Source organism: Pseudomonas sp. PGPR40 (assembly GCF_022014505.1).
Taxonomy (GTDB): domain Bacteria; phylum Pseudomonadota; class Gammaproteobacteria; order Pseudomonadales; family Pseudomonadaceae; genus Aquipseudomonas.
In genome coordinates, this window is the sequence record NZ_JAKLSP010000031.1 from 1 (window position 1) to 56220 (window position 56220).

Consider the following 56220-nt stretch of genomic DNA (forward strand, 5'->3'; position numbering starts at 1 on the left):
TGAAAGGTGTGTTTTCCCAGGTCGATGGCGGCAATAGCTACTTTCATGGCAACGGTCTCCGATAGGCCCCCTGCGAAAGCTTAGTGGGCAATCGCAGGGGGACGGGGGTAGCCATTTCATTAGTTGACCGCATTCCAAATGTGGGAGCGGGCTTGCTCGCGAAGGCGTCGGTTCAGTCACCATCAATCTGCACCAATGCCACCCGCAACCGCGCCGCACTCGCCCGCGGGCAATTCAACTGAATCTGCTCCAACCCCAACCAATCCGCCATCTGCCGCAGATTGACCGCCAACGCCAGCATCCCCGCCTCATCCAGCCCCGGCTCTTCCTCATGCACGGCATGCACCGCCAATCGGCTCAACGCCCGCTCGGCACGCAAGTCGACCCGCGCAGCAATCCGCTCATGGTGCAAAAACGGCAATACGTAATAGCCGTAGATGCGCTTGTGCTGCGGCGTATAAATCTCCAGCCGATAACGGAAATCGAACAATCGCTCGGTACGGCTGCGTTCCCAGATCAGCGAATCGAACGGTGAAAGCAGCGCGCTGGCCTCGACCTTGCGCGGTACTTTCGGCTCAGCCGGGCAATAGGCCGGTTGCCGCCAGCCTTCAACCTCACAGACCAGCAATTCACCCTCTTCGGCCAGCTCCGCCAGACGCGGCCGGCTGTCTGCCGGGCTCAAGCGAAAATAGTCCCGCAGATCCTTTTCCGTCGCCACGCCCAACGCATTGGCGGCATGCAGCAACAGACCGCGCTGAGCCTCGGCCTCACTGAGCAAAGGTTGTTGAAGTATCGCCGAAGGAATCACCCGCTCCGGCAAATCATAAAGCCGTTCGAAGCCGCGCCGACCGGCCACGGTCACTTCGCCGGCGGCGAACAGCCATTCCAGCGCATGCTTTTCCGCGCTCCAGTCCCACCACGGTCCTGCCCGTTCCTGTCGGGTCGACAAGCTGCCCGCAGCCAGTGCACCGAGCTCCTGAACCGAAGCCAGCACACGGCGAATCGTGTCTTGCCGCTCACGACCGAAGCGCGCCAATTGCTGATAGATGTCTTCGCCGCAGGTCGCGCGCTGCATGCGCCAGCGCATCAAGGGGTACATCGACAAGGGCAGCAGAGACGCTTCGTGGCCCCAGTACTCGAACAACGTGCGTCGACGGCCTTGACTCCAGGCAGCCTGATCGAGCAAGTCGGATGAATAATTGCCAAGACGGGAAAACAAGGGAAGGTAGTGCGAACGCACCAACGCATTGACCGAATCGATCTGCAGGATGCCCAAGCGTTCGATCAGCCGGTTGAGCTGAACCGCTTTGATCGCCGCCGGCGGCTGGCGCCCATTGAACCCTTGGGCGGCCAGCGCCAGACGCCGAGCCTGTTTGAGGGAAAAAGACAGTGTGGCGGGCATGAGCATCTCCTTGTCTGCTCGCAACCTACCTCACCCGCAAGCGGTTTGTGTAGCGATGGCATCATCATTTATGCATCGGATCATCCCAGAACGGTCTTACCGTCTCATGCTCCACATCCGCACGGCTCACGCCGATATCCTTCAGTGCTTCGTCGCTCAAGCCCGCCAACATTTCACGTTCACGGTGAAGTTCGTACCAGCGACTAAACTTGTGCAGCAGATCGGATACCGCGTGGATTGAGAATTTTTCTTGCGTTACATGCTCGTTGTGACCTTTCATCGTGTAGCCCTCCTTTAGGGATGGCCCAAGTCTCGCGCCAGCGATAAGATCAATCCAACGAATGTTTCTGATGGCATACATCTCGGAGATTGATGAATGTCCGCTTACCCCAGTATCGACACCGATGTCCTGCGCACCTTCGTCGCTATCGCCGATCAGGGCGGTTTTACCCGCGCCGGTGAAATGGTCAACCGCACCCAGTCGGCGGTGAGCATGCAGATGAAACGCCTGGAAGAGGACGTGTTGCAGCGCCAGCTGTTCGAACGCGACGGGCGCCAGGTCAAGCTGACCGCCGAAGGCCAGGTATTGCTGGGCTATGCGCGGCGCATCCTCAAACTCCATAGCGAAGTCTTCAACACCCTGCGTGAGCCGCACATGGTCGGCACCGTGCGCATCGGCACGCCCGATGATTACGTCATGCGCTTTCTGCCGGGCATCCTGTCGCGCTTCGCGCAGTTCTACCCGTTGATCCAGATCGAGGTTCATTGCGAATCGACCCGGCAACTGTTGCAGCGCCAGGACCTGGACCTGTCCATCGTCACCCGTGAGCCGGGTAACGAGATTGGCCAATTGTTGCGCAAGGAGCGTTTTGTCTGGGCCGAAGCCCAATGCTTCAGCGCCCATGAGCAAACACCGTTGCCGCTGGCGATGTTCAACAGTGATTGTTTCTGCCGCGTCTGGGCATGCAATGCTCTGGATGCCATGGGCCGCGACTACCGGATTGCCTACAACAGCTCCAGCCTGTCTGCGTTGATGGCCGTGGTCAGCGCGGGGCTGGCGATCACCGCGCAGCTGGAAAGCCTGATCACACCGGACATGCGCATCCTTGGTGCCAACGAAGACCTGCCAGTGTTGCCGGAAGCCAGCATCATGCTCATCCGCAACCTGAACAACCCTTCGCCGATCACTGAATGCCTGGCCGAGCACATCGTCGAAGGTTTCAAACTTTAAACGCGAGCATCACTGCGCAGACCACCAGAAAACCACAGAACAGCCCGCGCAGGAGTCGCTCCGGCAATGCGTGGGCAATTCTCACGCCCCAACTGATGCTCATCAATCCACCGACCGCCAACGGCACACCGATCGCCCAATGCACCTGATCGTGCACCGCATAAGTTGCCAGGGTGACACCCGTGCTCGGCAACGCCAGCGCCAGCGCCAACCCCTGGGCAACCACTTGAGTGGTCCCGAACAGGCTGGTCAATACCGGCGTTGCCACCACCGCCCCGCCCACTCCAAATAGTCCACCCATCGTCCCGGAAGCTGCGCCGAGCACACCCAACCACGGCCAGGAATAGCGCATCTGCGAAGAGGCCGGTGCGTTGGCGGTGAACATTCGCATCAGGTTGTAGGCCGACAGCGCAATCAGGAAAGCGACGAAGCCCAAGCGCATGGTTTGCGCATCGATACCCACCGCCCAGATCGAACCGATCCAGGCAAAGCAAAAACCCATCAAGGCCAATGGCAGCGCATGACGCAATTCGATGCGATTGCGCTGGTGATAGCGCCACAACGCCAGCATCACGTTCGGCACCACCATCACCAGCGCCGTGCCTTGGGCAATCTGCTGATCAAGACCGAACCACACGCCGAGCAGCGGGATCGCGACCAGCCCGCCACCGATGCCGAACAGTCCGCCAAGGGTTCCCAGGGCCGCGCCAAAAACCAGATACATCAAGAACTCAATCACAGGCGATTTTCCTTTTGTCAGGCTGTTCATCCTACGCAGTCAGCTCTGGCGGGGAAACGCACAGCAACGCACAATGGCTGTGCCAACTTCGCACAAGTGCCGACGAACCATGAACCCCAATCAATTGACCGAACAACTTGGCCTGTTTCTCGATGTGCTGGAAAGCGGCAGTTTTTCCGCTGCATCCCGACGCCATCCATTGACGCCTTCGGCCGTGGCGCGACGCATCGACAGCCTCGAAAGCGCGGTCGGCAGCCAGTTGTTCATACGCAGCACCCACGCGGTACGAGCGACCCCGGCCGGTCTGGCTTTTGCCGAGCGTGCGCGGCGCATCGTCGCTGAGCTGCGCCTGGCCCGGGCGGAAGCGGTGTCCCTGAGCAGTGCGCCGGAAGGCTTGATTCGGGTGGATGCACCAGCAGCCTTCGGGCGCCGACATCTGGCGCCGGTAATTGCTGACTTCCTGACGCTTTACCCCGGCCTCGACGTGCAATTGCACCTGATCGACAGCTTTGTCGACATGCAGGGCTCGAACCTGGGCAAAGTCGATCTGGTGTTGCGTGCCGGACAGATGGCCGATACCCGGCTGGTGGCCACGCCGCTGGCGAGCATGGTGCGCATCGCCTGCGCCAGCCCCGATTATTTGCAGCGCCGTGGCGTGCCGACCGATCCGGCGCAGTTGACCGAACACGATGGCCTCGACTGGGAGGGTCTGGCTCCACCGTTCGCCTGGCGCTTCGAGCGAGATGGGCAGATGCACTTGCACCGGCCAGCTCGAATCCGCATGAGCGCCAACAATGCCGAGGCGCTGGTCTGCGGTGCGCTGGCTGGATTGGGCATCGCGCACTTGCCGACCTGGCTCGCCAGCGAATATTTATTACGTGGCGAACTGCTGCCGCTGTTTTGCGAGAACGGTCTGCCAAAACCGGAAAGCACCGGTATTTATGCGTTGCGCCTGGAGCAGCAACCCAGTTCGCGCAGCCGCTTGTTGCTGGAATACCTGAAAACCCGTTTCAGTCCCATTCCGCCATGGGATCTGGCGCTGCAAACCAATCTGGACCGCCACTAGTCCAGAATTATCTGGCGCATTAAAGATTCGCCCGCTAGATTCATGACGATCACTGATCAAGGCTTTGAAATGAACACCGAGCGCAACAACCCGGATAACTGCGACGACCTGCTGCTGGACAATCAGGTCTGCTTCGCCCTGCATTCCACCTCGCTGCTGATGACCAAGGTCTACAAGCCGCTGCTACAAGCGCTGGGCCTGACCTATCCGCAGTACCTGGCGATGATGGTGTTATGGGAAAAGGATGGGCTGACGGTCGGCGAAATCAGCACCCGACTTCTGACCGATCCCGGCTCCCTCACCCCGCTGCTCAAACGTCTGGAAGCCGAAGGGCTGCTGAGCCGCACCCGCAGCCGTGAAGACGAACGGGTGGTGATTGTCGAACTCACCGAGCAAGGCCGGGCGCTGCGAGACAAGGCGCGCGATATTCCCCAGTGTATCCTCGGCGCCAGCGGACAAACGCTGGAACAGTTGAAGAAGCTGCAAGCGGATCTTCAAGCGTTGCGGAGTCATCTGCAAGACAGCCTCTGACCTACAAAACACCACGAATCCCCTGTGGGAGCGGGCTTGCTCGCGAAAGCGGACTGTCAGCCAGCACTAATGCTGGCTGACAGTCCGCTTTCGCGAGCAAGCCCGCTCCCACATTTGTTTTGTGGTGTCCTTTCCCCTCGTTCGCCTCCCTTCCTCGAAAAAAATTCCCCGCAAAAATCCCGCTTCGACAGCTCTAACTCAACACGTTTAATCGAGCGCGTTCACTTCGGGTCAAATTTTCTTCAAAATTTATCTTGCGCGCTAAATATTAGCGAGGTACATTCACCTCGCACTTACTTAGCGCGCAAACATTTAGCGCAAAAACATCAAAATCCGAATGAGGCTCACACCATGCAAACTCTCTACACCGCAATCGCAACCTCCACCGGCGGCCGTGACGGTCGTGCGATCTCCAGTGACAACATCCTCGACGTCAAACTCGCTACCCCGAAAGAACTTGGTGGTGCTGGCGGCGCGGCAACCAACCCTGAACAACTGTTCGCCGCCGGCTACTCCGCCTGCTTCATCGGCGCGTTGAAATTCGTCGCCAGCCAGACCAAACGCAAAATCCCGGACGACGCGTCGATCACCGCCCATGTCGGCATCGGTCAGATTCCCGGCGGTTTCGGTCTGGACATCGACCTGCACATCAGCCTGCCGGGTCTTGAGCAAGCCGATGCACAAAGCCTGGTCGAAGCTGCCCACCAGGTCTGCCCGTACTCCAACGCCACCCGTGGCAATGTCGATGTGCGCCTGCACGTTACCGTCTAACCGCTGAGTCCAAGGTCGAACAGGAAATGAATATGAACACTTTCAGCAAAGTCTTGACCGGTACTCTTCTCGCCCTGTCCATCAACAGTGCATTCGCAGGCAATGGGGTTGAACACAATACCCAGGCGTTCCTCGACGCACTGAATGCCGGCACCGGCAAACCGCTGGAACAGCTCACTCCCGCCGATGCCCGCGCGGTGTTGGTAGGCGCGCAGGCCGGAGTGAAACTGACGCTGCCCAAAGCAGATGTCAGCGAGAAAACCATCCAGGTCGACGGCCAACCGATCAGTCTGACCATCGTTCGGCCGGCCGGGGTCAAAGGCGAGCTGCCGGTGTTCATGTTCTTCCATGGCGGAGGTTGGGTGCTGGGGGACTTCCCGACCCACGAACGACTGGTTCGGGATTTGGTAACGGGTTCGGGCGCGGCGGCGGTGTTCGTCAATTACACGCCATCGCCGGAAGCGCATTATCCGGTGGCGATCAACCAGGCCTACGCCGCGACGAAGTGGGTGGCCGAGCACGGTAAAGAGATCAACGTCGACGGCAAACGTCTGGCTGTGGCCGGTAACAGCGTCGGTGGCAACATGGCAGCCGTGGTTGCGCTGATGGCCAAAGATAAAGGCACGCCGGCGATCAGGTTCCAGGTGTTGTTGTGGCCGGTGACGGATGCCAGCTTCGAAACGGCGTCCTACAACCAGTTCGCCGAGGGGCACTTCCTCACCAAAAACATGATGAAGTGGTTCTGGGACAACTACACCACCGATGCCAAACAACGGAACGAGATCTACGCCTCACCGCTGCGGGCGACCACCGCACAACTCAAGGGCTTGCCACCCGCTCTGGTGCAGACGGCCAGCGCCGATGTACTGCGCGATGAGGGTGAAGCCTACGCCCGCAAACTCGACGAGGCGGGTGTACCGGTGACGGCAGTGCGCTACAACGGCATGATCCACGACTACGGTTTGCTCAACGTAGTGAGCCAGGTGCCCGCGGTGCGCTCGGCGATGTTGCAAGCGTCTGAAGAACTCAAGCAACACCTGAAGTAATACCGTCCCCTGTAGGAGCGAGCTTGCTCGCGAAGACGGCGGTACAGTCAACATTGATGTCGCCTGATATACCGCTTTCGCGAGCAAGCTCGCTCCTACAGGGGTCCGCGGATTTCCAGAACGCACAAAAAAGCCCGACTCAATGGTCGGGCTTTTTCATTCCTGAGGCTGTGCTTATTTAGCACGGCCTTTGTAGGAACCGCCTTCGCGGGTATCGATCTCGATCATGTCGCCGATTTCGATGAAGTCAGCAACCGACAGCTCGGTACCGTTCTTCAGTTTGGCAGGCTTCATCACCTTGCCGGAAGTGTCACCGCGAGCGGAACCTTCGGTGTAGTCAACCTGACGCACGATGGTGGTCGGCAGTTCTACGGAAACCAGACGTTCCTCGAAGAAGATCGCTTCGCAAACGTCGGTCATGCCTTCTTCAACGAAAGGCAGAACGGCTTCGATGTCTTCAGCGTTCAGCTCGTACATGGTGTAGTCGGTGGTGTCCATGAACGTGAAGGTGTCGCCGCTGATGAAGGACAGGGTCGCTTCTTTGCGGTCGAGGATTACGTCGTCCAGTTTGTCGTCGGCGCTGTAAACGATCTCGGTCTTGTAACCGGTCAGCAGGTTCTTCAGCTTGGTCTTCATGATCGCGCTGTTACGACCGGACTTGGTGAATTCAGCTTTCTGAACCAGCCAAGGATCGTTTTCGAGACGGATCACGGTACCGGGTTTCAGTTCTTTACCAGTTTTCATTGCGAATATCCGAATTTGGATGGGATTTACAAAAATCTAGGCCGCGTATCATATCCAATTTAGGTAAAACTGTACCAGCGCTGCGGCAAGATCTGCCTGCAAGGCTTGTTCCAGACACCATGTCTCGGCATGTTTTTCCAGTTCAGGCCAGTGTTTGCGGGTTGATTTCCAGTGTTCAGTCATTGTCTCACCTGCATTCCATGCCCGCCATAGACCGCTGATCGCCTCACCAGCAGGTTTGGACAAGCCTTGGGTGTACAGGGTCAGGAAGGCATCGAGCTTGTCCAGATGGATGTCTTCGTCCTGCTGATAGATGTGCCAGAGCAGCGGACGGCCTGCCCATTGAGCGCGAACAAAGGAATCTTCGCCGCGCACGGCGTTGAAATCGCAGCTCCACAGCAGCAGGTCATATTGATCCTGTCGGACGAACGGCAGCACTTGCACAGTCAAGGCGTCCCGCACATGCACCGCACCGGCTGTCAGCCCGTCCACGCCGAGCCAGCGTTCGACGTCGCCGAGAATCCGCCCTTCGGGTACCAGCAGATGAGTGGGCGTCGAGTCGGCCGCCATCGTGTCAAGCCAACTGGCCAGCCCGGTGTTTTCGTAGGCAAACAACGAGATCAGCTGTGCAATCGGCGCGCGATCAACCCCCAAGCCTTGCAGGAATTCTCGCCGAGCTTGCGGACTTTGCTGAAACTGCCGACGCCGCTCCAGCAATCCACTTTCACGCAGCAGGCCACCAGTGCCTTTGCGAAAGCCCGGGAAGAAAAAGAACTTCTGCACGTTCTTGTACTTTACCGACGGCAAGCCGTGGCAGCCGACGACCCAGTCTTCGGCACTCAGATAATCGAGGTTCATCCACAGCGGTGGTTTTTCCCGTTCGGCCATGGCTTCCATGTAGGCACTCGGCAACTGGCAGGCGAATGCGGCGATGACGACATCAGCGGCTTCGGTGGGTTGCCAGTCGGTCGACCACTGTCGTACCTCGACGCCCTGCTGCCATTGCTGCGCAGCGTTGATATCGATTTGCGGACACAAACGCTCGAAGGCTCGCAAGTCGTCGACCCACAGGCGCACCGCCACTGAATGTTCGGCCACCAGTTGTCGGGCCAGGCGCCAGGTCACACCGATGTCGCCGAAGTTGTCGACCACGGTGCAAAAAATATCCCAGCGGGTTTTCATTTCAGACATTCCAGGCTCCCGTTGGCAAAGGCGCTGATTCTCCGCATAAATTACCCCGCGCAGAAGAGCCGACGGCGATTAATCTTCATGCGACAATCGCCACTTGCCCGCGACCATCCGCCAGGAGACAGTAATGCCCTACCGTCCCAACCCGCGCCGCCCCTTGCCGATTCAGTTTAATGCGCTGCAACTGAGCGGCAGCATTGCCCTCGGTGTGTGGCTGGGATTCATCGCGATCGCACTGACGTGCTGGCTCGCCTGGCGTCTGTTGTTCAACGAACAATTAGCGCCCTTGGCCCAGGCGGTGGAGCAACTGGCCAAGCCTCCGGTGATTGAGCAACCTGCCCCGCAGAACCCGATGTTCGAACAGTACGAAGACCATCTGCGCAGGAATGAACAGCAACAAATGGTGGAACAGGCCAGAAGCAGCAAACACAATCTGTCCAATCCAAAATGCCAGTTCTGGCTGCAGCAAAATCAAACTGCGCCGAGCGAAAAAAGCCGCGCCAACGTCCTGCAATTCTGCGATTGATCATGAAGCTCTCTATGCACAAGCCGACCGTCCACCAACTGATTATCGACAAGCTGCGGATCGATCTCGACATCGCCGAGCGCGCCGCGCAAACCGCTTACGAAACCGCGACCCACGAAGAAAACATAGCCGAGAACAAGTACGACACCCTGGGGCTGGAGGCGTCTTACCTGGCGGCCGGACAGGCCAGACGAGTGGAAGAAATCAGGCAGTCATTGACCCTTTGCCAGAACCTGACTCTGCGGCCTTATGACGATCAGCGCGGTATCGAAGTCGGCGCCCTGCTCGGCCTGGAAGACGCAACGGGTCGCGAACAATGGCTATTCCTGGCCCCCGACGCGGCCGGGCTGAAGGTTGATATGGTGGGGCAACTGATTACCGTCATCACCCCCCGCTCGCCGCTGGGCAAAAGCCTGCTGGGCAAGTTCGAAGGGGATGAAGTGGAGATTCTGGTGGCGGGCGCTCGGCAACAGTTTTCTGTTACCGAGGTGGTCTAGCGATTATCTGCATTTAATGAACCGGCAGTTCGACGCCGTCGAACAGCTCTTCCAGTTCCTGTTTGTTGTGGCACTGAATGGCCTTGGCCATGACTTCGCGGGTCAGGTGCGGAGCGAACTTTTCGATGAAGTCGCACATGAAACCACGCAGGAACGTGCCACGACGGAACCCGATTTTGGTAATGCTGGATTCGAACAACTCGCTGGCATCGAGCACCACCAGGTCGCTATCGAGCTTGGTGTCGACCGCCATTTTCGCCACGATACCCACACCGAGGCCGAGACGAACGTAAGTCTTGATCACGTCGGCGTCGGCGGCGGTGAACACCACTTTCGGTGTCAGGCCACGATGGCTGAAAGCTTCGTCGAGTTTCGAACGGCCGGTGAAACCGAACACATACGTCACGATCGGGTATTCGGCCAGGGCTTCGAGGGTCAGCTTCGACAGCTTGGTCAGCGGGTGGCCCTGAGGCACGACCACGCAGCGGTTCCAGCGGTAGCACGGCATCATCACCAGATCACCGAACAACTCCAGCGCTTCGGTGGCGATGGCGAAATCGACGGTGCCGTCGGCTGCCATCTCGGCGATCTGCATCGGCGAACCCTGGTGCATGTGCAGGGCAACGTCCGGGTATTGCTTGATGAAATTGCTGATCACCGGTGGCAACGCATAACGCGCCTGGGTGTGCGTGGTGGCGATCGACAAGGTGCCCTTTTTCTCGTTGGAGAATTCCTGGGCGATCTGCTTGATGCTTTCAACTTTGCGCAGGATCTCACCAGCGGTGGTGATGATGCGCTCGCCGGCCGGGGTAACACGCGTCAGGTGCTTGCCGCTGCGGGCGAAAACCTCGACCCCCAATTCGTCTTCAAGTAGACGAATCTGTTTGCTGATGCCCGGTTGCGAGGTGTAGAGGCTTTGGGCAGTAGCAGAAACGTTGAGGTCGTGGTGCGCCACTTCCCAGATGTAGCGCAATTGTTGAAGCTTCATATGAATCCCTCAAAGCAGGTAGACGCCACGGGCATCAGCGACGATATATAACTATATTAATGGTTTGATTAATAAATCTAGAACTTTTTTATCAAAATGCCATTATTCGTGTCCTAGCGATCGCCTTTGCGCCGACGCTCCATCAGCGGCACCAGATAGACCGGCACCCTGGACAGTTGCAGCACGCGCGCAGCGGTTCGACCCAATGGCGTTTCCGCGCCAGCGCCATGACTGTGACTCCCTACGATCAGCAAATCGACGGAGAGTTTCTGCGCCTGGTCGAGAATTACCTGCGACGGATCGCCCTGCACTACCCGCACTGCCCGAATCCGTTCCAGGTCCTGCTCCCCCTCATCTCCCAGTTCTTCGCGAAAGCTGTCGAGCACCCGCTGCTCGATATTGGCAATCACCGTATTCAGGCCCTGACTGTGAAACTCGTTCAAGGCCTGCTCATCGAGGTAACTCTGAAGCACCGACTCGGCGAACAATCCCATCGGCTCAACCGCATGCACCACATACAAGTCGGCATTGAATGTTCGAGCCAGTGCCAACGCATGCTGCATCACAAAAGGTGCATACAGACCGAGGTCGGTGGCATACAGCATCGAATGAATCATAGTGACCTCCTTTAATGCCAACATGGCGGAGATTGATTCAGCTTAGCAGTGCCATGGCGAGAGCGGCGTTCGGCGCAACGCATTGAACCGCAGCGCTTTAAATCGACGGCTCGTTACTGATGCCATGCGGCACGTGACCGGTGGCGACCACTTCGCGGGCCAGCTCGCAATGGCCAGCCTGATCGTCGAAAAATACGTCCGCGGCAAAGGCTTCGAGAAAAGCCGATTTGGTCAGCCCCCCAAGGAACAGCGATTCGTCCAGACGGATGTCCCATTCACGCAAGGTGCGGATCACCCGTTCATGGGCCGGCGCCGAGCGCGCGGTTACCAGTGCGGTGCGGATCGGACAGGCATCGTCGGGGAACTCGCGCTGCAAAAGATTGAGCGCTGCGAGGAAGCCTTTGAACGGCCCGCCACGCAGGGGTTCGCGGGCTGATTCGCGTTCGCTGGCCTGAAACGCTGCCAGGCCTCCCGACTGATAGACCCGCTCCGACTCATCGGAAAACAGCACCGCGTCACCGTCGAAAGCAATGCGCAATTCATCGCTGGCGGCGCGACTGGCACCGCCCGACAGAATAGTCGCTGCGGCGAAACCTGCATCCAGCGCACTGCGCACATCGTCGGCATGGGTCGAAAGAAACAGGTCGCAGCCAAAGGCCTTGAGGTACGGATAAGGACTGCGCCCGCCGACAAATGCCGCACGCGAGATCGCCAGGCCATAGTGATGAATCGAGTTGAAAACCCGCAGGCCGGTGTCGGCACTGTTGCGCGACACCAGAATTACCTCGACCCGGGCACGGCCGAGACTGGCGTTCAGGTTCAGGAGTTTTTCGACCAACGGGAACGCATCGCCGGGCTCGAGAATTTCGTCTTCATGTTCGATCTGGTATTGCCGATAGGCTTCGACACCGCTCGACAGATAAACCTTGTGGCTCTCGCTCAAGTCGAACAGCGCCCGCGAAGAAATCGCCAGCACCAGTTTGTCGTCTATGCCATTGGCCATGCCCTTCCCTCTCCTTTTGACCGACTCAGTGATTACGTCGGTCGATAAAACTCAAGCTGCGATACAAGGCTTCGATTCGCGGTAATTCACATCCCGCGGCTTTCGCCGCCGCCAGTGGCCGAGTGTAGATCGCGTCCAGTTCCAGCGGTCGTTTGTGCAGGAAGTCGTGGTACATGCTCGGCCAATAGTCGGGCATTTTCTCGGTCATCATGAACAGATAATCGGCGTAACCCGGCGGTATGTCGTGGCCACAGGCCTTGGCTCCCTGAACCACTTCGGCCATCAAGGCCTGAATCAGCGCGCAACTGTCGGCATCCGCCATCAACGGCGTGGTGCTGGCTCCGAGTAGAACCGACAGACCGTTGTAGGGAATATTCCAGACCAGTTTCTGCCAGCGCGCCTGGTGCAGGTTCGGCATGGCCTGGGCGTCGATGCCGGCGCCGCGAAACAGCCCGGCGCCTTCCTCGACGATGTTCATGCGCGCTTGTTCATCGGCAGCGGTACCGCTGTGATAGCCGACGTTCACCGCCCCGAGCGCCTGATGGGTAATGACCCCTGGACCAACGCGATGGACGCAGATCAGACAGAGCCCGCCGAGCAGGTGCAGCGAATCGGGGAGCAACTCACGCAGAGTGTCTTCGACGTCCAGGCCATTTTGCAGCAACAGCACTTTGGCATCGGGTGCCGCGGCTTGAATAATGGCCGGTGCCAGGTCCGCGTTATTGGTGGTCTTGGCGCCTACCAGTAACCAGTCGCAGGGTGGCATGTCTGCGGCCGACGAATAGGCCTGGACCGGGTTCAAGACCAGCGGGCCCAACGACGCATGATCAAGATGCAAGCCGCGTTCGGCCACCGCGGAAAACTCACTGCGCAACAGAAAATGCACATCGAAACCGGCACGCGCCAGCATCAGCCCGTAGAACCCACCGATCGCCCCGGTCCCGATAATGCCGATTGTCGGCCTGGCCACTGTCATGGCAACTCCTCTGCTTGTCGACTCAGCGCCTGACCCACGGCCTCATTGAGCGCCGTGGAGGTCAGACGCGACTGTAGCGCCCCGAAGAACTCACCGTCGCGCACCACAAACAGCGCCGGCAAATGAAAGACCCGATAACGCTCCACCACTCCGCCATTGTTGCCGGCATCGATCCAGCACAGTCGATCGACCGCCAGATCGAACGTGGGCAATTGTTCACGGGCAAAACGGCAACTGGCGCAGCCGACGCTGGTAAAAATCACCAGGGAAATGCCGTTCATCGCCAACAGCCGTTGGTCGACGTCGAAATCGGTCAGTTCCGATTCGACCACTATACTGGGAGAAACGATGTCAGATGGCCGACACAGGGAGTCCGTGTTCATGAGACGTTATCTTCCTCATCCTGACGATGTGCCCGTTGAATTAACGTTGTTCCAACATGAGTGTATTTCGCGACAACAGCTGCACACTATCAGCCTCGGTGGCATGGCTTGCAATTATCACCGCGCGTGGCGCCACGGTACGGCGCTGGAAATACGCATGCCGACGCTGAACCCGGACTTGCGTTTTCTGGGTTATGTGGCTTGGTGCCTGCGACGCAAGCGCGGCTATCTGGTTGGCATCGCCTTTGTTGACGAACAGATGCTGTTCAGTGCCCGGATGGGCGAACAGGTCTGTCAGATCGAACGTTACCGCCGCCAGCATGACGCGCACGACGATCTGCAGGATATTCAGGCCCTCGCTCTCGAATGGGTCCAGCAGCACGCCGACGAGTTCTCCCATGACACGGTCCGCAAGGCATTTGCATAGTTAAACCGGTGTCTGCCCATTGTCTAGCCACGGTGTAACGCGCTAAGGTTCAGCTTCCCGACGCGCTTAATTTGCTGTGCTCCGCCGCGCGGGTTCGCTGGCGGCCGGCACCCGTGACCTGACGAGTAAACGATGGCTGATTTACCGATCAACGACCTTAACGTCGCCTCCAACGAGACCCTGATCACTCCCGATCAGCTCAAGCGTGATATCCCTCTGAGCGACGCTGCCCTGCGCACCGTCACCAAGGGCCGCGAAGTCATTCGCAACATTCTTGATGGCACCGACCACCGCCTGTTCGTCGTGATCGGGCCGTGCTCGATCCATGACATCAAGGCTGCCCACGAATACGCCGAGCGCCTGAAGGTGCTCGCGGCCGAAGTGTCCGATACCCTGTATCTGGTCATGCGCGTGTATTTCGAGAAACCACGTACCACCGTCGGCTGGAAAGGCTTGATCAACGACCCGTACCTGGACGACTCGTTCAAGATTCAGGATGGCCTGCACATCGGTCGTCAGTTGCTGCTGGACCTGGCTGAGATGGGCCTGCCGACCGCGACCGAAGCCCTCGACCCGATCTCCCCGCAATACTTGCAGGACCTGATCAGCTGGTCGGCGATCGGCGCACGCACCACCGAATCCCAGACTCACCGTGAAATGGCTTCCGGCCTGTCCTCGGCCGTCGGCTTCAAGAACGGCACCGATGGCGGCCTGACAGTGGCCATCAACGCCTTGCAATCGGTCTCCAGCCCGCACCGCTTCCTGGGCATCAACCAGGAAGGTGGCGTGTCAATCGTCACCACCAAGGGCAATGCCTACGGTCACGTGGTTTTGCGCGGCGGCAACGGCAAACCGAACTACGATTCGGTCAGCGTCGCGCTCTGCGAGCAAGCGCTGAACAAGGCAAAGATCAAGCCGAACATCATGGTCGATTGCAGCCACGCCAACTCCAACAAGGACCCGGCTCTGCAACCGCTGGTGATGGAGAACGTCGCCAACCAGATCCTCGAAGGCAACCAGTCGATCATCGGCCTGATGGTCGAAAGTCATCTGAATTGGGGCTGCCAGGCGATCCCGAAAGACCTCGCCGACCTGCAATACGGCGTGTCAATCACCGATGCCTGCATCGATTGGACCGCCACCGAAAACACCTTGCGCAGCATGCACGCCAAGCTCAAGGACGTGCTGCCTAAACGCAATCGCAGCTGATCGCCGTTTCGTTTCACGCATAAAAAAACGCCAGGCTTAAACCTGGCGTTTTTTTATGCGTTCGCTTTGTTCACAACTTGGCGGCATGCCGCTGGTGACGCTCCATGTAGCGCTCCACGTAGGAACACGATGGAATGACCGTGTAGCCCATTTCCTCGGCATATTGCAGTGCCTGCTCGGTCAACGCCGCCGCGATGCCGCGACCACGCAGCGCGTTGGGTACAAAGGTACGATAAATATCCAGGGTCTGTTTCCCCAGATCCATATAGGTCAGGTAGGCACGATAACCGTCCACAGTGGTCTCGAACTGATGACCAGCCTGGTCATGGTGGATGGACAACGCCTCGCTCATCACTACTCCTCGCGGGTCTTTGATTTTGACCCCTACCTTACCGATGTTTTTCCGGCGAAGGAACATCTACGCCACCCCGTGCCTGAATGGACACCGAGAGAGCAACACCCATCTCGCGCAACCGAGCACGTACAAATAGTAGGCACCATTGGCAGAAATGCTCAAGGGACGCTCGTCATGCTGGCAGGAGGGTGTTGCCTGGGGTAATGCAGGGGCGGCTCGACCGGGATCTTCCCGAGTTCAAGCCTGAACATTGCCGGACATTGAGACTTAAGACGAGCGCCCTTTGTTTAAGTCACCTCAACATGGATAAAGATATGAGAGCCACTGCGCAAAATCCGAACAAAAGTGTGGACGATTCCATGTAGGCAGACTTTAGTCGAGACTGAAAAACAGCTGCCGACGCCGGGAACTTTTTTCCGGCGGCTCGCTCAGTTAGGGCTTCGCAGCTGGATATTTTTTATACAACGCAGTTAAAAGTTGCTCGAAAAAGAATCAACGCCTACAATTTTTTTTGCTTCTTGCTCGACGTCAGTTTACTTACTACAAGTAATGGGTAGTATGTACGCCGGCTATTTCCTCAATCTGAGGAGACAGCTACTTAATAGAAAGTCCTTGAAGGGGAACCCGATGAACAACGTTCTGAAATTCTCTGCTCTGGCTCTGGCCGCAGTTCTGGCTACCGGTTGCAGCAGCGTATCGAAAGAAACCGAAGCACGTCTGACTGCTACTGAAGACGCAGCAGCTCGCTCCCAGGCTCGTGCAGACGAAGCTTACCGTAAAGCTGATGAAGCTCTGGCTGCTGCTCAAAAAGCACAACAGACTGCTGACGAAGCTAACGAGCGTGCTCTGCGCATGCTGGAAAAAGCTAGCCGCAAGTAATAGTCCTTCGGGATTGTTATCAAGCCGACCCATTTTTTGGGTCGGCTTTTTTATTGCCCGCCCTTTCTGCAGGCCATAAAAAACCCGCCGACGCGGCTTGCATCGGCGGGTTACTTTAACGCGTTACTGCTGCAGGTCGATCGGTGCACTCGATACCATCGACGCCGACGGATTCGGTATTGCGATTTCCACCGGCAAACCATCTTCAGCGGCAACCACGTCACGCACGATATCCCAGTCCATACGCAAGTTGTTGGTGATGTCCTCACGCTTGAGCATCGCATTGATCACAGCGGTGTGCTTGTCGACCACCGAAGGGTTGCCAAGATCGTCCAGCGGCGTGTGCGCTTCCAGATAAACCTTGCCGGCGCTGAGGCCGAACTTGTACGGGTCGTTGATGATCCGCACCGACGTCCCGACTGGCACCATGCTGGCCATTTCCAGCACGTTATTGTTGAACATGCGGAAACAACCGTGGCTGGTGCGCATGCCGATGCCGAATTTCTTGTTCGAACCGTGAATCAGGTAACCCGGAGTGCCTAGCGTGAATTTGAACGGCCCCAGCGGATTGTCCGGGCCAGCCGGCACCACATTCGGCAGCGGATCGCCATCGGCCGCGTGCTCGGCCTTGATCGATGCTGGGGGGGTCCAGGTCGGGTTCGGCGTCTTGGCAATGATGCTGGTATGGGCAATCGGCGAGCCCCAGCCTTCACGACCGATACCCAGCGGGAAGGTGTACACCACGTTCCGGCCTTTCGGGAAATAGTAGAGACGGTATTCCGCCAGGTTAATGACGATACCTTCACGGGGGCCCGGCGGCAGGATGAAGCGCGTCGGCAGCACCACTTCGGTACCTGCGCCCGGCAACCATGGATCAACGCCCGGGTTGGCCGCGACCATTTCCGAATAGCCCAGATCGTAGGCAGTGCCAAGGTCGGCGAAGGTGTCTTCGTACTTGGCCTTGATCACCTGCACCTGACCGACAATGTCTTCACCGGGGGGTGGCAGGGGTAGCTCCAATGCTGCTACCGGACCCGCGACACAGAGGGCGGCAAGAGACAGGCAGCGGGTGACGGCGGGAAAGCGCGGCAACATCCGGAAAATCCTTCGCATGATCGACAAGGGTATAAAAACAGGATTGTACACCGCCGTCCGTTATTTCGGGGAGATGCAAGACCTGTGGCAAGCCCCAATGCCATGTAGGAGCGGGCTTGCCCGCGAAGACGGCGGCACAGTCAACATTGATGTTGCCTAGGACACCGCTTTCGCGGGCAAGCCCGCCATCTATGGCTATCCCTCGCCACAAGCCCCTAAAGCTCGAACCGCAACTCAGGCCAGATCGGCGAGGTGCCGCGCTTTTGCGATTCCAGAATGGCCCGGCATAGCGAGCACAGGCGCTGGTCCTGGAACACTGTACGGTCGACGCTCGACCAGCGCGGTTGCGCCGGCAACAGGCTGCCACACAAGGTTCGGTCCGCCGAGCCGCCCAATTCCAGCTGACGGGTCACCAGATGTACCCGCACTTCCTGACAGGCGAACAGATCCAGCTGTTCGTCAGGCTCGATCAGTTGGTAGGCAAAAAGGGACCAGGCAGGACGCGGCATCGGGGGCTCCAAATCGGGGGCGCCACCTTAGCCGAAACACCGCCGCTAGAAAAGCGTCAAAGCAGCGGTTTCAGTGTCGGCCAGACATTTTCCAGCAACTTGTCCTGAGCCGCCGCAGCCGGGTGCAGGCCGTCGCCTTGCATCAGGTTCGGATGACCACCCACGCCGTCGAGAAAAAACGGCACCAGCGGGATCTTTTTCTCGTTGGCGACCTTGGTGAAAACTTCGGCAAAGGCCTGGGTGTAACGCGCACCGTAGTTGGGCGGCAGTTGCATGCCCAGCAGCAGTACCTTGGCACCACTGGCGCGGGAGCTGTCGATCATCGACGCAAGATTTTGTTGCAATTGTGTTGGCAGCATTCCCCGCAGCCCATCGTTGCCCCCCAACTCGAGGATAACCAGCTCCGGTTTATGCTCTGCAAGCAGCGCCGGCAGGCGCGCCCGGCCTCCGGCGCTGGTGTCGCCGCTGATGGATGCATTGACCACCTTATCGTCGAAACCTTCGCGCTTGAGCCGTTGCTCAAGCAATGACACCCACCCCAAGCGGGTATCCAGGCCGAAACCGGCGCTGATACTATCGCCAACGATCAGGACTGTACCCGCCGCTGCGTTCTGGGCCATGCACATCAAGGCCAGGCCAGCACTCAAAAACCACACACGCATCGGATTCTCCATGGGCGCAAGCATTCTCACCGCGAAGAACCTCAGCAAAGTGGTTCCGAGCGCGGAAGGTGAACTGACTATCCTGCACGAACTCAGCCTGGAACTGAACAAGGGCGATAGCCTGGCCATCGTCGGCGCCTCCGGTTCCGGCAAATCCACCCTCCTCGGCCTGCTCGCCGGCCTCGACTTGCCGAGCGGCGGCGAAGTCACCCTCGCCGGGCAAGGCCTGAGCAATCTCGATGAAGATCAGCGCGCGCGCATCCGCGCCGAGCATGTGGGGTTTGTTTTCCAGTCTTTTCAGCTGCTCGACAGTCTCAACGCTTTGGAAAACGTCATGCTGCCGCTGGAACTCGATGGCCGCAGAGACGCCCGCGAGCGCGCCACCGAACTGTTGCAACGGGTCGGCCTGGGCCAGCGCCTGACCCACTCGCCGCGTCAGCTTTCCGGTGGCGAACAGCAGCGCGTGGCGATTGCCCGGGCGTTCGCCGCCGAGCCCGACGTGCTGTTCGCCGATGAACCCACCGGCAACCTCGACAGCCACACCGGCGAGCGCATCAGCGATCTGCTGTTCGAACTCAACCAGGAAAGCGGCACGACCCTGGTGCTGGTGACCCACGACGAACGCCTGGCACATCGCTGCCGGCGCCTGATCCGCCTTGAAGCCGGCCTGCTGGTCGCCCCTCTGGAGCCTTGATGGCACGCTTGCCGCTGTTGCGCCTGTTCAGTCTCGCCATCCGTCAATTGCTGCGCGATGCCCGCGCCGGTGAGTTGCGCGTGTTGTTCTTCGCCTTGCTGGTGGCTGTGGCGGCGAGTACCGCCATCGGTTACTTCGGCGCTCGCCTGAACAGCGCCATGCTGCTGCGCGCCACCGAGTTTCTCGGCGCCGACCTGGTGCTCGAAGGCAGCTCACCGGCGCGACCGGAACAGGTAAGGAGCGGCACTGAGCTGAGCCTTGAACACGCTCAAGTGGTGGAGTTTTCCAGCGTCATCGCCACCGACAACGGCATTCAGCTGTCCAGCATCAAAGCCGCCGATGACATCTATCCGTTACGCGGGGAACTGAAAAGCGCTCCCGCGCCTTTCGCGCCTGAAGAACCTGGCGGTGGTCCGAAACCCGGCGAAGCCTGGGTCGAAGCGCGACTGTTGACCGCATTGGACTTGAAGATTGGCGACAGCATCGACGTCGGCATGAAAACCCTGACGCTGGCACGAGTGTTGACCTATGAACCGGATCGCGCCGGCAATTTCTACAGCTTGACGCCACGCGTGCTGATTAACCTTGGCGACCTTGACGCGACCGGCGTGGTGCAACCCGGCAGTCGCGTCAGTTACCGCGAACTCTGGCGCGGCAACGCCCAGGCACTGGAAACCTATCGTCAGCTGATCAAACCCGGGCTGGCGGCGAACCAACACATACAGGATGCCCGGGACGGCAACCGACAGATCGGCGGCGCCCTGGGCAAGGCTGAACGCTATTTGAACATGGCCAGTCTGGTGGCGGTGCTGTTGTCCGGCGTGGCGGTGGCGTTGTCGGCGACCCGCTTCGCCACGCGCCGATTCGATGCCAGCGCATTGCTGCGCTGCCTGGGTTTGTCCCGTCGGGAAACCATGGTGCTGTTCAGTCTGCAATTGACCGTACTCGGATTGCTCGCCAGCATCAGCGGCGCCCTGCTCGGCTGGCTGGCGCAGCTCGGGCTATTTGCACTGCTGCATGATTTACTGCCGACCGATGTTCCACCGGGGGGGCTGCTACCAGCCATTGCCGGCATCGGCACCGGGCTGGTCGCGCTCGCCGGTTTCGCCCTGCCGCCGCTGGCCGCTTTGGGTCGAGTACCGCCGCTGCGCGTGTTGCGCCGCGACATGCTGCCGATTCCATCCAGCACCTGGATTGTTTATGGCGCGGCATTGGGTGCCCTCGGCCTGATCATGTGGCGCTTGAGCCTGGACCTGTTGCTGACCTTCGCCCTGCTCGGCGGCGGTGTGATCGCGGCGCTGGTGCTGGGTGGCTTGTTATTGTTGCTACTGAAGAGCCTGCGCCGAATGCTGGCGCGCGCCGCATTGCCATGGCGTCTCGGGTTGGGCCAACTGCTGCGTCATCCACTGGCGGCGGCGGGTCAAGCCCTGGCCTTTGGTTTGATTCTGCTGTCCATGGCGCTGATCGCTTTGCTGCGCGGCGAGTTGCTCGATACCTGGCAAAACCAGTTGCCTAAAAATGCCCCGAACTATTTCGCCCTGAACATTCTGCCGGCGGACAAACAAGCCTTTTCCGATCGCCTGATGGAATTGGCGGCACAATCGGCGCCGCTGTACCCGGTAGTGCCGGGACGACTGATCAGCATCAATGGCGAACCGGTGCAGGACATCGTCAGCAAGGATTCAGCCGGTGATCGAGCCATTCAACGCGACCTGAGCCTGACCTGGGCGGCAGAACTGCCGGCGGGCAACAAACTCACCGCCGGCAACTGGTGGGACCAGCAACCGACGGATGAAATACCCGGTGTTTCGGTTGAGGGTAAAGTCGCCGAAAGCCTCAAGCTCAAGCTCGGCGATCACATGGTGTTTACCGTCGGCGGAGTCAACCGGGAGGCAAAAGTCACCAGTCTGCGGGAGGTCAACTGGGACAACTTTCAGCCGAACTTTTTCATGATCTTCCAGCCCGGTACCTTGAAGGACTTGCCAGCGACCTACCTGACCAGTTTCTATCTGGCGGCCGGTCACGATCAGCAGATCGTCGACCTGTCCCGCAGCTTTCCCGCAGTGACCATTCTGCAAGTCGAAGCCTTGCTGGCGCAGTTGCGCAGCATCCTCGCTCAGGTCACCCTTGCGGTGGAATACGTGCTGTTGTTTGTGCTGGCGGCGGGGATGGCGGTGTTGTTCTCCGGTTTGCAGGCAACCCTCGATGAACGCATTCGCCAAGGTGCATTGCTGCGAGCGCTGGGTGCCGAGCGGCAGTTGCTGGTCAGGGCTCGACGGATCGAGTTCGGTTTACTCGGCGCGGTCAGCGGGTTGCTGGCGGCACTGGGTTCGGAACTGGTGAGCATGGTGCTTTACCGCTACGCCTTCGACTTGCCCTGGCATCCGCATCCGTGGCTATTGGTGTTGCCACTGATCGGCGCCGTGCTGATCGGTGGTGCCGGTGTGTTCGGCACACGCCGCGCATTGAACGCCAGCCCCCTGACAGTCTTGCGCGAGGGTTGATAAAACTATGTCGAGTATCTGATCTCGTTTATCCACCACAACATTTCTCCGCTCGGAGTCTGCACAACGACCTCATCACCGACCTCTTTCTTCAAAAGCGCACGCGCCATGGGCGAATCAATGGAGATGTAATCGTTGCGACCGTAGATTTCGTCATAACCCACAACCCTGAATTTCTTGATTTCACCCGCCTCGTTTTCGATCTCTACCCAAGCCCCAAAAAAGACCCTGCCTTCCTGTTCAGGTGAGTACGCAACCACCCGGACATCTTCAAGGCGCTTGCGAAGGTACCGAACACGCCGATCGATTTCCCGGAGCAGCTTTTTGTTGTATTGGTAATCCGCGTTTTCGCTACGGTCGCCGAGCGACGCCGCCCAAGTGACCTTGCGCGTGGTGTCAGGACGTTTTTCTCGCCAAAGGTAGTCGAGTTCCTGCTTCAGAGCGTCATGACCTTCCTTTGTGATGATGTTCGTACTCAAGATGGATTTCTCATTAATGATTTACCTATCAGAACGCTCTTGGAAGGATCGTAAAGCCGGAGCATTATCTTCGAAGCGCACCCGTGCATCACTGAGAACCCGGTGAATCGCAACCCCCGCAGACTTGGGGATCTTCAGTACCTTGAGCAAACGATCCCAGTCATCCAGCGCCGCGAGGGTTTGGTCGATGTAGTCATCAGGCTTGAGGTATTTGTAATCCTTGCACAGATCTCTGATGACCTTTCGTGTCGGTTTACCATGACCTGAAAATGCAGTGGAGTGCTCGCCCATCCCATCTGAGAAAGTAAGGTCGTACGCTGGAGACAGCGTCCAGGCTCCCTGCCCTTCGTGATACAGAAATGCAAAATTTTTGGTGTGATCGTCGTAGTTGTGGAACACCGCATTGAAGATCATGAGTCTTGCCATTTTCTCAACCTCGGCAGCGTTTTTCGTCAGCGCGCTGGTCAACTTGAGTATCTGACTGTAATCCATAGTCGGCGCCCGGAAGTCTGCGTAGGCCAACGCTGAGAGGGTAATCATATGAATCTTGCGATCGCCATCACGATCGAAACGTTTGGCGGCGAAGAATCGCTCAACTCCGCCCTGACGCATCTGCACCTCTAGCAGTTCCGTATGCGCCATATTCACCCCAGCCTTTCTGGCCATCACCGCATATGCTTGCTCAATCCCTCCAGTCGCCAAAGGCTCATTCAGAGCCCTGAACTTCACAAGCCAGTGAGCGTATCCAGGTGGAAGCTGGCCAAAAGCTGAAGTCGCAGTCTCAAGATCATGTGACAGTGCAACGATTGCTTTGGGGCGAGCACCAGCGGGGGAGCCACCCGCCAAGCGTAACCCCTTGAGCACTTTTGGGGTGTCTCCCTGTTGTACCTCGACAGATGCCTCGAATAGGCGAGCAAGATTCACCGACTCAACGGCGACCTTTTCTGTTTTGGGATGAAACTCAAAGATTCCCATGGCTCGATCACCTATGTAGGCCAGCCGATCTAGCGGACTGAGCGTCAGCGAGGTACCTGCTCCGAAGGTCGCGTCGAAGAATCTATCCATCAGCAGAAGCCCCCAACCGTCCGGCAAGGAATCTGCAAATGGGCCGTGCAGGCCCTTGAACAATCGACTTTCACGCGCGAGCTGTGGTTTGTCATCGAATGTCATTGTCAGGGGAGAAAGGTCGAACCCCTTGGCCAGCCATTCTTTGTCGTACACAAAGTAGATGCCTTTCCCCTCGATACGGCTCAATTCGCCAACCATTACGCCATTGGCGGTGACGATGAGCGATTCGGTGGGCTTGAACCTGGGGATACGCAGGCTCATTTGGTACCTCGTTTACGCTTAAGATTTTTTAGCTCTTCGATTGAGCCTGGATGCGAGGGTTTGAAAAGACTCATCATCGGCGTTAGCTCATCGAGCGCCGTGGCCAGAAGAATCATGGACTCAAGGGTGATCGATCCGGAGTGTTCGAACCGCTTGATGGAGGACTCAGACACTCCGGATTGCTCAGCCAGGGTTTTACGAGAAAGGTTCTTGGACAAGCGCAACGCTTCGGCATTTTTCCCCAGTTCGCGTGCGATTTCCGCCGGGCTGTACAAAAAATGCATAAGTGACATAGCTTTCTCCTAGCTCACTATTGGTCATAATTGATCCATTATGATCAATATTGTCAGACAAAGGATTTATTCTGACCAATTGCATCAATAATAAGTCATTACATTAATGGTCATATCCGACCAATTAATGCCAATTAACAGGATAAAAAGGTCGTATATGACCAATAGCCAAGAAAACATCTAGCTACTAGATCAAGGGGACAAACGGTGAAGTGAGTCGGATGAACTGGACTTGTAGCCAAGGCCTGATCAGCATCGACCACCGCTGGCGTGGGCGTTGATCGGCAAGGCGCTGGACGCCGAACGACTCTCTCTGAGCCTCAGCGGCGGGTAATCAGCCCTTGGCGCGCCACGCGAGTCAGCTGCCTGATCACTTCCGGCGCATCCTCGATGCTGGGGGCCAGAATCACCGCCAGATCGAAGCTATCGTTGGCAAACCGTGCCAGTGACTCGCCGTCGTCGACAAACTGAATCAGGAAAGCAGCAGGCCCACCGGTACGACGTGGCCAGCCATCGAGGTAACGCAACAGCGTCGGCTGATGTTTACCGCCAAGCAGGATTTTTGGATTGCGTTGGGTAAGGTGTGCCGTGATCGGCGCGGGGCGTATGACGGGGCTTAATGCATTCATTGCGTCGTGTCTCTGCCTCAGAAGTCTGCATGGCAGGTGAGAGGCAACACCGAACCAGCGCTTTAGCGGTATTTCGAAGCCTGTTTCAAGCTTCTATCGGCAACTGAATGAGTCACCTGGCGCCCCGCAAGTAGCTGTTTAAATCGGCGCATGGGCAGCATCCTAGAGAAGCTGACCGGACAGTGTCAAGAATCACGCGCAACAAAAAAGGCCTGCACAGTGCGTCGCACAATGCAGGCCTTTTTGTTGAGCAAGAGCGGTCAGTCAGTGATGGCGCGGTCTGCCGACAGCTTGCCTGCACCTTCGATCAGCACCGCGAGACTGCCGCCGAGCAAGGCCAGGGCGAATTCATAACCGTTGTTAGACATGAACAGACCATTGCTGATGTGCACCGAGAAAATAGCGACCAGTGAAACGAAGGTCAGCCCCAGCGCTGCCGGACGCGCCAGCAGACCGATGATCAACGCCAGACCGCCGAAGAACTCGGTACCACCGGCCAGGATCGCCATCAGGTGACCCGGCGCCAGGCCGATACTTTCCATCCATTGCGCGGTGCCGGCAATGCCGTAGCCGCCGAATGCCCCGAAGAGTTTCTGTGAGCCGTGGGCCGCAAAGATGATGCCGACGACAATCCGTAGAATCGTCAGGCCGTAACCGGCGCGGGTGGACAGTACCTTGTTGATCAGTGTGCTCATGCTGTGTCATCCATTGTGAGTGTGTGTTGGTTGGCCGCTATATTAATCAATAAAACTCATGTTAAAAGCGCAAAAAACCCACCATAACAATCAGATTAGTCGATCATTTACGTGAGGCAACTTTTTGCCCCTGGGGCTCCAACGACTCCCGCTCCCGATCGAAGGCCAAGTAATACTTGTTCACGCTATTAACATAGCTGACAGCACCCATTCCCACCTGCTCCATGGCAATGCGCTCAACCTGGAAGAACCACTGATTAGGATTCAAGCCGCGTCGCCGGGCTTCGGCGCGCATACCCTGAACCCGCTCCGGTCCCATGTTGTAGGCCGCCAGCACGAACGCCATGCGCTCGCGTTCGTTGAGTTTGGGGCTGGCAAAAAACTTGCGGCGGATCATCGCCAGGTACTTGGCGCCGGCCTGCACATTGGCGTCGAGGTTTTGAATATTACTGACCCCAACCCGTTGCGCCGCGGACGGGGTGATTTGCATCAGGCCGGTGGGGCCGCTGCCGCTTCTGGCGTTGGGTTGCAGCGCCGACTCCTTGAAAGCCAGCGCCGCCAGGTTCAGCCAGTCCATGCCTTGGGCTTCAGCATGTTTTTGCAGCACCGGTCGAAGTTTTTCCAGGCGCTGCCGATCAGCCTTGGCCAAGGGATAGTGCACTTGATACAAGCGTCGATAAATCCGCAGGAACGCCGCATCCTGGTCCGACGGTTTCTTGTAGGTAGTCAAGAAGCGATCGATGCTCGAGCGCAGCATCGAGGCATCGCGGCGCACGAACCAGTATTCCTCACCTGGCTCGCTGATAAGGACCTGACGATCGAAGCGCAACTTGGGCAGGATCTTGCCCCAGCGTTCGGCAATCGGTTGCTCGACGATCGTCAAATGAAAGATCCCGCCCTGGACCATTTCCAGCACATCCTCGACCGCCAGGCTTGGATCGACCCACTCGATCTTCACCGCAGGCAATTTGTGCAGCGCGAGTTTCTGATTGATCTGACTGACCGCATCCCCGGCGGCACTGCCGGTGGGCAGCGCGAGGGTTTTGCCCGAAAGTTGTTCGAGACGGGTGTAACGTCGTTCACCTTTGATCCCCACCAGCAGCAACGGCACATCGCTGGCAATCGGTTGACTGGTGCTGACCGCGAGGCCCGATTGCGGATCGAGCAATTCCCCCGGTGCGACCAGATCACCCTCCCCGCGCTGCAACGCGCCGAGCAGTTGATCCTTGGCTTTGGGAATGATTTTGAGGGTTATTTCCTGGCCGTCACGGGCTTGGTCATTGAGGTATTGTTCGAAAGCGCGCAGGCGATGGTATTCGACGCCGATGGCCTGGCCCTGGACTTCACCGGAGCTGTTGCGGCTCTGGTTGACCAACACCCGCAACACGCGACTGCTGCGAATCTCCGCCAGATCGCGGACCTTGGCCGCGGGCACGGCTTGCAACGGCCCGGCCAGACGCGCAACCGCCGGCATAGGCAGCAGCAACGAGCAACACAGCAGTAACAAAACCGAGGGACGAATCATCCACTCTCCGGAAAGAATACTGGCCGACCTCATGGGTGATTTCATGAAGTCGAGCGACAGAAACAGAGCGCCTGAAGCGCTATAAAGTGCCTGAGAGTGGCACAATGATGGCAACTCTACCAACCCGGCCTGTCTCGCGGCCTTAACAGACAGCTTTAACGTGTTGTAGTTCTTGGCTTTTCTTATAAATCTACAGCTCTGATATGCTTTCCGGCCTTTGGTCCGAGGTAGCACCATGCAACTCATCGATATCGGCGTCAACCTGACCAACCCCAGTTTCGCCGACAAACACCAGGCTGTACTCGACCGTGCCTATGCTGCCGGGGTCTGCCAATTGGTGCTTACCGGGACCAGCGTCGATGTCAGCGAACAGGCTCTGGAGCTGTGCCAGCAATTGGACGAAAGTGCTCAGCGACTATTCGCCACGGCCGGCATTCATCCGCACTCGGCCAGCGATTGGAACGCCGACAGCGCTCAGCGTCTGCGCAGTTTGCTCAAGGAACCGAATGTGGTGGCCGTGGGCGAATGCGGCCTCGATTTCAATCGTGACTTCTCGCCTCGCCCACAACAGGAAAAAGTCCTCGAAGAACATCTGGCGATGGCGGTCGAGCTGCAATTGCCGGTGTTCCTGCATGAACGCGATGCCAGCCAACGGTTGCTGGAGATCCTGCGTGATTACCGTGACCAGTTGCCGGCCGCCGTGGTGCACTGCTTCACCGGTGAAAAAAAGGCGTTGTTCAGTTATCTCGATCTGGATTTGCACATTGGCATCACCGGCTGGATCTGCGACGAACGCCGGGGCACGCACCTGCATCCGCTGGTCAAAGAGATTAAACGCGGGCGCTTGATGCTGGAGAGCGATGCGCCATACCTGCTGCCCCGCAGTCTGCGTCCAAAGCCGAAGAACGGTCGCAATGAGCCGGCGTATCTGACTGAAGTGTTGCGTGAGGTGGCGTTGCATCGTGGGGAAAGCCAGGAAGACCTGGCAAACCACACCACAGCCTGCGCACGAGCATTTTTCGGTCTGCCCTCAATCCCCCAATAACCACAAATCCCCTGTGGGAGCGGGCTTGCTCGCGAAAGCGGTCTGTCAGTCACATTGATGTTGGATGTGCCGCCGTCTTCGCGAGCAAGCCCGCTCCCCACATTGGGACTGCGGAGGATGTTGACCCATATCAAGAGTCGAAGCCTTGAGTAGCGGCACAATGCTGGCACCTTGCCAAAACTGTTTCCGCTATCAGAGAAGACCTCCATGGGTGCCTGGCTTAGCAACATCTCGCTGAAATATAAATTCTGGGCGGTCAACGCCGTCGCCTTCGTCACCACCCTGTTGCTGGTGCTGTACGCCGTGCAGCTTGAACAACAGGCCCGAAGCCACGCGGCCCAAGCATCGGCCCAGGCTCAGGCGCGATTGCTCAATGCCTGGCCTGTCGGGCAGCCGCTGCCCAAGACCGATAACCTGCTGACCTTCAATCGCGGACAGGCGCCATTGCTGAACGGGCAACCGCTGCTGGAGCTGACCGATACCAACGGTTGGGTCGAGATCAGCACCATGCCGCTGTTCGGTGAAAACCCGTTGATGGGCGCCGAGGTGTTCGCTCGCCCTGACGGTCAACAGGCCGCAGTGATCGCCTATGGCCCGAGCCTGAGCCAAGTGTTCGGCGAACGCTTCACTCACTACGCCGTAGCGGTGTTCATTCTGATGCTGGCGATGCTCGGCGCATCCCAACTGTTGATCCGCTTCCTGCTCAGCCAACTCAACACCTTGAAAGACGTGATGCTCCACGTCGAGAAAACCGGTGACCTGTCGGCCCGTGTGCCGCTGGCCTGCAAGGATGAAGTCGGGCAGATGGCCAATGCCTTCAATGCCATGCAGGCCGGTTACCAGCGGGTGGTCAACACCGTCGCCAACACCGCCCGGCAACTGGATGTCGGCGCCGCGCGGCTGGCCTCGAGCATGAACGAGGTACGTCACGGCATGCTCGGTCAGCAAAGCGAAACCGATCAAGCCGCCACGGCGATCAACGAAATGACCGCCACGGTCCATCACATCGCCCAACACGCCGGTGCCACCCGCGACCTCTCGCAAACCGCCGACACCCTGGCAGGCAGTGGCCAGGAAGTGGTCGCTCGGGTGCAGAAATCGATTGGCGGGTTGTCCACCGGCGTGCAGCAAACCGCCGAGATGATTCAGCGTCTGGCCGAAGACAGCCAGAAAATCAATGGCGTGGTCAGCGTGATCCACAGCATCGCCGAACAGACCAACCTGCTGGCCCTTAACGCCGCCATTGAAGCGGCCCGGGCCGGTGAAATGGGCCGCGGGTTTGCGGTGGTCGCCGATGAGGTGCGTAACCTGGCCAAGCGAGTCCAGGCGTCCACCGATGAGATCACCACCATGGTTTCAGCGCTGCAGGCCGGTACTCGCGACGCCGTGGACTTCATGCAGGAAAGTTCGTACAAGGCGGACGACTGCATGCAGCAGGCTCAGGAAGCCAGCGTGGCCCTGGCCGAAATCACCGGTGCGGTGGCACAGATGCGTGAAAGCAATACGCAGATCGCGGTGGCGGCCGAGCAGCAGAGCCATGTGGCGGAAGAAATGAATCGGGCGGTGGTGAGCATTCGCGACGTGACCGAAAACACCGTGCAGCAGACCGTGAATTCGGCGATTACCAGCAATGAGCTGGCGATGTTGGCGGGGGAATTGAGCAAGGCCATCGGGCAGCTCAAGCTTTGAGGGCCTCTTCGCGGGCAAGCCTCGCTCCTACAAGGATTTGTGGCGCACCGTCCCCTGTAGGAGCGAGGCTTGCCCGCGAAAGCGTCAGTCCGGCCAACATCAATATTGCCCATGACCCCTATCACTTCGATAGCCAGCCTTGATTCGCCGACGGCCCGTGCCAGGCCTATTCTTTATTCAATCGCCTCAACGAATCAAAGGATATGCATCATGGGCAAACGTCACCCCAACCTTCCCGCCTGGCAATGGCGAATGTACCCGCACAATCACCAGCATCCGACCAATCTGGTGCTGCACCTGATTGCCGTCCCGTTGTTCATCGTGGCGTTTTTGCTGATGGTCTCGGGGGTGTTCAGCCTGGATCTGGCGAGCTTCGCGATCGGCGTTATCGGTCTGCTCGCGGCCCTGGGCCTGCAGCGCCACGGTCACCGCCTGGAGGCGCAAGCGTCTGAGCCGTTCAGTGATCGCAAAGATGCGGTATCACGCTTGCTGGTCGAGCAGTTCCTGACCTTCCCACGGTTTTTCTTCAGTGGCGGCTGGTGGCGCGCCTGGCGTGAACGCCATCGTCGTCGTCACTGATCAGGCGAAAATCGTGACGGTCTGCCGGCTCATGGCGATCAACTGACCGTCCGTATTCCATAGTTTTGCGGCGACATGCCCGTAGCCGTCAGCGGCATACTCGATTTCCGCCAGGTACTTGCACCAGTCCAGCGTGTTCAACGCCAGCAACGGCTGGACGAATTCGATGGTCCAGGTCAGCGTGCTGCCTGCCGCCGGTTTCTTCAGATGCGGTAACAAGGCCGGCGGCCAGGCGTCGACCAGCGCCAGAATGTGCGCCTCGCTGACCGCCTCTTCTCTTGCAGCCTCACGCAAACGCACCCAGCCGCCCATCTCGCGGGATGTGTTGCCGGTGAACGGCAGCCCACCGACACTCCAGCGCATTGCCATATGACGCATGAATTCCGGGGTCACGCCTTTGATGTACGGCAGTTCCTGACAGTCGTCCCGGTGTTTCATCTCGGGAGCTATGCTGGCCGTGACTGCCACCTCGGACGGTCGGGAGGCGCCGAAGCTGCCCTGGACCAACGTCACCACTTGCCCCTTTTGCATCGTCCGGCCCAGCACCTGGCTGACGGCTTTGCCTTCGCGCAACACATCGACTTCAAAACTGACCGGCACATCGGGTTCGACCGGGCCGACAAAGGTGATTGCCAGCGATCGCACCGGACGATCCGCCGGGACTTTTGCGCGCATGGCTTCGTATTGCAAGGCGGCTATCAGGCCGCCAAAAGTCGCCCGCCCCTGACCCCATTCGGCCGGAATAGACAGCCCTTGCGGTTGGCTGCGGACAGCGTCGAGCAGATCGGAAAAGCGCATGGAAACCTCAGAGGCAGGAAGTTGGATGGAGCGATCTTAACCAGCCTGCAAAACCGGCACAGCGCTTATTCCGGCCAAAATCACTGACAGATGAGCCGTGCTCGGCTCGAACACACATTCCCTGTTCGCCACAAAACGACTGTGGGAGCGGGCTTGCTCGCGAAAGCGGTCTGACATTCAACGTAAATGTTGAATGTCAGACCGCTTTCGCGAGCAAGCCCGCTCCCACATTTGATCTTGGGTGGTTTCAGGATTTGAAGCAGGTGGCGCTGAGTTTGTCGAGGACGCGGTCGGCGTTTTCTTCAGCCTTGGCCAAGGTGGTTTTCCAGACCGCGACACAGGGCTGCAAATCGGGCTCTTCTTTGGCCCGGTCCAGCCACTGCCAGCTGTCGTGCCAATCACCCAGGGCGGACTGGGCCTCTTTCAGTCTGGGCAGCGCCGCTTTCGGCAAACGGTCCAGTTCGGGATAGGCTTCGATGCCATAGCGCACGCGCTTGATCAGCAGGCGCAAACGATGGCGGTCATGGGCAGGGTCATGCAGGGCCTTGTCGAGTTTCTTCCATTGTTTACCCAGGCGTTTTTCGATGCGCTTGCGCAAGTCCTTGAGCAACCCCTGACGCTGGGAAGCCCGCAGGAAACGCGGAAAGGCGTCGAGGATCATCAGCATCTGCGCCACCTCCGGGCTCGCCGCCACGATGGGATAAGCCTCGTCCATCCGCACCATGCGCCGGTGCGCGGCCTCGGGTTGACCATGCTGGAGCAAGTACGCCGCCAGCACTTCGCGATCGCGCAACGGTGTGGTCAGGTCACCGACCCGGGATGCCGCCGCTTCCAGTTGCTCGACCCCAGGCAAACCGCGCAAGGGCCGCAGCAGGCTGCGCAAACGTCGCACGGTGGTGCGTAGATCGTGCAGCGCTTCAGAATCGGTGCGGGCACTCAAGCGTGCCTGACAGGCCAGCAGGCGAATGTCCAGGCTCAGAACATGAGCCACCAACCGATCGATCATGGTTTTCTCCGTAAACAACGGCAGGCCTCAAGCAGTAAGCCTGAAGCCGGCACGACGCACTGGTCGCTTGCTGCTTATAGACTGTAGCTGCTTCTATCGGCCCGCGCGGGACTCACGAATGTAGAAGCGCGCCTTCTCGGCCTTCTTGGTGCAACCCTCGTATGCTTCGAATTGCTGCTGGGTCTTGGCGCCGGTCAGCAACGACAGTGCCTTGGAGTAGCTGACGGTCCCGGCGAAGCCTTCGACCTTGGCCAGGTCCAGTTCACGCCAGGCGGCGTCGAGTTGGCTGCCGCAGCTGTCACGGTAAGCGGTTTTACCGGCACAACCGGCGAGTGCCAGGGCAATCAATGGCACACAGATCCAGGCTTTCATCACTCACACCTCAAAGATAGGTAAACACAGTCATGCACGTAAGACGGTCTGGGGCGTGAAAAGTGCCTTGGGCCGCAGTGGAAACCCGCCGTGGAAATCACAGCGCACGCGAGAATACCCACTCGCCTTCCTTGTGTGTCAAAAAACGACGCATTGACCTCGCCGAACGACCATAGCGATTGAAGCTTGCCCCTCGATGGGCGCATTGTTGAACCTTGTCAGAGAGGTCGTTTCATGAAAAAGCGTGTCGCACTGGTGCTGGGCTCGGGCGGTGCCCGGGGCTACGCCCATATTGGCGTCATTGAAGAGATCGAACGGCGCGGCTACGACATCGCCTGCATCGCCGGTTGCTCCATGGGCGCGGTAGTCGGCGGGATTTATGCCGCCGGTAAACTCGACGATTATCGCGACTGGATCGAGAGCCTGGATTACCTCGACGTCTTGCGTCTGGTGGACGTCAGCTTTCGCTTGGGCGCGATTCGCGGGGAAAAAGTTTTCGGGCAGATCCGCAAGATCGTCGGCGAGATCAACATCGAAGACCTGCGCATTCCCTACACAGCCGTGGCCACGGACCTGACCAATCAGCAGGAAATCTGGTTCCAGGAAGGCTGCCTGCACCAGGCCATGCGCGCCTCGGCGGCGATACCCAGCCTGTTCACGCCGGTGATGCAGGGCAATCGAATGCTGGTGGACGGCGGTATCCTCAACCCATTGCCGATCGTGCCGGTGGTGTCGAGCCATTGCGACCTGATCATCGCGGTCAACCTCAACTCCACCAACCAGCGTCACTATCAACTGCCGGTGATCCAGCGCCCGGCCGCGTTCAAGACCCGCTTCGACAGCCTGATCAACTCGTTGGGCTCGAAATTGCCCTTCCGCCGCAAACAGGCCGAACAATTACTGCTGCTGGAAAAGGAAGCCTTGATGGCCGAAGCGGCCGATATCAACCCCTGGATCGAATCCGCCGAGCCCGAAGGCCAGCAACCGGCGGCGGCCCCGGAAAGCAACGGCGCACCCAAATCTGCCACCGGGTCGTTCATCATCGACAACGTCGGGCCGGCGTCCTTACTGGATTTGATCAACCAGAGTTTCGAGGTGATGCAGACGTCATTGGCGCAGTACAAGATTGCAGGGTATCCGCCGGATATCCTGATCAACGTGCCCAAGCGCGTGTGCCGGTTTTTCGAGTTCTACAAGGCGCCGGAGTTGATAGCGCTGGGGCGCGAGATTGCGCGGGATACGCTGGATCGGTATGAGAATGAGCGGGATTCTTGAGGCCTGACGATCGTTCCCACGCTCTGCGTGGGAATGCATCCTGTGACGCTCCGCGTCACGACTTCAAAAGCGGACGCAGAGCGTCCATGGCGGCATTCCCACGCAGAGCGTGGGAACGATCAACTAAAGGCTACCCTCACTCAGAAGCCGATACCCAACCCCCGCCTCGGTGACGATGAACCGTGGCTGAGTCGGATCATCCGCCAGTTTCTGCCGCAGGTGCCCCACCACGATCCGCAGATAGTGGCTGTCTTCGGTGTGGGTCGGCCCCCAGATGTCCTTGAGCAATTGCTGCTGGGTGATGACGCGTCCCGGATGCCGCGCCAGTTGCGCCAGTACCGCATATTCCTTACGCGTCAGCGCCACTTCGGCGCCGTCCAATAGCACCCGGCGATAAGCCAGGTCGACGGTGAGCGGACCGAAACTGAGCGCCGCTTCCTTAGCCTCCCCCGTCGGCGCCTGACGCAGCAATGCGCGCACTCGGGCCAGAAATTCCTGGATGCCGAACGGCTTGGTCACGTAGTCGTTGGCGCCGCCATCCAGGGCTTGGACTTTCTGTCCTTCGCTGGCGCGCACCGAGAGCACCAATATCGGCACCGTCGACCACTCGCGAAACTCTTGCAGCACTTGCTGACCGTCCATGTCCGGCAGGCCGAGGTCGAGCACCAGCAGGTCGGGTTTGTTCAATGCGGCCTGGGCCAGGCCTTCCGTGCCGGTGCCGGCCTCCAGCACTTTGTAGCCTTGGGAAACGAGGCTGATGCGCAGGAATTTGCGGATCTGCGGTTCATCATCGATGACCAAAATGGTCGCGGTCTGGCTCATGAATTCACATCAACACAAAGAAGTGGCAAGAGAGTAGCGCAGGCGAGATCAGGCTTCACTGTCCAATCCCGGCTGAGTCTGCAATGGCAAATGCAGAGTAATGCAAGTACCACGTCCTTCAATGCCATCGGTGACGCTGATCCGCCCGCCATGGGCACCGACCATTCCCTGACAGATTGCCAGCCCCAGCCCGGTACCCTGCCCGCCGCGATCACCGCGAGCGGCGGTGTAAAACATGTCGAAAATCTTCGCCCGCTCCTCCTCCGGAATCCCCGGCCCTTCATCGCTCACGGAAAAAAACAGCTCGCTGTCAGTGGCCCCGGCACGCAATTCAAGACGACCGCGGGGCGGTGAGAAACGCGCAGCGTTTTCCAGTACATTGACCAGTGCTTGCTCGATCAACGCGGCATGTACATAGAGCAGCGGCAGTTCGGCCGGCACTTCGGTAATGACTTGCAACGACGCCAGCACCGCACGCAGACGATTGAGAGAACTGCCGACAATGTCTGCCGGCGACACCCAATCCCGCGCCAGCTTCAGGGCGCCGTGGCCGAGACGGGTCATGTCCAGCAGGTTTTGAATGTAACGATCCAGCCGTTCGGCTTCATCGCGGGTGCCTTCGAGCAGTTCGCGACGGTCCTCCAGCGGAATCGCCTCGCCAAGCGCCAGCAGGCTGTCGATGCTGCCACGCATGGAGGTCAGCGGCGTGCGCAAATCGTGGGACACCGAAGCCAGCAGCGCACTGCGCAACTGCTCGGTTTCGCCATGCAAGCGCGCGGCTTCAAGGTCATCGGCCAATTGCGCCCGGGCCAACGCCTGCGCCAGCGGTTGGCTCAGCGCAGTCAGCAAGCGCCGCCGCTGGCCGCTCAAGGTCTGACCTTCTTTGGCACACACACCGAGCAGTGCCAGCGGCCCATCGTCCACCGACAACGGCCACCACCACCAGCGCCCGAACGGCAAGGTACCGGTGCCCGCGCCGGCCGGTTGATCATGTTGCCAGGCCCAATCGGCGGCGGCGCGCTCGGCTTCGGAGAACGCCAGCGGCCCGCCGGTTTCGACTTTCCAGCCGCTCTGGCCATCGCGGTTGAGCAGGCACAGTTTCAGGTCGGTCCAGCCATTGAGGTGCTGCGCCGCAGCGCTGACCACGGCCTGACGGTCGGTGGCGGCGGTGAGTTTGCGCGACAGGTCGAGCAGTTCGCTGGTTTCTTCCTGGGTGTCGCGCAACGCCTGCAATTGCCGCCGTTGTCGCGCCGCCAGGTTGCCGGTAAGGGCCGCCATCAGCAGGAAGAACAGCAAGGTCAGCACGTCTTCTTCACGCTGAATACTGAAAGAGAAATTCGGCGGAATGAACAGAAAGTCATAGGTCAGAAATGACAGCGCCGCGCAGGCCAGCGCCGGGCCGAGGCTACTGCGCACCGCCACGAGCAACACCGCCGCGAGGAACACCAGCGAGATGTTCGGCAGCGGCAAAATACTCGACACCGCCCAGGCCAGAGCAGTGGCAAGCACCGTCGCCACCAACGCCAACGCATAGTCGAACCAGACCAGCGACTGCGCCGAGCGTTGGCGCGGCTGATGCTGTTCTTCGTCACTGTCGAGCACGTTGATTTCCAGCCCGCGGGCATCGCGCAGCAAACGGGCCGCCAGACCGCCGCCGAACAACCGTCGACGCAAACGCTGGCGTGACTGGCCCACCAACACCAGGCTGGCGCGACGTTCGGCGGCGTGCTGGATCAATGTTTTCGCCACCTCCCCGGCGCGCAGCAGCACCACTTCGCCCCCGAGACGTTCGGCCAGTTGCTGAGCGCTTTGCAGGCGCAGGCGCGATTGCTCGTCGCGCACACGGCCGTTGTCCACATGCACCAGACTCCACGGCAAATGCCGGCGCTGGGCAACGCGACTGGCGTGACGCACCAGACGCTCGGCCTGAGCATCGCCATCGACACCCACCAGCAAACGACCGCGCACCGCCGGCGCGGTATGCCCCAACTGGCGATAACCCTGGGCCAGATCGTTATCGACCTGAGCGGCCGCGGTTTGCATCGCCAGTTCGCGCAGGGCGGTGAGGTTGGTCTGGGTAAAAAACGCATCGATCGCCGCACGCGCCTGCTCCGGCACGTAGACTTTGCCGTCGCGCAGACGCTCCAACAGTTCGCGTGGCGGCAGGTCGATCAGCAGCAATTCGTAGGCTTCTTGCAGCACCCAGTCCGGCAGGGTTTCGCGCACCTGTACGCCGGTGATGCCGCGCACCTGATCGTTGAGACTTTCCAGATGCTGGACGTTGACCGTGGTAAACACGTCGATGCCGGCGGCCAGCAATTCCTGGATGTCTTGCCAGCGTTTGGCGTGGCGACTGCCGGGGGCATTGCTGTGGGCCAGTTCGTCCACCAGCACCAGTTTCGGCCTGGCTTTGATCAGACCGTCGAGGTCCATTTCTTCAAGCATCACGCCGCGGTATTCCGAGCGCACCAATGGCTGCTGCGGCAAGCCAGCCAGCAGCGCTTCGGTTTCGGCGCGACCGTGGGTTTCGACCACTCCCGCCATGACTTTCACGCCTTGGCGCAATTGAGTGTGGGCGGCTTGCAGCATGGCGTAGGTCTTGCCGACACCGGGCGCGGCGCCGAGAAAAACCTTGAGCCGGCCACGGCCATCACGGGGCAGGTCTGCTAACAGCGCGTCGGCGCGGCCGGAGTTGCTCATGCTTGGGAATCTCTTTTTTCAGATTGATCGTTCCCACGCTTTGCGTGGGAATGCAGCCCGGGACGCTCCGCGTCCCATCCAGAAGCGGACGCAGAGCGTCCATTGATGCATTCCCACGCAGAGCGTGGGAACGATCATTTACTACAGTTTTTCCAACGCGATGTTCAATGCCAACACATTCACCACCGGCGGCCCCACCAACGGCTGCTCGATGTGCGCGTCCATTAATTGCTCAAGCGTAGACACTGGCAGATTGCGCGCCGCCGCGACACGCGCCAGTTGATAGACAATCGCGGCCGGTGGCAAGTGCGGATCGAGGCCGCTGCCGGATGTCGTCAGCATGGCCAACGGCACCGGCCCCTGACCGGGTATCAACAGTTTATTGGCCTCGTCGATCACCCGAGTGGCCAGCGCCGGATTACTCGGCGAAAGGTTGCTGGCGCTGCTTGACACGGTGGCAAAGGCACCGGCCGATGGCCGTGGGTGGAACCAGGCATCGCCGACGAAATCCTGGGCGATCAGCGACGAGCCACGCACCTTGCCGTCGGCGTCACGCACCAGGCTGCCATTGGCCTGGTCCGGGAAAGCGACCTGGGCGATGCCGGTGACCACCAAGGGATAAGCGACGCCAGTGATCAGGGTCATCAATATCAACAGGCTCAGGGCCGGACGTATCAGTGTGGACATTTCACAATCCTCGAATTCAGAGATACCGCATTCATTCAGGTGCAGATCAGGGGAACGCGATGTCTTTGTAGGAGCGGGCTTGCTCGCGAAGACGGCGGTACAGTCAACATTGATGTCGCCAGGTATACCGCTTTCGCGAGCAAGCTCGCTCCCACATGGACCGCTAAACCAGATGCAACGCCGTCAGCAGCATATCGATCGCCTTGATCCCCACGAACGGCACCAGAATCCCGCCCAGCCCATAGATCAGCAGATTGCGCCGCAGCAACGCCGCCGCGCTCACCGCCTGCACCCGCACACCGCGCAGCGCCAGCGGAATCAGCACCACAATGATCAGGGCGTTGAACACAATCGCCGACAGAATCGCGCTCTGCGGACTGCTCAGGTGCATGACGTTGAGCACACCCAGTTGCGGGTAGATCGAGGCGAATAGCGCCGGCAAGATTGCGAAGTATTTGGCCACGTCGTTGGCGATGGAAAAGGTCGTCAGCGCACCACGGGTCACCAGCAATTCCTTGCCGATCTGCACCACGTCCAACAGCTTGGTCGGGTCACTGTCGAGATCGACCATGTTCGCCGCCTCACGCGCCGCTTGTGTTCCGTCGTTCATCGCCATGCCGACATCCGCCTGAGCCAAGGCCGGGGCGTCGTTGGCGCCGTCGCCGCACATGGCGACCAGGCGACCGTCATTCTGCTCGTGACGAATGCGCGCCAGTTTCTTTTCCGGCGTGGCTTCAGCCAACACGTCATCCACACCGGCTTCGGCAGCAATCGCCGCAGCGGTCAGCGGGTTGTCGCCGGTGACCATGACCGTGCGAATCCCCAGCTTGCGCAATTCGGCGAAACGCTCGCGGATGCCGGGTTTAACCACGTCCTTGAGGTGGATGACACCGAGCAATTTTCCGTCAACGCAGACCAGCAACGGCGTGCCGCCACTCTGAGCGATCTTGTCGATTTCCCGGGACAGAGGCGCGGCCAGATCGGCGCGTTTCAGGCCGACGAAGGTCAGCAGCGAATCCACCGCGCCTTTGCGATAGACCCGGCCTTGATAGTCAACACCAGACAAGCGGGTTTCAGCGCTGAACGGCACAGCGGTCAATACGTCAGTGGATGGCTCAGGTTGCGGGTGAAGACCGCGCAGGTACTCGACGATGGATTTGCCTTCAGCCGTGTCATCGGCCAATGAGGCGAACAACGCGCCTTCGGCCAGCTCCTTGGCGGTGACACCAGGCGCGGCATAAACCGCGGAGCAGCGACGGTTGCCGAAGGTGATGGTGCCGGTCTTGTCCAGCAGCAGGACGTGGACGTCCCCCGCCGCCTCCACGGCGCGACCGGACTTGGCGATCACATTCAGGCGCACCAGACGGTCCATCCCGGCAATCCCGATCGCCGACAGCAAACCGCCGATAGTGGTCGGAATCAGCGTGACCAATAACGCCACCAGGAACACCAGCGGCAGGCTGCCATTGGCGAAGTGGGCGAACGGTTGCAGGGTCACCACCACCAGCAGGAAGATCAGAGTCAGGCCGATCAGCAGGATATCCAGCGCCACTTCGTTCGGGGTTTTCTGGCGTTTGGCGCCTTCGACCAGCGCGATCATGCGGTCCAGGGTCGACTCTCCGGGGTTGGCGGTGATGCGCACCAGCAGCCAGTCGGACACCAGTCGAGTGTTGCCGGTGACGGCCGAGCGGTCGCCGCCGGACTCACGAATCACGGGCGCCGATTCACCGGTAATCGCCGCTTCGTTGACCGCCGCGATGCCTTCGATCACCTCGCCGTCACCGGGAATCATCTCCCCCGCTTCGACGCGCACCACATCGTCCTTGCGCAGGCTGGTGGCCGGTACCACTTGAAAGCTGCCATTGGCGTTTTTGCGCCGGGCACTCAAGCCTTCGCTGCCGGCCTTGAGACTATCTGCGCGGGCCTTGCCTCGACCTTCGGCCAGCGCTTCGGCAAAGTTGGCGAACAACACGGTGAACCACAGCCACAACGCGATTTGCGCGGCGACGAAGGTCGGCACGGCGTTGTCGGGAATGAAGCACAGCACGGTGGTCAGAATCGCGGTCAGTTCGACCACCAGCATCACCGGCGCGCGCTGCAATTGCCGTGGGTCTAGCTTGACGAACGCTTGCACCAGCGCTGGACGCCAGAGGGCCGAGATCGCGGTTTTCGATTGTTCCGGCGCCTTGACGACGGCGGCTTTCGTTGCGGGCATATTCATTATGGATTCCCTTTAGAAGCCCAGGCTCAAGTGTTCAGCGATGGGACCCAGCGCCAATGACGGCAGAAAGGTCAGGCCACCCACCAGCAAAATGGTCACGGTCAATAGCGTCACGAACAGCGGGCCGTGAGTCGGGAAGCTGTTCTGGCCGATCGGTGCGGTTTTCTTCATCGCCAAACTGCCAGCCAGGGCTAGAACCGGAAGGATGTAACCGAAGCGCCCAATCAACATGCCCAACCCCAGCATCAAGTTGTGGAACGCGGTGTTCGCCCCAAATCCCGCAAACGCCGAACCGTTGTTGGCACTGGCCGAGGTGTAGGCATAAAGCAACTGACTGAAACCGTGAGCACCGGGGTTGCTCACCGCCGCGACCGGGCCTGGCAGGCTGGCGGCAATCGCGCCGAGCACCAGCACACCCACCGGCATCACCAGCAAAGTCACCACCAGCAGCTGAACTTCCCGGGCTTGCAGTTTCTTGCCGAGGTATTCCGGAGTGCGGCCTATCATCAGCCCGGCGAGGAACACCGCGATCAGCACGTTGAGCAACATCCCGTAGAGCCCGGCTCCGACGCCGCCGAAGATCACTTCGCCGACCATCATGTTGATCATCGCGACCATCCCGCTCAGCGGGTTGAGGCTGTCGTGCATGCCATTGACCGAACCGTTCGAAGCCGCAGTGGTAGTCACCGACCACAGCACCGTGGCGGTGGTACCGAAACGCGCTTCCTTGCCTTCCAGCGGCGCGGTCTGTTCGACGGCGACATTGGCCAGGGTCGGATTGGGTTGGTATTCAGCCCACAGCGAGGTCGCGCCGCCGATCAAAAACAGCGCCAGCATGCAGGCGATGATCGCGCGGCTCTGACGCAGGTCTTTCACGTAATGGCCGAAGGTGAACACCAGCGCCACCGGAATCAGAATGATCGAGGAGACTTCGAACAGGTTGCTCCAGGCTGTCGGGTTCTCGAACGGATGCGCCGAGTTGACACCGAAGAAGCCACCGCCGTTGGTGCCCAGTTGTTTGATCGCGATCTGGCTGGCGGCCGGGCCGAGCGGGATTACTTGATCGACGCCCTGCATCGTCACCGCGTTCACGTAATGAGCGAAGGTTTGTGGCACGCCCTGCCAGACCAGAAACAGCGCCAGCAGCAGGCACAACGGCAACAGGCCGTAGAGGGTCGCACGGGTCATGTCGACCCAGAAATTGCCCAGGGTCTTGGTGGACTTGCGACCGATGCCGCGACACAGCGCAACCAACACGGCGAGGCCGGTGGCGGCGCTGACGAAGTTCTGCACGGTGAGGCCCACCATCTGGCTCAAGTAGCTGAGGGTCGCTTCGCCGCTGTAGGACTGCCAGTTGGTATTGGTCATGAAGCTGACGGCGGTGTTGAAGGCTTGCGTCCACTCCTGACCCGGCAGGTTTTGTGGATTCAGTGGCAAGTGATCCTGAAACACCAGGATCGCAAACAGCAGCAAAAAACCCGCGAGGTTAAAGGCGAGCAAGGCGAGGGTGTATTTCTGCCAGCTCTGTTCGACCTGCGGATCAACGCCGGCCACCCGATAGCAACCACGCTCCACCGGCCCGAGAATCGGCGAAAGCCAGGTGCGCTGCCCTTCCATCACCTTGTAGTAGAAGCGCCCCAGAAACGGTGCCGGGATCAGCACCACGGCGAAGAAGGCGAGGATCAGCCAATAGTCATAACTGTGCATAGCCGCTCCTAGTTCCGGTCCGCGCGCAACAGCGCAACCAACAGATAAATGAACAGCCCCACTGCCAATAGCAATGACACCCCGTCCAGAACGCTCATGGAAGTTCTCCCTGTTACGGCGTATTGCCGCGTGTGCAGTGATTGTCTGCAGGGAGGCTGTAAAGGCGCGAGATCGAGGGGTGGGGCGGGGCATAAAGAGTGCGTAAAGAGTGGGAAGTTTTGCGGTGGCAGGGCGGGCCTCTTCGCGAGCAAGCCCGCTCCCACAGGGATCGGAGTTGCGTGGGTAAACGCGTTCCAAAGTGGGAGCGGGCTTGCTCGCGAAGACGGCAGAACAGGCACCACTGCCCTCAACTAGCGCACAAAAAGCCTCCATTCAGCCGCGAACATCCCCGATACGACAGCTTTCAGCGCTTTACGACGCCCACCTGCAAAATGGCATGCCCACTGCACACGCCCTCCCCCGAGCATTCCAAACCGTTCGGGGAGCAACGCATGAACACACAACTCAAACCCACGCTGGGCACGCTACACCTGTGGGGCATCGCGGTCGGGCTGGTGATTTCCGGTGAGTACTTCGGCTGGAGTTACGGCTGGGGCGTGGCCGGGACCCTGGGTTTTCTGGTGACCTCTTTTATGGTCGCCACCATGTACACCTGCTTCATCTTCAGTTTCACCGAACTGACCACGGCGATTCCCCATGCCGGCGGTCCTTTTGCCTACAGCCGCCGCGCCTTAGGCGAAAAAGGTGGATTGATTGCCGGGCTGGCGACCCTGATCGAATTCGTCTTCGCCCCACCGGCGATTGCCCTGGCGATCGGTGCCTATCTGAATGTGCAATTTCCCGCCCTCGACCCGAAACACGCGGCGGTCGGCGCCTACATTGTGTTCATGGGCCTGAACATCCTCGGCGTGAAACTGGCCGCGACCTTCGAACTGGTGGTCTGCGTACTGGCGGTCGCCGAATTGCTGGTGTTCATGGGCGTGGTCGCCCCGGCGTTCAGCTTCAGTAACTTCGCCCTTAATGGCTGGGCCGGTTCCGATGTATTCGGCGCTCCGGCGATTGCCGGGATGTTCGCGGCCATTCCGTTTGCCATCTGGTTCTTCCTGGCTATCGAAGGCGCGGCCATGGCCGCCGAAGAAGCCAAGGACCCGAAACGCACGATTCCCAAGGCTTACATCAGCGGCATCCTGACCCTGGTGCTACTGGCGATGGGCGTGATGTTCTTTGCCGGCGGTGTCGGCGACTGGCGTACCCTGTCGAACATCAACGACCCGCTGCCACAAGCGATGAAAGCCGTGGTCGGCGAAAGCTCCGGCTGGTTGCACATGTTGGTGTGGATCGGCCTGTTCGGCCTGGTGGCGAGTTTCCACGGGATCATCCTCGGCTACTCGCGGCAGTTCTTCGCCCTCGCCCGGGCCGGTTACCTGCCGGCATCCCTGGCCAAACTGTCGCGCTTCCAGACCCCGCACCGAGCGATCATCGCCGGGGGCGTAATCGGCATCGCGGCGATCTACAGCGACGGCTTGATCAACCTCGGTGGCATGACATTGACGGCGGCGATGATCACCATGGCGGTATTCGGCGCGATCGTGATGTACATCATGAGCATGCTCAGCCTGTTCAAACTGCGCAAAACCGAACCGAACCTGGAACGCACTTTCCGCGCGCCCTGCTATCCATTGGTGCCGTTCATTGCGCTGGTGTTGGCAGTGATTTGCCTGGTGGCGATGGCCTGGTTCAACACTTTGATCGGGTTGATCTTCCTCGGCTTCATGGCGGTGGGCTTCGTGTATTTTATGCTGACGGCGCAACTGCGTGCCGATGCGCCGGCGGATGCGATGTTGACCGGGCTTTGACTTCACACATCGCTTGCGTAGGAGCCCGGCTTGCCGGCGAAGGCGTTTTCATCGGCGCTGCATGACGTGAGGCCGTCTTCGCTGGCAAGCCAGCTCCTACGCAGACATCGTGAACGCCGCTGAATTCGTAGGAGCCCGGCTTGCCGGCGAAGGCGTTTTCATCGGCGCGGCATGATGTGAAGGGAAATGTGCAAGTTTCGAAGAGGTGGCGCAGATGAACGGGACATAACGGCCTAAAATGGAACCACTGCGAAATGCTTTCGCTCAAAAATGGTATGCAGGATCGATTGACGAATCCTCGCCCATCGACCTGCTTTTAAGGAGAGCCGTTATGCCCTGGTATGCCTGGTTGATTCTGATCGTTGCCATCGGCTCGATCGTTGGCGGATTGCTGTTGTTACGCGACACCGCCAACAAGGTCGAATTGACTGAAGAGCAACGCAAACGCGTCGCCGAACGCAATGCGGAAGCGGATGCCAAGGATGCGCAGAACCGCTGACCGAGAATTGTGGCGAGGGAGCTTGCTCAAATGCCGGACCTGTAGGAGCCAGGCTTGCCGGCGAAGGCGCTCTTAAGGACGCCTTCGCCGGCAAGCCTGGCTCCTACAGGTCCGGCATTGGGGCAATCCCCTTGCCACAAAAGCGCTTCTATTTCTCCCATTCCGCCTTGGCAATGTGCAAACCATGCAGCCCTTTGTACGCCGCACGTTCCGGCTGGCTCCAGCCTTCAAGCAACGACTCCTCCAACCGATAAATCTCCACCCCCAGCGGGCGACACACGCTCAATGGATCCTGCGCATCCGGCCCCCACATGGCCAGCGACAGATCGCCACCCGGACAGGTTGACAGCGCGCACAGCAAATCAATTTCGGCAAAGAACTCCAGATAATCGCCCTGCTGCGCCGGACAAGCTTTCATGAAGTACATATCGTCGTGGTTCAGGCCGGTGCACTGGAAAATGTTCAGCACATCATGCACGTCAAACTCGGTCAGGCCATGGGGCAACACGGCGCGAGTCAGATTCGAGTGGCAATGATGATGGAAGTCCTCGCCCGTCAGCATTTTGTTCACATACGGATCGCAGCGTGTTCCCAGCAAATCGTGCAAACGCCCGCCATGTTCGTCGATGCCATACCCGGCCAGACTGTCGTCGGTGATCGTCACCAGCGGTCGCAAGAAAGGCAGGTTCGACCAGAGCCGGTCATGGGTGCTGACATGGGCGCCCTGTAATTGCCGGGTCCGTGCGGCCCACAGACGTTCGCGCGGATCGTGAGCATTCCAGACATTGAAATCTCCGACTTGCGGGCCGACCGGGGTCGTGACCCTGAACACATGCCCGGCTGGCACATTCCAGGCGCGGCCGGTGCGGATCGGCACTTCGAACTGTTCGATCAGCGTGCGCCCGGTCTTCTGGTCACGGATCCGTTCGTAAAAAGCCGTGTCCACCTGCAAGGCCGAGCCTTTGCTGACTTGATAGGCCGCCGGATAGTCTTTGTACATGGCACAAATCCTCGATCAGTGATGGGAAGAAGGGGCAAGCATCTGCAACAGGAAGTGTTCGGAGTCGTCGAGATAAAGACTCATGGCGTCCCCGGCCGCGCGTTTATCGCCGTCGACCAACAAGTCATGAATCTGCCGGTCACGCGCCAGCCAGGGCGCCTGAAAACGCGATTCATCAGGCGCGGTGCAAAACACCAGGCGCAGTTGCGCGACGACGTTGGTGAAGAACTCATCGAACAATGGACTGCGCAGCAATCCGACGATGTGTTGATGAAACGCCAGGCTGTGGGTGCCGACGGCGCGCCAGTCCTCACGCTCCCGGGCCAGCTCGGTGGCCTCCAGGGCATCGAGCATCCGGTCGGACTGATACTCACGCAATGGCTGACTGGCGCTGATGGCCTGCAGTTCAAGGGTGCGACGGACCTTGAACAAATCGCGCACATCGTCCACACCCAGCCGGCGTACCATCACGCCTTTGTTGCGGATATAACGAGTCAGCCCTTCCTGCCCCAGACGGTGCAACGCCTCGCGAATTGTGTTTCGCGAGGCGTTGTAGGCCGACACCAAATCGTTTTCCACCAGCGCCATACCGGGCAGCAAACGACCGCCGATGATGTCAGCGCGTAACTCCAATGTGATGTGGTCGGCCAGGGACAGTCCGCTGCTCATACTCAACGCCTCGTGATTGTTCAACAATCGTCAGCGAATGAGTAATCACTATTCATGCCATCACCTGTCGTGAACTAGCCCTCCCAGTACTTGAACAACACACTGGCGTTCACGCCGCCAAATCCGAAGCCGTTGGACATCGCGTATTCAATCGCCATTGGCCGTGCCTGACCGTGAACAATGTCCACGCCTTGGGTAGCCGGATCCGGGTTATCGAAGTTAAGCGTGGCGGGCACCACCTGATCGCGGAGCGCCAACAGCGTAAAGATCGCCTCGATCCCGCCAGCAGCGCCGAGCAAATGCCCGGTCGCGGACTTGGTCGCTGTCACGGCTATGTTGTTGTCCGAGCCGAACAACGACTTGATGGCCGCCAACTCCCCCAAATCCCCAACCGGGGTAGAAGTGGCGTGAGCGTTGAGATGCTGCACCTGCGCTGGCGAAATGCCCGCTTGGGCCAATGCCAGCGACATCGCCCGACGTGCACCGCTGCCATCTTCAGGCCCCGCAGTCAGATGATAGGCATCAGCACTGGTGCCATAACCGACCACCTCGGCCAATGGCTGAGCGCCGCGCGCCAGGGCATGTTCCAGGGATTCGATCACCAGAAGGCCCGAGCCCTCGCCCATCACAAAGCCATCGCGACCACTGTCGAACGGTCGCGAGGCGCGCTCAGGGGTGTCGTTGTAACCGCTGGACAAGGCCCGAGCCGCCGCGAACCCGGCGAGGCTGACACGATCGATCGCCGCCTCCGCGCCGCCACACACTGCAATGTCCGCCTCGCCACATCGAATCAGCCGCGCCGCGTCACCAATCGCCTGAACCCCGGCCGCGCACGCTGTTACCGGAGCCCCCAAAGGGCCCTTGAAACCATGCTCGATCGACACATGGCCCGCCGCGAGGTTGACCAGAAACGAAGGAATGGTGAACGGCGACAAACGTCGCGGGCCACGGCTGTCGGTGGTGCGCACCGCATCGGCAATCGCGCCGAAACCACCCACGCCCGAGCCGATAATGGTGGCAGTGCGCTCCTGGGCATTGGCGTCTTGCGGTTGCCAACCGGCCTGCTCCAGCGCCTGACGCGCCGCTTCCATGGCAAACACAATGAAGCGATCCATCTTCTTCTGTTCTTTGGGCGACGTCGCTCGATCCGGGTCAAAACCCGCCTCGGGATCTTCCGCCAGGGACTGCACCGCGCCACCGACCTTGGCCGGCAGATCGGCAACCACATCGTCCGGCAACGCCCGCAACCCGGAACGCCCGGCCAACAGCCGCGCCCAAACCTCTTCGACGCCGCTACCCAACGGCGACACCAGGCCCATGCCCGTGACTACCACTCGACGATTACTCATAGCGCAAATACCTCAAGCCGATTCATGGCGCCTCATTTGTAACGCGTGGCGGCCGTGCTTCTGGACAGATTCGGCGCCATCGCATGACGCGCCGCCATAAAGGCCTCCCACTCAGAGGCATTCGGCAAGGAAGGAATGGTGATCAACTCACCCTGATCCAGACCCGACAATGCCGCATCGACCATCTCCCCCGCTTCCATGATCATGTCCGCCGGTATCTGGGTCGCATCGATACCGGAGCGCTCCAGAATCTCGGTGCGTGTTACGCCCGGCAACACCGCCTGGACCTGAACCCCTGTGCCTTGCAGTTCAGCGTTCAACGACTGAGTCAGGCTCAACACGTAAGCTTTACTTGCGCTGTACGTCGCATTGAACCGCTCTGGAAACAGCGCCACCACGGATGCGATGTTAATGATCGTCCCGCGACCGGCCTTGGAAAAACCGGCCGCCGCCGCCGAGGCCAACCGCGTCACCGAGATGACGTTCAGCTGAATCAAACGTTCCAGCTGATCCAAATCCGCATTGGCGAGCAAACCGTCCGCCGCGACACCGGCGTTGTTCAGCAACAGGCTGATACTCGAATCGCTGCGCAGACGCTGCTCAAGCTTCAGCACATCATCCTTTAGCGTCAGATCCGCCTTCAGCACCTCCACCTGAACACCATGCGCGGCGCGCAACCTGCTCGCGGCGGCCTCCAGCCGTTCCAGATCACGGGCCACCAGCAACAAATCAAAACCACGCGCCGCCAACCGCTCCGCGTAAACCGCACCAATGCCGGAAGAAGCACCGGTGACGAGGGCCGTACCTTGGTTCTGGACAGAATTCATGACAATGCTCCCTAGAGGACGATTGAGGAAAGTGAAGCGCCTGAATGTCAAAGCGCTTCAGCGAATAACGAATTTATTATAGGCATAATTCAATCGCCATATGATAGCCGTAATTTTTTGCCCTCCGATGAAAGGCGCCAAATCACCCTCTGCGCCAATAAGCAAAAAGGCCGGTCAATGACCGGCCTCGTGGCGTGGAGTTACAAGCTTAGTTCACTTCCAGCTTCTCGCGATTCTTGTCCAGAATGGCTTTGCCGATCCCTTTCACTTCCAACAATTCGTCGACAGACGAAAATGGCCCATTACTCTCACGATACGCAACAATCGCCTTGGCCTTCGCCTCACCGATCCCGGACAACTCGCGCTGCAGAGTCGGCGCATCGGCCCCATTGAGATCGACCTTGGTGGTTTGAGCCTTGGCGGCAACGTCCAGCATCAAGGGTGCCTTGGCAGCCCCTGGCGCAACCGTCGGCGCAGCGACGGCCGCAATAGAGGCGCTGGTGAGCAGGGCAAAAATCAAAGAGTAGAAATAGCCAGTACGCATAAATGAAGCTCCATGACATCGATTGAGAAAGCAGCTTTTCCGAAGCTGCTTCCTAAACTTAGGCGATGTAATGGAGCTGTCAAAAATGTGTCCGTTACAGGATGTGAAACAATCAGGGCTCGAGACGGCGTTGCTGGTGGATCCAGTCGACAATCTCCCCATCGGGGGTGTAACCGCTGACCGTTTCGCGCAGGAGCTGGCGCACGCGGGAGTAATCATCCTGCTCGACAGCCAACAACAGCTCGGTCAAACGGCCCTTGAGCACCTCCCAGGGCAAGTGATCTTCATTGGCGGTCATGATCATTGGATGCGGCGTCGCGGCGACGTTATCTCCAATCAGCAACTCTTCATAGAGCTTCTCGCCCGGACGCAGACCAGTGAACTCAATGGAAATGTCACCGTGCAGGTTCTTCTCCGAGCGAATGCTCAAACCGGACAGGTGAATCATCTTCTCCGCCAGCTCGACAATCTTCACCGGTTCGCCCATATCCAGAACGAACACATCGCCGCCCTGCCCCATGGAACCGGCCTGAATCACCAGTTGCGCGGCCTCGGGGATGGTCATGAAGTAGCGGGTGATTTTCGGGTGCGTGACCGTCAGCGGACCACCGGACTTGATCTGGCTATGGAACAACGGAATCACCGAACCGGACGACCCCAACACATTGCCAAAACGCACCATGGTGAAACGGGTTTTATTGACCCGGGAGACATTGGCCTTGTCACCAAACAATACCGGGGCGATTTCACGACTAAGGGCCTGAAGGGTCAACTCCGCCAGACGCTTGGTGCTGCCCATGATATTGGTCGGACGAACGGCTTTATCGGTGGAGATCAGCACGAAGTTGGCCACGCCCGACTGCAAGGCAGCCTGAGCGGTGTTCAATGTGCCGATGACATTGTTGAGCACGCCTTCAGCGATATTGTGCTCGACCATTGGCACATGTTTATAAGCAGCCGCGTGATAGACGGTATCTACGCGCCAAGTCTTCATCACATCGAGCAGTTTGTGCGGGTGACGGATGGAACCGAGTATGGGCAACAACTTGACCGACACCGACTCACGGCAGCCGCGCTGCTCCAGCTCCGACAGAATGCTGTAAAGGTTGAACTCACTGTGCTCAAACAGCAGAAGCGTGGTCGGGCCAAGGGAGAAGATTTGTCGGCACAGCTCCGAACCGATCGAACCGCCGGCGCCAGTCACCATCACTGTCTTGCCTTTGATACAGCGTTCGAGCAAATCAGCCTGGGCTGGCACGGCATCGCGGCCCAGCAAGTCAGCGATGTCGACTTCCTGAATGTCTTCAACCTTGACGCGGCCGCTGGCCAGATCGGTGAAGTTAGGGACGCTTCGTATGTGAAGGGGATAACCTTCCAGCAGATTGAGGATTTCCCGACGTCGTGCGCGGGTGGATGACGGTAGGGCCAGGAGGATTTCCTGTGCACCCGTGACATCGATCATTTGTTGAATGTGTTTGGGTTTGTAGACCTTGAGACCTGAGATAGAGCGATCGGCGATGCTGGAGTCGTCGTCGATGAATGCCACCGGGCGCATCACCCGTCCCATACGTAAAGCAGCAACCAACTGATTGCCTGCCACACCAGCGCCGTAGATGGCGACTTTGGTGAGACCGTCGTCGCGGCTTGTGAAGGGTACATGCTGGGCACCAGCGAACCAGTCGCCCATGAAGTATTGACGCATACACAGACGCAGGCCGCCGATGATCACCATGCTCAGCCACCAGTAGTTGAAGATGATGGAGCGTGGGACGACAGTCTGGTGGTTGCTGTACCAGTAGACAACGAGTGCCAGGATCAGCGATGACAGGCTAACCGCTTTGACAATTGCAATCAGGGCATCATTACCGAAATAGCGCATGACGGCGCGGTACATGCCGAAGCGGATGAATAGCGGGATGGCAACCAGCGGCGCACAAACAAAAAGCCAGAAATGAACCCGTAGCGGGTTGTACATATCATCAATGCCAAGACGAACTATGAAGGCCAGCCAGAGCGCAATCCACACCAGAATGCAGTCAGTGGCCACTTGAAGCAGCCTTTTTTGCCGACGAGGCAGGCTCAGCAAAAAAACTCTAAAATTATCCATAAATATTCAGTCGTTTCCGACGACGCCCCCTCGCAAAATCCGATGCGCTATTGTACGTAATTGAAAATTCGCAGCTACGCAAAATTCGACTGTCACGGTTTGAAACAATGAAGAGTTTTCAAGAATGGTTGCCATTTTGCTGCCCCATTGATGCTCGCCTGCATTAGCTTGACCAGGCTCTGCCGAAATCGTTACGCAAGCACTTGTCCAGACAAAACCTGCGATCCATGCCCCTGGCAGTCAATGCCTACCGGTTAAAGAATATAGTCGGATATCGCGAGGTCGAGGCAGTCTCTCTTCGGCACCCGCACACTCGCCGAAACCCTTGGCAAATGCTGCAAAGACGACAGCCAGAAGCCGGAGCGCCAATAAACAGAGGACCGGGCATTGAAAACGGCGATTACAGGGTGAAAAAGCATGGGCCAATACGATACCATGCGCGACGCGGTTGAGACGTTGAGCTCACAGGCTTGGCCGACCCGTTGAGCAGCATTCTCGTCCCTATCAAGGCGAAAAAAACGCATGGATGGGCATAGTGGGCAACACTTTGGAGGCAGTGTCCAACCTTGCCCGACAAGTAATTGACATTCCCTCGCCGTCCAGATTCAACGTTTATGGGCCACCAGCACAAGAAGTCGAGTCAAACTACTGATGCAAAATTACTCAGCACATCCTATAGAAATGATAAGCAGCTTCTGGCGCAACAAACGCCTGATAATGCAGTTAAGTAAGCGCGAAGTGCTTGGCCGATACCGCGGCTCTACTTTGGGTTTGTCGTGGTCTTTCTTCAACCCTATATTGATGTTGATCATTTACACCTTTGTTTTTTCGGTAGTGTTCAAAGCCCGCTGGGGCGTATCAGAGACAGAAAGTAAAACCGACTTTGCAATTATTCTTTTTGTCGGGCTTTTCATTCATGGCCTGTTTGCCGAATGCATTAACAAATCCCCCGGACTGATAACGTCCAATGTCAGCTACGTCAAGAAGGTAGTATTCCCCCTTGAGGTATTGCCGTGGGTAGCCTTTACTTCGGCACTGTTCCATGCCGTCATCAGCCTGATCGTGCTGTTGCTCGCCCAACTGATCATTAATCACAGTGTTCCGGTTACTGCACTGCTGCTGCCAATCGTCGTATTACCGCTTTTTCTGGGCATTATGGGAATGAGTTGGCTGTTCGCCTCCCTGGGCGTTTACCTGCGAGACATCAGCCAGATAACGGTAATGTTTTCCACCGTCATGCTGTTCATGTCTGCAGTCTTTTTTCCGATAACCGCCCTGCCTGAAAAATATCAATTCTGGATTCGGATCAATCCATTGGCTTACATCATCGAACAAAGTCGCAATGTGCTGATATTCGGCGAGCTGCCAGACCTCAAGACCTGGATCGTTATGTTCTTCATTGGCAGCGTGGTTGCCTGGTGTGGCTTTGCCTGGTTTCAAAAAACACGCAAGGGGTTCGCTGATGTACTCTGAGCCTGCGATCAAAGTTGAAAACCTCAGCAAGTGCTATGAAGTCTATGACAAGCCGCACAAACGACTTCTGCAAATGCTGTTCAGAGGAAAACGCAAATACTTTCACGAGTTCTGGGCCCTGAAAAGTGCCTCGTTCGAAGTAAAAGCGGGCGAAACTGTCGGTATTATCGGAAGCAATGGCTCCGGTAAGTCCACGCTCCTGCAAATGCTCTGCGGCACCTTGAACCCAAGTTCAGGCGAAATCAGCGTACGCGGCCGCGTCGCAGCGCTACTGGAACTCGGCGCCGGTTTTAACCCGGAATTCACAGGTAAAGAAAACGTCTACCTGAATGCCGCGATTCTGGGTCTCACCCTCGAAGAAATTGATGCATCTTATGCTGCAATAGAAGAGTTCGCGGAAATTGGCGAGTTTATCAATCAGCCGGTTAAAACCTATTCATCGGGTATGTATGTTCGGCTGGCATTTTCCGTAGCTGTGCATACAAAGCCCAGTATCCTGGTGGTCGACGAAGCTCTGTCCGTCGGCGATGCACGGTTTCAGGCCAAATGCCTGGACCGCATCAAGCAAATGAAAGATTCCGGGGTCAGCATCCTTTTTGTGTCCCACGATGTGGCGGCTGTTCGCACACTATGTGATCGCGCATTGTGGCTGGACAAGGGGTGCGTCCGCGCACTGGGTGACGTGTTCCCCGTGACAGCCCAATACACCGAGCACCTGTTCAATCGCACGCCCGAAAAAAGCCTCGAAGCAATCTCGACAGAGACAGTACCTCAGCCTAGAGAGGTGCAGCAGCCCATCAACCATTGGGGCTCGCATATTGGCATCATCGATACTGCCGGGATTTATGACGCCGCAGGCATGCGAAAGAATTTGTTTACTGACCACGAGAAGATGATTGTGAAAATCAGATTTCACACCCATCAACTGAAGTCCACTGAAGGGCTATCGGTATCGTTTTCCCTCAAGAACCTCTCGGGCAGCGACCTAATCGTTGGCAGTACCTGGAATGAAAGACTGACTTTTACACAAGATAGTGGAGCCGGCCAAGAAGTGCTATTCGAGGTCGATAACTATTTGTGCTCGGGGGACTATCTGTTAGTGGCAGCTATCGAGAATAGAACTTCAGCGGCAATTCATTACTACGAGTATCTGGAAGGTGCACAGTATTTTTCTTCATCCTTCATCAGTAATTCATCAGGGCAGTTCATGCCCAGAATCTCGATTGCCATTGAAAATAATACAGTGAGTAAAGGAGCACTTACACCATGAAAAAACCTACTGACAACGCAATTGAATCTGGTGAAGTCAACTCCAAAACCTACTGGGATTATCGCTTCTCCAACGATTGGGAAGAAAATTTTGGCAGAGAACAGAGTATTTTCTTCAGTGACGTAGCGGCCAACAATATTCCATCGTGGCTCATCACCTTGATCAGCACTCAGAATCTGACAATGTGCGACTGGGGTTGCGCCCAAGGCGATGGTACTCAAAATCTGGCAAAACGCCTGAATCTGCCAGGTCTTGTCGGTGTGGATTTTTCATCCGAGGCCATCGAAAAGGCAACAGCCGCCTATCCACAATGCAAGTTCCTTTGCGATAACTTTCTGAGTGAAAGCTCCAGCGAAGCCTGGGACGTATTGTTCTCGTCCAACACGCTTGAACATTTCAATTCGCCTTGGGAAGTGCTGAGCAAGATTTCCTCGAAAGCAAAGCAATTCATCGTTCTGCTGCTTCCATTCAGGGAAAAGGAACTGATCGACGAGCATTTTTATTCGTTCGATTTCGAGAACGTGCCCGCTCATTTCGGTAGTTGGTCACTGACCCATAGCAGCATCGTCGACACTTCAAAAGACGAGCCCAATTACTGGCGCGGCGAGCAAATCCTGCTCATCTACTCGAATCTGGATAATCAGCAGAGCGCAAAACTCTCTCTGAAAAACATTCACATCGAGAGCGCGCATTCGGAAGAACTGGCTACCCGGCTCGCAGCCATGCAAATGCAAGTCGAAACACAATTAAATGAACTGGAAGAAGCCAGAAAGGCGCTTGAGATCAACCAGGCGGAACTTACCCGCAAAGAGGTAGCCCTGATTGCGAGTGAAGAAACCAACCTGATCACAACGAAACAACTGCAGTTGGTAGAAACGCAGTACAACACCGTTATCAATAGTCACTCATGGAAAATCACCAAACCACTGAGACTGGCGGTACGTGTCGCTCGCCATGGCATTAAAGAAAGCGACAAACGCGCGCTGAAAAACAAGGCCCGAGCCCTTTATCACAAACTGCCGTTGCCGGACGCGATGAGAAAAGCGCTGCGCCGATCCTATTCGGCAGCCATTGAGGCGCCTTTCTCCGCGGTAAAAGGACAACTGCTCAATGGCAGCCTGTTCGATCTGCCTGAACTGCGACCCGCACCGCAACAGAAGGGTCTTGCCGACTATATTTTCTGGGGTGTCATTGACTGGCACTTCCGCCATCAGCGACCACAGCAACTGGCTCAGGCGCTGGCGGGTGCCGGTCGTCGGGTGTTCTACATTTCGGTCAACCTGGTAGACGACCCGCGCTGCGGCTTCAACGTCGAACAACTCGATGCGCACGGTCGCCTGTTCCAGATCAACCTCTATGTCAAAGGCGCGCCGGTGATCTACACCACCGCACCGGGCGTGGATATCGCCGAGCAACTCAAAGGCTCGATTGGCCAAGTGCTGGACTGGGCAAACACCAAACAAGTAGTGTCACTCATCCAGCATCCATTCTGGTATGAAACCTCATCCATGCTTCCAGACAGCGAATTGGTTTACGACTGCATGGACCATCACGAAGGTTTCGGCAACGTTTCCGAAGAAGTCCTGTCGATCGAACGAGCGCTGATGCGTAACGCCGATATCACCATTACTACGTCTACCTGGCTGGATGAAATCGTCGCACAACACACTGACAGCCGGGTTCTGATCAGGAACGCAGGTGAGTTCGACCACTTCGCCCTCAAACCGGCCAATGTGTATGTGGATCCTCTAAATCGCAAGATAATTGGCTATTACGGCGCTATCGCTGAATGGTTCGATCTGACACTTTTGGAAAACGTCGCCAAGGCCTTCCCGGAGCACTGCATTCTGATGATCGGTGCCGACACCGTGGGCGCCCGCACGCGGCTGGCACATCTAAGCAATGTAACCTTCACCGGCGAAATGCCTTATAGCGAACTGCCAAAGTACCTGCACGCGTTTGACGTTTGCCTGCTGCCTTTCCAGGTCATCCCACTCACCTTGGCCACCAACCCTGTCAAGGTCTACGAGTATCTGAGCGCCGGCAAGCCTGTGGTTTCTGTCGACTTGCCTGAAATCAAGCAGTTCGAGAACTTGGTGCACGCCGCTGCTACTACTGAAGATTTCATCAGCGCAATTAATGAAGAACTCAATGCTGTCGACTCGCAGGACCGTGTGCCAGCTCGTCAAGCATTCGCCAAAAACCAGACCTGGGGTCATCGCGCCGAACAAATGATCCAGCGGATCGAACTGGACCGCACAGTGCCTCGCGTCAGTGTCATCGTAGTAACGTACAACAACATTGAACTCACCAAGGCTTGCCTCGCCAGCCTGGACGAGCACTCCAACCATGAAAATCTGGAAATCATCGTCGTCGACAATGCGTCTGCCGATGGCACGCCGGATCTGTTGAGAGAATGGGTCACCCAGGCCCCGAACCGCGAAATCATTCTGAGCGATGTCAACACTGGATTTGCTGCCGGCAACAATTTGGGCCTCGCCATAGCAACTGGCGAGTATCTGGTGCTGCTCAATAACGATACCTACGTCACTCCTGGCTGGATTCGAACGCTGTACCGTCATCTTCAGCGGAACAAGAGCATCGGTATTATCGGCCCGGTCACCAACAACATCGGTAACGAAGCCAAGATCCAGATCAGCTATCAGAACATGGAAGAGATGCTGTTGGAGTCAGCCAAATACACCCACAGCCATATCGGCAAAGTGCAAAACA

Annotated in this window: 56 protein-coding genes (1 of these 56 only partly in view); 21 read left to right on the top strand and 35 right to left on the bottom strand. The window is 58.4% G+C overall.

Features of this window, described 5'->3' with window-relative positions; genetic code table 11:
* Window positions 1-172: 172 nt before the first annotated feature.
* Together MEB48_RS23370 and MEB48_RS23375 are read right to left on the bottom strand one after the other, a co-directional pair.
* Window positions 173-1402: a winged helix-turn-helix domain-containing protein gene (locus tag MEB48_RS23370; RefSeq protein WP_237886227.1), complete on the bottom strand. Its 1230-nt coding sequence runs from the start codon at window positions 1400-1402 to the stop codon at window positions 173-175.
* 64 nt (window positions 1403-1466) lie between these two features.
* Window positions 1467-1682, bottom strand: coding sequence for a DUF1127 domain-containing protein (locus MEB48_RS23375; protein ID WP_237886228.1), 216 nt, complete (start codon window positions 1680-1682; stop codon window positions 1467-1469).
* 96 nt (window positions 1683-1778) lie between these two features.
* Here MEB48_RS23375 and MEB48_RS23380 point away from each other — a divergent pair, with 96 nt between their 5' ends.
* Window positions 1779-2633: a LysR substrate-binding domain-containing protein gene (locus MEB48_RS23380; protein ID WP_237886229.1), complete on the top strand. Its 855-nt coding sequence runs from the start codon at window positions 1779-1781 to the stop codon at window positions 2631-2633.
* Here the strand turns inward: MEB48_RS23380 and MEB48_RS23385 are convergent.
* Window positions 2623-3372, bottom strand: coding sequence for a sulfite exporter TauE/SafE family protein (locus MEB48_RS23385; protein ID WP_442969119.1), 750 nt, complete (start codon window positions 3370-3372; stop codon window positions 2623-2625). The two genes, MEB48_RS23380 and MEB48_RS23385, sit on opposite strands and share 11 nt — an antisense overlap.
* Before the next feature lie 109 nt (window positions 3373-3481).
* Here MEB48_RS23385 and MEB48_RS23390 point away from each other — a divergent pair, with 109 nt between their 5' ends.
* The 4 genes from MEB48_RS23390 (at window position 3482) to MEB48_RS23405 (ending at window position 6786) form a co-directional block, all read left to right on the top strand.
* Window positions 3482-4438 carry a LysR family transcriptional regulator gene (locus MEB48_RS23390; RefSeq protein WP_237886230.1) on the top strand — a complete coding sequence of 319 codons (957 nt, stop codon included), beginning with the start codon at window positions 3482-3484 and terminating at the stop codon, window positions 4436-4438.
* A 69-nt stretch (window positions 4439-4507) separates the two neighbouring features.
* A complete protein-coding gene (locus MEB48_RS23395; RefSeq protein WP_237886292.1) occupies window positions 4508-4969 on the top strand; it encodes a MarR family winged helix-turn-helix transcriptional regulator in 462 nt (153 codons plus the stop codon).
* A gap of 351 nt (window positions 4970-5320) precedes the next feature.
* Complete coding sequence (locus MEB48_RS23400) at window positions 5321-5740, top strand: organic hydroperoxide resistance protein (protein WP_052964019.1); 420 nt, start codon at window positions 5321-5323, stop codon at window positions 5738-5740.
* A gap of 32 nt (window positions 5741-5772) precedes the next feature.
* Window positions 5773-6786 (top strand): alpha/beta hydrolase, encoded by a 1014-nt coding sequence (locus MEB48_RS23405; RefSeq protein ID WP_237886231.1) that lies wholly within the window; start codon window positions 5773-5775, stop codon window positions 6784-6786.
* A gap of 174 nt (window positions 6787-6960) precedes the next feature.
* Here the strand turns inward: MEB48_RS23405 and MEB48_RS23410 are convergent, their stop codons facing one another.
* Complete coding sequence (locus tag MEB48_RS23410; RefSeq protein ID WP_095055845.1) at window positions 6961-7530, bottom strand: elongation factor P; 570 nt, start codon at window positions 7528-7530, stop codon at window positions 6961-6963.
* Window positions 7531-7578: 48 nt separating this feature from the next.
* Complete coding sequence (gene earP, locus MEB48_RS23415; RefSeq protein ID WP_237886232.1) at window positions 7579-8721, bottom strand: elongation factor P maturation arginine rhamnosyltransferase EarP; 1143 nt, start codon at window positions 8719-8721, stop codon at window positions 7579-7581.
* Window positions 8722-8845: 124 nt separating this feature from the next.
* Here earP and MEB48_RS23420 point away from each other — a divergent pair, with 124 nt between their 5' ends.
* Window positions 8846-9244 carry a hypothetical protein gene (locus MEB48_RS23420; RefSeq protein ID WP_237886233.1) on the top strand — a complete coding sequence of 133 codons (399 nt, stop codon included), beginning with the start codon at window positions 8846-8848 and terminating at the stop codon, window positions 9242-9244.
* Window positions 9245-9258: 14 nt separating this feature from the next.
* Window positions 9259-9741, top strand: a complete 483-nt coding sequence (locus MEB48_RS23425) for a GreA/GreB family elongation factor (RefSeq protein ID WP_237886234.1) — start codon at window positions 9259-9261, stop codon at window positions 9739-9741.
* A 13-nt stretch (window positions 9742-9754) separates the two neighbouring features.
* Here MEB48_RS23425 and cysB read toward each other — a convergent pair whose 3' ends face one another.
* The 5 genes from cysB to MEB48_RS23450 all read right to left on the bottom strand — a co-directional run bounded on the left by cysB (window position 9755) and on the right by MEB48_RS23450 (window position 13708).
* Window positions 9755-10729: an HTH-type transcriptional regulator CysB gene (gene cysB, locus MEB48_RS23430; protein ID WP_007899921.1), complete on the bottom strand. Its 975-nt coding sequence runs from the start codon at window positions 10727-10729 to the stop codon at window positions 9755-9757.
* Between the two features lie 113 nt (window positions 10730-10842).
* Window positions 10843-11346 (bottom strand): universal stress protein, encoded by a 504-nt coding sequence (locus MEB48_RS23435; protein WP_095055841.1) that lies wholly within the window; start codon window positions 11344-11346, stop codon window positions 10843-10845.
* A gap of 97 nt (window positions 11347-11443) precedes the next feature.
* On the bottom strand, window positions 11444-12349 hold the full coding sequence (locus tag MEB48_RS23440) for a 5'-nucleotidase (protein ID WP_030132329.1): 906 nt from the start codon (window positions 12347-12349) through the stop codon (window positions 11444-11446).
* A 25-nt stretch (window positions 12350-12374) separates the two neighbouring features.
* Window positions 12375-13325: a putative 2-dehydropantoate 2-reductase gene (locus MEB48_RS23445; protein WP_237886235.1), complete on the bottom strand. Its 951-nt coding sequence runs from the start codon at window positions 13323-13325 to the stop codon at window positions 12375-12377.
* Window positions 13322-13708, bottom strand: coding sequence for a thioredoxin family protein (locus MEB48_RS23450; protein ID WP_237886236.1), 387 nt, complete (start codon window positions 13706-13708; stop codon window positions 13322-13324). The genes MEB48_RS23445 and MEB48_RS23450 overlap by 4 nt, the downstream gene beginning before the upstream one ends.
* On the opposite strand from MEB48_RS23450, the gene MEB48_RS23455 reads away from it, so the two are divergent.
* Window positions 13707-14135 (top strand): PilZ domain-containing protein, encoded by a 429-nt coding sequence (locus tag MEB48_RS23455; RefSeq protein WP_237886237.1) that lies wholly within the window; start codon window positions 13707-13709, stop codon window positions 14133-14135. The two genes, MEB48_RS23450 and MEB48_RS23455, sit on opposite strands and share 2 nt — an antisense overlap.
* A gap of 132 nt (window positions 14136-14267) precedes the next feature.
* Complete coding sequence (locus MEB48_RS23460; protein ID WP_038982203.1) at window positions 14268-15344, top strand: 3-deoxy-7-phosphoheptulonate synthase; 1077 nt, start codon at window positions 14268-14270, stop codon at window positions 15342-15344.
* A 70-nt stretch (window positions 15345-15414) separates the two neighbouring features.
* On the opposite strand, the gene MEB48_RS23465 is transcribed toward MEB48_RS23460, so the two are convergent.
* Window positions 15415-15696 carry a GNAT family N-acetyltransferase gene (locus tag MEB48_RS23465; protein WP_030132333.1) on the bottom strand — a complete coding sequence of 94 codons (282 nt, stop codon included), beginning with the start codon at window positions 15694-15696 and terminating at the stop codon, window positions 15415-15417.
* Window positions 15697-16326: 630 nt separating this feature from the next.
* Between MEB48_RS23465 and oprI the strand changes: the two genes are divergently transcribed.
* Complete coding sequence (gene oprI, locus MEB48_RS23470) at window positions 16327-16578, top strand: outer membrane lipoprotei OprI (protein ID WP_003172710.1); 252 nt, start codon at window positions 16327-16329, stop codon at window positions 16576-16578.
* Between the two features lie 123 nt (window positions 16579-16701).
* Here oprI and MEB48_RS23475 read toward each other — a convergent pair whose 3' ends face one another.
* The 3 genes from MEB48_RS23475 to MEB48_RS23485 all read right to left on the bottom strand — a co-directional run bounded on the left by MEB48_RS23475 (window position 16702) and on the right by MEB48_RS23485 (window position 18844).
* Entirely contained in the window at window positions 16702-17673 is a 972-nt protein-coding gene (locus MEB48_RS23475) for a L,D-transpeptidase family protein (protein WP_237886238.1), read from the bottom strand.
* A 215-nt stretch (window positions 17674-17888) separates the two neighbouring features.
* Window positions 17889-18182: a hypothetical protein gene (locus tag MEB48_RS23480; protein WP_007899882.1), complete on the bottom strand. Its 294-nt coding sequence runs from the start codon at window positions 18180-18182 to the stop codon at window positions 17889-17891.
* Window positions 18183-18238: 56 nt separating this feature from the next.
* Complete coding sequence (locus MEB48_RS23485) at window positions 18239-18844, bottom strand: arylesterase (RefSeq protein WP_237886239.1); 606 nt, start codon at window positions 18842-18844, stop codon at window positions 18239-18241.
* A 10-nt stretch (window positions 18845-18854) separates the two neighbouring features.
* On the opposite strand from MEB48_RS23485, the gene MEB48_RS23490 reads away from it, so the two are divergent.
* Both MEB48_RS23490 and MEB48_RS23495 read left to right on the top strand, forming a co-directional pair.
* Window positions 18855-19538, top strand: a complete 684-nt coding sequence (locus MEB48_RS23490; protein ID WP_237886240.1) for an ABC transporter ATP-binding protein — start codon at window positions 18855-18857, stop codon at window positions 19536-19538.
* Window positions 19538-22042, top strand: coding sequence for an ABC transporter permease (locus MEB48_RS23495; RefSeq protein WP_237886241.1), 2505 nt, complete (start codon window positions 19538-19540; stop codon window positions 22040-22042). Before MEB48_RS23490 ends, MEB48_RS23495 begins: the two co-directional genes overlap by 1 nt.
* 5 nt (window positions 22043-22047) lie before the next feature.
* On the opposite strand, the gene greB is transcribed toward MEB48_RS23495, so the two are convergent.
* The 6 genes from greB to MEB48_RS23525 all read right to left on the bottom strand — a co-directional run bounded on the left by greB (window position 22048) and on the right by MEB48_RS23525 (window position 26992).
* Complete coding sequence (greB, locus tag MEB48_RS23500) at window positions 22048-22521, bottom strand: transcription elongation factor GreB (RefSeq protein WP_237886242.1); 474 nt, start codon at window positions 22519-22521, stop codon at window positions 22048-22050.
* A 21-nt stretch (window positions 22522-22542) separates the two neighbouring features.
* Window positions 22543-23850 (bottom strand): type II toxin-antitoxin system HipA family toxin, encoded by a 1308-nt coding sequence (locus MEB48_RS23505; RefSeq protein ID WP_237886243.1) that lies wholly within the window; start codon window positions 23848-23850, stop codon window positions 22543-22545.
* Window positions 23847-24143, bottom strand: a complete 297-nt coding sequence (locus MEB48_RS23510) for a helix-turn-helix domain-containing protein (RefSeq protein WP_237886244.1) — start codon at window positions 24141-24143, stop codon at window positions 23847-23849. Before MEB48_RS23510 ends, MEB48_RS23505 begins: the two co-directional genes overlap by 4 nt.
* 320 nt (window positions 24144-24463) lie before the next feature.
* Window positions 24464-24772, bottom strand: coding sequence for a hypothetical protein (locus MEB48_RS23515; protein ID WP_008015149.1), 309 nt, complete (start codon window positions 24770-24772; stop codon window positions 24464-24466).
* A gap of 260 nt (window positions 24773-25032) precedes the next feature.
* Window positions 25033-25467: a DoxX family protein gene (locus MEB48_RS23520; RefSeq protein WP_237886245.1), complete on the bottom strand. Its 435-nt coding sequence runs from the start codon at window positions 25465-25467 to the stop codon at window positions 25033-25035.
* 103 nt (window positions 25468-25570) lie between these two features.
* The gene (locus MEB48_RS23525; protein ID WP_237886293.1) at window positions 25571-26992 is read right to left on the bottom strand and encodes a transglycosylase SLT domain-containing protein; all 1422 of its coding nucleotides are present in this window, start codon (window positions 26990-26992) and stop codon (window positions 25571-25573) included.
* A gap of 235 nt (window positions 26993-27227) precedes the next feature.
* Here MEB48_RS23525 and MEB48_RS23530 point away from each other — a divergent pair, with 235 nt between their 5' ends.
* From MEB48_RS23530 to MEB48_RS23540, 3 genes are all read left to right on the top strand, one after another.
* Window positions 27228-28037 (top strand): TatD family hydrolase, encoded by an 810-nt coding sequence (locus MEB48_RS23530; protein WP_237886246.1) that lies wholly within the window; start codon window positions 27228-27230, stop codon window positions 28035-28037.
* A 207-nt stretch (window positions 28038-28244) separates the two neighbouring features.
* Window positions 28245-29726 (top strand): methyl-accepting chemotaxis protein, encoded by a 1482-nt coding sequence (locus MEB48_RS23535; RefSeq protein ID WP_237886247.1) that lies wholly within the window; start codon window positions 28245-28247, stop codon window positions 29724-29726.
* 210 nt (window positions 29727-29936) lie between these two features.
* Complete coding sequence (locus MEB48_RS23540; RefSeq protein ID WP_237886248.1) at window positions 29937-30305, top strand: Mpo1-like protein; 369 nt, start codon at window positions 29937-29939, stop codon at window positions 30303-30305.
* Here MEB48_RS23540 and MEB48_RS23545 read toward each other — a convergent pair whose 3' ends face one another.
* From MEB48_RS23545 to MEB48_RS23555, 3 genes are all read right to left on the bottom strand, one after another.
* The gene (locus tag MEB48_RS23545; RefSeq protein ID WP_237886249.1) at window positions 30306-31103 is read right to left on the bottom strand and encodes an acyl-CoA thioesterase; all 798 of its coding nucleotides are present in this window, start codon (window positions 31101-31103) and stop codon (window positions 30306-30308) included. It lies immediately after the preceding gene.
* A gap of 247 nt (window positions 31104-31350) precedes the next feature.
* The gene (locus tag MEB48_RS23550; protein WP_237886250.1) at window positions 31351-32109 is read right to left on the bottom strand and encodes a CHAD domain-containing protein; all 759 of its coding nucleotides are present in this window, start codon (window positions 32107-32109) and stop codon (window positions 31351-31353) included.
* A gap of 93 nt (window positions 32110-32202) precedes the next feature.
* Window positions 32203-32481 carry a hypothetical protein gene (locus MEB48_RS23555; RefSeq protein ID WP_095055823.1) on the bottom strand — a complete coding sequence of 93 codons (279 nt, stop codon included), beginning with the start codon at window positions 32479-32481 and terminating at the stop codon, window positions 32203-32205.
* 234 nt (window positions 32482-32715) lie between these two features.
* Between MEB48_RS23555 and MEB48_RS23560 the strand changes: the two genes are divergently transcribed.
* Window positions 32716-33756, top strand: coding sequence for a patatin-like phospholipase family protein (locus tag MEB48_RS23560; protein WP_237886251.1), 1041 nt, complete (start codon window positions 32716-32718; stop codon window positions 33754-33756).
* Between the two features lie 123 nt (window positions 33757-33879).
* Here MEB48_RS23560 and MEB48_RS23565 read toward each other — a convergent pair whose 3' ends face one another.
* The 6 genes from MEB48_RS23565 to kdpF form a co-directional block, all read right to left on the bottom strand.
* Window positions 33880-34578, bottom strand: a complete 699-nt coding sequence (locus MEB48_RS23565; protein WP_237886252.1) for a response regulator — start codon at window positions 34576-34578, stop codon at window positions 33880-33882.
* 48 nt (window positions 34579-34626) lie between these two features.
* Window positions 34627-37278 (bottom strand): sensor histidine kinase, encoded by a 2652-nt coding sequence (locus MEB48_RS23570; protein ID WP_237886253.1) that lies wholly within the window; start codon window positions 37276-37278, stop codon window positions 34627-34629.
* 141 nt (window positions 37279-37419) lie between these two features.
* Window positions 37420-37965, bottom strand: a complete 546-nt coding sequence (gene kdpC, locus MEB48_RS23575; protein ID WP_237886254.1) for a potassium-transporting ATPase subunit KdpC — start codon at window positions 37963-37965, stop codon at window positions 37420-37422.
* Between the two features lie 163 nt (window positions 37966-38128).
* Window positions 38129-40186: a potassium-transporting ATPase subunit KdpB gene (gene kdpB, locus MEB48_RS23580; RefSeq protein ID WP_237886255.1), complete on the bottom strand. Its 2058-nt coding sequence runs from the start codon at window positions 40184-40186 to the stop codon at window positions 38129-38131.
* A 12-nt stretch (window positions 40187-40198) separates the two neighbouring features.
* Window positions 40199-41893, bottom strand: a complete 1695-nt coding sequence (gene kdpA, locus MEB48_RS23585) for a potassium-transporting ATPase subunit KdpA (protein ID WP_237886256.1) — start codon at window positions 41891-41893, stop codon at window positions 40199-40201.
* Between the two features lie 8 nt (window positions 41894-41901).
* Window positions 41902-41991 (bottom strand): K(+)-transporting ATPase subunit F, encoded by a 90-nt coding sequence (gene kdpF, locus MEB48_RS23590; protein WP_007899818.1) that lies wholly within the window; start codon window positions 41989-41991, stop codon window positions 41902-41904.
* 393 nt (window positions 41992-42384) lie between these two features.
* On the opposite strand from kdpF, the gene eat reads away from it, so the two are divergent.
* Complete coding sequence (eat, locus tag MEB48_RS23595) at window positions 42385-43749, top strand: ethanolamine permease (RefSeq protein WP_237886257.1); 1365 nt, start codon at window positions 42385-42387, stop codon at window positions 43747-43749.
* 331 nt (window positions 43750-44080) lie between these two features.
* A complete protein-coding gene (locus MEB48_RS23600) occupies window positions 44081-44248 on the top strand; it encodes a DUF2897 family protein (protein ID WP_237886258.1) in 168 nt (55 codons plus the stop codon).
* 148 nt (window positions 44249-44396) lie between these two features.
* On the opposite strand, the gene MEB48_RS23605 is transcribed toward MEB48_RS23600, so the two are convergent.
* The 6 genes from MEB48_RS23605 to MEB48_RS23630 form a co-directional block, all read right to left on the bottom strand.
* Window positions 44397-45248, bottom strand: coding sequence for an urea carboxylase-associated family protein (locus MEB48_RS23605; protein WP_237886259.1), 852 nt, complete (start codon window positions 45246-45248; stop codon window positions 44397-44399).
* A 15-nt stretch (window positions 45249-45263) separates the two neighbouring features.
* Window positions 45264-45917, bottom strand: a complete 654-nt coding sequence (locus tag MEB48_RS23610) for a GntR family transcriptional regulator (RefSeq protein ID WP_237886260.1) — start codon at window positions 45915-45917, stop codon at window positions 45264-45266.
* Window positions 45918-45991: 74 nt separating this feature from the next.
* Entirely contained in the window at window positions 45992-47266 is a 1275-nt protein-coding gene (gene fabF, locus MEB48_RS23615; protein ID WP_237886261.1) for a beta-ketoacyl-ACP synthase II, read from the bottom strand.
* Between the two features lie 32 nt (window positions 47267-47298).
* Window positions 47299-48093 carry an SDR family NAD(P)-dependent oxidoreductase gene (locus tag MEB48_RS23620; protein WP_237886262.1) on the bottom strand — a complete coding sequence of 265 codons (795 nt, stop codon included), beginning with the start codon at window positions 48091-48093 and terminating at the stop codon, window positions 47299-47301.
* Window positions 48094-48301: 208 nt separating this feature from the next.
* Window positions 48302-48637, bottom strand: a complete 336-nt coding sequence (locus MEB48_RS23625; RefSeq protein ID WP_237886263.1) for a ComEA family DNA-binding protein — start codon at window positions 48635-48637, stop codon at window positions 48302-48304.
* Window positions 48638-48749: 112 nt separating this feature from the next.
* Entirely contained in the window at window positions 48750-50744 is a 1995-nt protein-coding gene (locus MEB48_RS23630; protein WP_237886264.1) for a polysaccharide biosynthesis protein, read from the bottom strand.
* A 651-nt stretch (window positions 50745-51395) separates the two neighbouring features.
* On the opposite strand from MEB48_RS23630, the gene MEB48_RS23635 reads away from it, so the two are divergent.
* The 3 genes in view from MEB48_RS23635 to MEB48_RS23645 are tightly spaced (each overlapping or abutting the next) and all read left to right on the top strand, a layout consistent with a single transcriptional unit that may run on beyond the window.
* Window positions 51396-52217, top strand: coding sequence for an ABC transporter permease (locus tag MEB48_RS23635; RefSeq protein ID WP_237886265.1), 822 nt, complete (start codon window positions 51396-51398; stop codon window positions 52215-52217).
* A complete protein-coding gene (locus MEB48_RS23640; protein ID WP_237886266.1) occupies window positions 52207-53487 on the top strand; it encodes an ABC transporter ATP-binding protein in 1281 nt (426 codons plus the stop codon). The genes MEB48_RS23635 and MEB48_RS23640 overlap by 11 nt, the downstream gene beginning before the upstream one ends.
* On the top strand, window positions 53484-56220 hold the 5' portion of the coding sequence (locus tag MEB48_RS23645; protein WP_237886267.1) for a glycosyltransferase. Its footprint extends 299 nt past the window's final position; only the first 2737 of its 3036 coding nucleotides appear in the window; it begins with the start codon at window positions 53484-53486; the stop codon falls past the right edge of the window. The genes MEB48_RS23640 and MEB48_RS23645 overlap by 4 nt, the downstream gene beginning before the upstream one ends.

Bases quoted from the DNA above. Each gene is read 5' to 3' on its own strand.
- MEB48_RS23370 (WP_237886227.1), bottom strand. From the start codon at position 1,402: ATGCCCGCCACACTGTCTTTTTCCCTCAAACAGGCTCGGCGTCTGGCG.
- MEB48_RS23375 (WP_237886228.1), bottom strand. From the start codon at position 1,682: ATGAAAGGTCACAACGAGCATGTAACGCAAGAAAAATTCTCAATCCAC.
- MEB48_RS23380 (WP_237886229.1), top strand. From the start codon at position 1,779: ATGTCCGCTTACCCCAGTATCGACACCGATGTCCTGCGCACCTTCGTC.
- MEB48_RS23390 (WP_237886230.1), top strand. From the start codon at position 3,482: ATGAACCCCAATCAATTGACCGAACAACTTGGCCTGTTTCTCGATGTG.
- MEB48_RS23395 (WP_237886292.1), top strand. From the start codon at position 4,508: ATGAACACCGAGCGCAACAACCCGGATAACTGCGACGACCTGCTGCTG.
- MEB48_RS23400 (WP_052964019.1), top strand. From the start codon at position 5,321: ATGCAAACTCTCTACACCGCAATCGCAACCTCCACCGGCGGCCGTGAC.
- MEB48_RS23405 (WP_237886231.1), top strand. From the start codon at position 5,773: ATGAACACTTTCAGCAAAGTCTTGACCGGTACTCTTCTCGCCCTGTCC.
- MEB48_RS23410 (WP_095055845.1), bottom strand. From the start codon at position 7,530: ATGAAAACTGGTAAAGAACTGAAACCCGGTACCGTGATCCGTCTCGAA.
- earP (WP_237886232.1), bottom strand. From the start codon at position 8,721: ATGTCTGAAATGAAAACCCGCTGGGATATTTTTTGCACCGTGGTCGAC.
- MEB48_RS23420 (WP_237886233.1), top strand. From the start codon at position 8,846: ATGCCCTACCGTCCCAACCCGCGCCGCCCCTTGCCGATTCAGTTTAAT.
- MEB48_RS23425 (WP_237886234.1), top strand. From the start codon at position 9,259: ATGCACAAGCCGACCGTCCACCAACTGATTATCGACAAGCTGCGGATC.
- cysB (WP_007899921.1), bottom strand. From the start codon at position 10,729: ATGAAGCTTCAACAATTGCGCTACATCTGGGAAGTGGCGCACCACGAC.
- MEB48_RS23435 (WP_095055841.1), bottom strand. From the start codon at position 11,346: ATGATTCATTCGATGCTGTATGCCACCGACCTCGGTCTGTATGCACCT.
- MEB48_RS23440 (WP_030132329.1), bottom strand. From the start codon at position 12,349: ATGGCCAATGGCATAGACGACAAACTGGTGCTGGCGATTTCTTCGCGG.
- MEB48_RS23445 (WP_237886235.1), bottom strand. From the start codon at position 13,325: ATGACAGTGGCCAGGCCGACAATCGGCATTATCGGGACCGGGGCGATC.
- MEB48_RS23455 (WP_237886237.1), top strand. From the start codon at position 13,707: ATGAGACGTTATCTTCCTCATCCTGACGATGTGCCCGTTGAATTAACG.
- MEB48_RS23450 (WP_237886236.1), bottom strand. From the start codon at position 13,708: ATGAACACGGACTCCCTGTGTCGGCCATCTGACATCGTTTCTCCCAGT.
- MEB48_RS23460 (WP_038982203.1), top strand. From the start codon at position 14,268: ATGGCTGATTTACCGATCAACGACCTTAACGTCGCCTCCAACGAGACC.
- MEB48_RS23465 (WP_030132333.1), bottom strand. From the start codon at position 15,696: ATGAGCGAGGCGTTGTCCATCCACCATGACCAGGCTGGTCATCAGTTC.
- oprI (WP_003172710.1), top strand. From the start codon at position 16,327: ATGAACAACGTTCTGAAATTCTCTGCTCTGGCTCTGGCCGCAGTTCTG.
- MEB48_RS23475 (WP_237886238.1), bottom strand. From the start codon at position 17,673: ATGTTGCCGCGCTTTCCCGCCGTCACCCGCTGCCTGTCTCTTGCCGCC.
- MEB48_RS23480 (WP_007899882.1), bottom strand. From the start codon at position 18,182: ATGCCGCGTCCTGCCTGGTCCCTTTTTGCCTACCAACTGATCGAGCCT.
- MEB48_RS23485 (WP_237886239.1), bottom strand. From the start codon at position 18,844: ATGCGTGTGTGGTTTTTGAGTGCTGGCCTGGCCTTGATGTGCATGGCC.
- MEB48_RS23490 (WP_237886240.1), top strand. From the start codon at position 18,855: ATGGGCGCAAGCATTCTCACCGCGAAGAACCTCAGCAAAGTGGTTCCG.
- MEB48_RS23495 (WP_237886241.1), top strand. From the start codon at position 19,538: ATGGCACGCTTGCCGCTGTTGCGCCTGTTCAGTCTCGCCATCCGTCAA.
- MEB48_RS23505 (WP_237886243.1), bottom strand. From the start codon at position 23,850: ATGAGCCTGCGTATCCCCAGGTTCAAGCCCACCGAATCGCTCATCGTC.
- MEB48_RS23510 (WP_237886244.1), bottom strand. From the start codon at position 24,143: ATGTCACTTATGCATTTTTTGTACAGCCCGGCGGAAATCGCACGCGAA.
- MEB48_RS23515 (WP_008015149.1), bottom strand. From the start codon at position 24,772: ATGAATGCATTAAGCCCCGTCATACGCCCCGCGCCGATCACGGCACAC.
- MEB48_RS23520 (WP_237886245.1), bottom strand. From the start codon at position 25,467: ATGAGCACACTGATCAACAAGGTACTGTCCACCCGCGCCGGTTACGGC.
- MEB48_RS23525 (WP_237886293.1), bottom strand. From the start codon at position 26,992: ATGATTCGTCCCTCGGTTTTGTTACTGCTGTGTTGCTCGTTGCTGCTG.
- MEB48_RS23530 (WP_237886246.1), top strand. From the start codon at position 27,228: ATGCAACTCATCGATATCGGCGTCAACCTGACCAACCCCAGTTTCGCC.
- MEB48_RS23535 (WP_237886247.1), top strand. From the start codon at position 28,245: ATGGGTGCCTGGCTTAGCAACATCTCGCTGAAATATAAATTCTGGGCG.
- MEB48_RS23540 (WP_237886248.1), top strand. From the start codon at position 29,937: ATGGGCAAACGTCACCCCAACCTTCCCGCCTGGCAATGGCGAATGTAC.
- MEB48_RS23545 (WP_237886249.1), bottom strand. From the start codon at position 31,103: ATGCGCTTTTCCGATCTGCTCGACGCTGTCCGCAGCCAACCGCAAGGG.
- MEB48_RS23550 (WP_237886250.1), bottom strand. From the start codon at position 32,109: ATGATCGATCGGTTGGTGGCTCATGTTCTGAGCCTGGACATTCGCCTG.
- MEB48_RS23555 (WP_095055823.1), bottom strand. From the start codon at position 32,481: ATGAAAGCCTGGATCTGTGTGCCATTGATTGCCCTGGCACTCGCCGGT.
- MEB48_RS23560 (WP_237886251.1), top strand. From the start codon at position 32,716: ATGAAAAAGCGTGTCGCACTGGTGCTGGGCTCGGGCGGTGCCCGGGGC.
- MEB48_RS23565 (WP_237886252.1), bottom strand. From the start codon at position 34,578: ATGAGCCAGACCGCGACCATTTTGGTCATCGATGATGAACCGCAGATC.
- MEB48_RS23570 (WP_237886253.1), bottom strand. From the start codon at position 37,278: ATGAGCAACTCCGGCCGCGCCGACGCGCTGTTAGCAGACCTGCCCCGT.
- kdpC (WP_237886254.1), bottom strand. From the start codon at position 37,965: ATGTCCACACTGATACGTCCGGCCCTGAGCCTGTTGATATTGATGACC.
- kdpB (WP_237886255.1), bottom strand. From the start codon at position 40,186: ATGAATATGCCCGCAACGAAAGCCGCCGTCGTCAAGGCGCCGGAACAA.
- kdpA (WP_237886256.1), bottom strand. From the start codon at position 41,893: ATGCACAGTTATGACTATTGGCTGATCCTCGCCTTCTTCGCCGTGGTG.
- kdpF (WP_007899818.1), bottom strand. From the start codon at position 41,991: ATGAGCGTTCTGGACGGGGTGTCATTGCTATTGGCAGTGGGGCTGTTC.
- eat (WP_237886257.1), top strand. From the start codon at position 42,385: ATGAACACACAACTCAAACCCACGCTGGGCACGCTACACCTGTGGGGC.
- MEB48_RS23600 (WP_237886258.1), top strand. From the start codon at position 44,081: ATGCCCTGGTATGCCTGGTTGATTCTGATCGTTGCCATCGGCTCGATC.
- MEB48_RS23605 (WP_237886259.1), bottom strand. From the start codon at position 45,248: ATGTACAAAGACTATCCGGCGGCCTATCAAGTCAGCAAAGGCTCGGCC.
- MEB48_RS23610 (WP_237886260.1), bottom strand. From the start codon at position 45,917: ATGAGCAGCGGACTGTCCCTGGCCGACCACATCACATTGGAGTTACGC.
- fabF (WP_237886261.1), bottom strand. From the start codon at position 47,266: ATGAGTAATCGTCGAGTGGTAGTCACGGGCATGGGCCTGGTGTCGCCG.
- MEB48_RS23620 (WP_237886262.1), bottom strand. From the start codon at position 48,093: ATGAATTCTGTCCAGAACCAAGGTACGGCCCTCGTCACCGGTGCTTCT.
- MEB48_RS23625 (WP_237886263.1), bottom strand. From the start codon at position 48,637: ATGCGTACTGGCTATTTCTACTCTTTGATTTTTGCCCTGCTCACCAGC.
- MEB48_RS23630 (WP_237886264.1), bottom strand. From the start codon at position 50,744: ATGGATAATTTTAGAGTTTTTTTGCTGAGCCTGCCTCGTCGGCAAAAA.
- MEB48_RS23635 (WP_237886265.1), top strand. From the start codon at position 51,396: ATGCAAAATTACTCAGCACATCCTATAGAAATGATAAGCAGCTTCTGG.
- MEB48_RS23640 (WP_237886266.1), top strand. From the start codon at position 52,207: ATGTACTCTGAGCCTGCGATCAAAGTTGAAAACCTCAGCAAGTGCTAT.